The sequence below is a fragment of the Proteus sp. FME41 genome (genome assembly GCF_014897315.1).
Classification (GTDB): Bacteria; Pseudomonadota; Gammaproteobacteria; order Enterobacterales; family Enterobacteriaceae; genus Proteus.
This window is the reverse complement of the sequence record NZ_JABUYL010000004.1, coordinates 115,343-173,013: the sequence shown is the minus strand read 5'-3', so window position 1 is coordinate 173,013 and position 57,671 is coordinate 115,343. Positions and strand designations below refer to the sequence as shown.

The 57,671-nt window shown below is 38.6% G+C and carries 47 protein-coding genes (2 of these 47 running past the window's edge); 26 read left to right on the top strand and 21 right to left on the bottom strand.

The genetic code is table 11. The features are described from left to right. The 5 genes from INT04_RS05760 to maeB form a co-directional block, all read right to left on the bottom strand. Nucleotides 1-1,208, bottom strand: the 5' portion of a protein-coding gene (locus INT04_RS05760) for a TonB-dependent receptor (protein WP_193015219.1). It extends 1,036 nt beyond the left edge of the window; 1,208 of the gene's 2,244 nt are visible here — the first part of the coding sequence; its start codon is at nucleotides 1,206-1,208; the stop codon falls past the left edge of the window. A gap of 169 nt (nucleotides 1,209-1,377) precedes the next feature. Further along, nucleotides 1,378-3,546 carry a S9 family peptidase gene (locus INT04_RS05755; RefSeq protein ID WP_193015218.1) on the bottom strand — a complete coding sequence of 723 codons (2,169 nt, stop codon included), beginning with the start codon at nucleotides 3,544-3,546 and terminating at the stop codon, nucleotides 1,378-1,380. 28 nt (nucleotides 3,547-3,574) lie between these two features. Further along, the gene (locus INT04_RS05750) at nucleotides 3,575-4,384 is read right to left on the bottom strand and encodes an energy transducer TonB (RefSeq protein WP_193015217.1); all 810 of its coding nucleotides are present in this window, start codon (nucleotides 4,382-4,384) and stop codon (nucleotides 3,575-3,577) included. Between the two features lie 18 nt (nucleotides 4,385-4,402). Then, entirely contained in the window at nucleotides 4,403-5,272 is an 870-nt protein-coding gene (locus INT04_RS05745; protein ID WP_193015216.1) for a ChaN family lipoprotein, read from the bottom strand. 181 nt (nucleotides 5,273-5,453) lie between these two features. Continuing rightward, nucleotides 5,454-7,736, bottom strand: a complete 2,283-nt coding sequence (gene maeB / locus INT04_RS05740) for an NADP-dependent oxaloacetate-decarboxylating malate dehydrogenase (RefSeq protein ID WP_193015215.1) — start codon at nucleotides 7,734-7,736, stop codon at nucleotides 5,454-5,456. A 556-nt stretch (nucleotides 7,737-8,292) separates the two neighbouring features. On the opposite strand from maeB, the gene INT04_RS05735 reads away from it, so the two are divergent. Continuing rightward, entirely contained in the window at nucleotides 8,293-8,916 is a 624-nt protein-coding gene (locus INT04_RS05735) for a response regulator (RefSeq protein WP_193015214.1), read from the top strand. 73 nt (nucleotides 8,917-8,989) lie between these two features. Here the strand turns inward: INT04_RS05735 and INT04_RS05730 are convergent, their stop codons facing one another. Next, nucleotides 8,990-9,550 (bottom strand): hypothetical protein, encoded by a 561-nt coding sequence (locus INT04_RS05730; protein ID WP_193015213.1) that lies wholly within the window; start codon nucleotides 9,548-9,550, stop codon nucleotides 8,990-8,992. A 206-nt stretch (nucleotides 9,551-9,756) separates the two neighbouring features. On the opposite strand from INT04_RS05730, the gene INT04_RS05725 reads away from it, so the two are divergent. Genes INT04_RS05725 through INT04_RS05715 form a run of 3 tightly spaced genes read left to right on the top strand, consistent with a single transcriptional unit; the run spans nucleotide 9,757 to nucleotide 11,929 of the window. Then, nucleotides 9,757-10,128 carry an ArsC family reductase gene (locus INT04_RS05725; protein WP_193015212.1) on the top strand — a complete coding sequence of 124 codons (372 nt, stop codon included), beginning with the start codon at nucleotides 9,757-9,759 and terminating at the stop codon, nucleotides 10,126-10,128. A 5-nt stretch (nucleotides 10,129-10,133) separates the two neighbouring features. Beyond that, nucleotides 10,134-11,264, top strand: coding sequence for a succinyl-diaminopimelate desuccinylase (dapE, locus tag INT04_RS05720; RefSeq protein WP_193015211.1), 1,131 nt, complete (start codon nucleotides 10,134-10,136; stop codon nucleotides 11,262-11,264). Further along, complete coding sequence (locus INT04_RS05715) at nucleotides 11,261-11,929, top strand: M15 family metallopeptidase (protein WP_193015210.1); 669 nt, start codon at nucleotides 11,261-11,263, stop codon at nucleotides 11,927-11,929. Before dapE ends, INT04_RS05715 begins: the two co-directional genes overlap by 4 nt. 18 nt (nucleotides 11,930-11,947) lie before the next feature. On the opposite strand, the gene INT04_RS05710 is transcribed toward INT04_RS05715, so the two are convergent. After that, a complete protein-coding gene (locus INT04_RS05710) occupies nucleotides 11,948-12,331 on the bottom strand; it encodes a DUF454 family protein (protein WP_193015209.1) in 384 nt (127 codons plus the stop codon). 99 nt (nucleotides 12,332-12,430) lie between these two features. Here INT04_RS05710 and INT04_RS05705 point away from each other — a divergent pair, with 99 nt between their 5' ends. Beyond that, nucleotides 12,431-12,640, top strand: coding sequence for a YpfN family protein (locus tag INT04_RS05705; protein ID WP_193015208.1), 210 nt, complete (start codon nucleotides 12,431-12,433; stop codon nucleotides 12,638-12,640). On the opposite strand, the gene INT04_RS05700 is transcribed toward INT04_RS05705, so the two are convergent. From INT04_RS05700 to INT04_RS05690, 3 genes are all read right to left on the bottom strand, one after another. Continuing rightward, on the bottom strand, nucleotides 12,603-14,651 hold the full coding sequence (locus tag INT04_RS05700) for a tRNA(Met) cytidine acetyltransferase TmcA (RefSeq protein WP_193015207.1): 2,049 nt from the start codon (nucleotides 14,649-14,651) through the stop codon (nucleotides 12,603-12,605). The two genes, INT04_RS05705 and INT04_RS05700, sit on opposite strands and share 38 nt — an antisense overlap. Before the next feature lie 2 nt (nucleotides 14,652-14,653). Further along, nucleotides 14,654-15,106: a DUF441 domain-containing protein gene (locus INT04_RS05695; protein ID WP_006533030.1), complete on the bottom strand. Its 453-nt coding sequence runs from the start codon at nucleotides 15,104-15,106 to the stop codon at nucleotides 14,654-14,656. Nucleotides 15,107-15,167: 61 nt separating this feature from the next. Next, nucleotides 15,168-16,052 (bottom strand): neutral zinc metallopeptidase, encoded by an 885-nt coding sequence (locus INT04_RS05690; protein WP_193015206.1) that lies wholly within the window; start codon nucleotides 16,050-16,052, stop codon nucleotides 15,168-15,170. Between the two features lie 265 nt (nucleotides 16,053-16,317). Between INT04_RS05690 and INT04_RS05685 the strand changes: the two genes are divergently transcribed. Both INT04_RS05685 and INT04_RS05680 read left to right on the top strand, forming a co-directional pair. Beyond that, nucleotides 16,318-17,007 (top strand): helix-turn-helix transcriptional regulator, encoded by a 690-nt coding sequence (locus tag INT04_RS05685; protein ID WP_193015205.1) that lies wholly within the window; start codon nucleotides 16,318-16,320, stop codon nucleotides 17,005-17,007. 88 nt (nucleotides 17,008-17,095) lie between these two features. Beyond that, nucleotides 17,096-17,707 carry a glutathione S-transferase family protein gene (locus INT04_RS05680; protein WP_193015204.1) on the top strand — a complete coding sequence of 204 codons (612 nt, stop codon included), beginning with the start codon at nucleotides 17,096-17,098 and terminating at the stop codon, nucleotides 17,705-17,707. A 103-nt stretch (nucleotides 17,708-17,810) separates the two neighbouring features. Here INT04_RS05680 and purC read toward each other — a convergent pair whose 3' ends face one another. From purC to dapA, 4 genes are all read right to left on the bottom strand, one after another. Beyond that, nucleotides 17,811-18,524: a phosphoribosylaminoimidazolesuccinocarboxamide synthase gene (gene purC, locus INT04_RS05675; RefSeq protein ID WP_193015203.1), complete on the bottom strand. Its 714-nt coding sequence runs from the start codon at nucleotides 18,522-18,524 to the stop codon at nucleotides 17,811-17,813. Nucleotides 18,525-19,059: 535 nt separating this feature from the next. Continuing rightward, on the bottom strand, nucleotides 19,060-19,650 hold the full coding sequence (locus INT04_RS05670) for a phosphatase PAP2 family protein (protein WP_193015202.1): 591 nt from the start codon (nucleotides 19,648-19,650) through the stop codon (nucleotides 19,060-19,062). A 288-nt stretch (nucleotides 19,651-19,938) separates the two neighbouring features. Next, complete coding sequence (gene bamC, locus INT04_RS05665; RefSeq protein WP_193015201.1) at nucleotides 19,939-20,985, bottom strand: outer membrane protein assembly factor BamC; 1,047 nt, start codon at nucleotides 20,983-20,985, stop codon at nucleotides 19,939-19,941. Between the two features lie 16 nt (nucleotides 20,986-21,001). Then, nucleotides 21,002-21,901 (bottom strand): 4-hydroxy-tetrahydrodipicolinate synthase, encoded by a 900-nt coding sequence (dapA, locus tag INT04_RS05660; RefSeq protein WP_193015200.1) that lies wholly within the window; start codon nucleotides 21,899-21,901, stop codon nucleotides 21,002-21,004. A 215-nt stretch (nucleotides 21,902-22,116) separates the two neighbouring features. On the opposite strand from dapA, the gene INT04_RS05655 reads away from it, so the two are divergent. After that, on the top strand, nucleotides 22,117-22,674 hold the full coding sequence (locus INT04_RS05655) for a glycine cleavage system transcriptional repressor (protein ID WP_193015199.1): 558 nt from the start codon (nucleotides 22,117-22,119) through the stop codon (nucleotides 22,672-22,674). Nucleotides 22,675-22,692: 18 nt separating this feature from the next. Continuing rightward, entirely contained in the window at nucleotides 22,693-23,163 is a 471-nt protein-coding gene (bcp, locus tag INT04_RS05650) for a thioredoxin-dependent thiol peroxidase (RefSeq protein ID WP_193015198.1), read from the top strand. 66 nt (nucleotides 23,164-23,229) lie between these two features. Here the strand turns inward: bcp and INT04_RS05645 are convergent, their stop codons facing one another. After that, on the bottom strand, nucleotides 23,230-24,306 hold the full coding sequence (locus tag INT04_RS05645) for an AI-2E family transporter (protein WP_193015197.1): 1,077 nt from the start codon (nucleotides 24,304-24,306) through the stop codon (nucleotides 23,230-23,232). Nucleotides 24,307-24,460: 154 nt separating this feature from the next. Between INT04_RS05645 and INT04_RS05640 the strand changes: the two genes are divergently transcribed. From INT04_RS05640 to INT04_RS05630, 3 genes are all read left to right on the top strand, one after another. Continuing rightward, nucleotides 24,461-25,933 carry a tetratricopeptide repeat protein gene (locus tag INT04_RS05640; RefSeq protein ID WP_193015196.1) on the top strand — a complete coding sequence of 491 codons (1,473 nt, stop codon included), beginning with the start codon at nucleotides 24,461-24,463 and terminating at the stop codon, nucleotides 25,931-25,933. 8 nt (nucleotides 25,934-25,941) lie between these two features. Beyond that, complete coding sequence (gene arsC / locus INT04_RS05635; RefSeq protein ID WP_193015195.1) at nucleotides 25,942-26,298, top strand: arsenate reductase (glutaredoxin); 357 nt, start codon at nucleotides 25,942-25,944, stop codon at nucleotides 26,296-26,298. Nucleotides 26,299-26,977: 679 nt separating this feature from the next. After that, nucleotides 26,978-28,267 (top strand): MFS transporter, encoded by a 1,290-nt coding sequence (locus INT04_RS05630; RefSeq protein WP_319022960.1) that lies wholly within the window; start codon nucleotides 26,978-26,980, stop codon nucleotides 28,265-28,267. Nucleotides 28,268-28,459: 192 nt separating this feature from the next. Here INT04_RS05630 and hda read toward each other — a convergent pair whose 3' ends face one another. The 4 genes from hda to upp form a co-directional block, all read right to left on the bottom strand. Further along, the gene (hda, locus tag INT04_RS05625; RefSeq protein ID WP_319022961.1) at nucleotides 28,460-29,167 is read right to left on the bottom strand and encodes a DnaA inactivator Hda; all 708 of its coding nucleotides are present in this window, start codon (nucleotides 29,165-29,167) and stop codon (nucleotides 28,460-28,462) included. Nucleotides 29,168-29,423: 256 nt separating this feature from the next. Then, complete coding sequence (locus tag INT04_RS05620) at nucleotides 29,424-30,629, bottom strand: mechanosensitive ion channel family protein (protein ID WP_193015193.1); 1,206 nt, start codon at nucleotides 30,627-30,629, stop codon at nucleotides 29,424-29,426. Nucleotides 30,630-30,916: 287 nt separating this feature from the next. Continuing rightward, nucleotides 30,917-32,218, bottom strand: coding sequence for a uracil permease (gene uraA / locus INT04_RS05615; RefSeq protein ID WP_193015192.1), 1,302 nt, complete (start codon nucleotides 32,216-32,218; stop codon nucleotides 30,917-30,919). A 230-nt stretch (nucleotides 32,219-32,448) separates the two neighbouring features. After that, on the bottom strand, nucleotides 32,449-33,075 hold the full coding sequence (gene upp / locus INT04_RS05610) for a uracil phosphoribosyltransferase (RefSeq protein ID WP_193015191.1): 627 nt from the start codon (nucleotides 33,073-33,075) through the stop codon (nucleotides 32,449-32,451). Nucleotides 33,076-33,306: 231 nt separating this feature from the next. Between upp and purM the strand changes: the two genes are divergently transcribed. From purM to mgtE, 6 genes are all read left to right on the top strand, one after another. Next, on the top strand, nucleotides 33,307-34,347 hold the full coding sequence (gene purM, locus INT04_RS05605; protein WP_193015190.1) for a phosphoribosylformylglycinamidine cyclo-ligase: 1,041 nt from the start codon (nucleotides 33,307-33,309) through the stop codon (nucleotides 34,345-34,347). A gap of 13 nt (nucleotides 34,348-34,360) precedes the next feature. After that, the gene (gene purN, locus INT04_RS05600) at nucleotides 34,361-34,990 is read left to right on the top strand and encodes a phosphoribosylglycinamide formyltransferase (RefSeq protein ID WP_193015189.1); all 630 of its coding nucleotides are present in this window, start codon (nucleotides 34,361-34,363) and stop codon (nucleotides 34,988-34,990) included. Between the two features lie 107 nt (nucleotides 34,991-35,097). Continuing rightward, nucleotides 35,098-35,688 (top strand): spermidine N1-acetyltransferase, encoded by a 591-nt coding sequence (gene speG / locus INT04_RS05595; RefSeq protein ID WP_193015188.1) that lies wholly within the window; start codon nucleotides 35,098-35,100, stop codon nucleotides 35,686-35,688. Between the two features lie 46 nt (nucleotides 35,689-35,734). After that, nucleotides 35,735-37,816 (top strand): polyphosphate kinase 1, encoded by a 2,082-nt coding sequence (gene ppk1, locus INT04_RS05590; RefSeq protein WP_193015187.1) that lies wholly within the window; start codon nucleotides 35,735-35,737, stop codon nucleotides 37,814-37,816. Nucleotides 37,817-37,820: 4 nt separating this feature from the next. Beyond that, on the top strand, nucleotides 37,821-39,353 hold the full coding sequence (gene ppx / locus INT04_RS05585) for an exopolyphosphatase (protein ID WP_193015186.1): 1,533 nt from the start codon (nucleotides 37,821-37,823) through the stop codon (nucleotides 39,351-39,353). Between the two features lie 232 nt (nucleotides 39,354-39,585). Beyond that, complete coding sequence (mgtE, locus tag INT04_RS05580) at nucleotides 39,586-41,049, top strand: magnesium transporter (protein WP_193015185.1); 1,464 nt, start codon at nucleotides 39,586-39,588, stop codon at nucleotides 41,047-41,049. A gap of 77 nt (nucleotides 41,050-41,126) precedes the next feature. Here mgtE and INT04_RS05575 read toward each other — a convergent pair whose 3' ends face one another. After that, nucleotides 41,127-41,348 carry a hypothetical protein gene (locus INT04_RS05575; RefSeq protein WP_193015184.1) on the bottom strand — a complete coding sequence of 74 codons (222 nt, stop codon included), beginning with the start codon at nucleotides 41,346-41,348 and terminating at the stop codon, nucleotides 41,127-41,129. A gap of 771 nt (nucleotides 41,349-42,119) precedes the next feature. On the opposite strand from INT04_RS05575, the gene INT04_RS05570 reads away from it, so the two are divergent. Continuing rightward, complete coding sequence (locus INT04_RS05570; protein ID WP_193015183.1) at nucleotides 42,120-43,487, top strand: MFS transporter; 1,368 nt, start codon at nucleotides 42,120-42,122, stop codon at nucleotides 43,485-43,487. A 171-nt stretch (nucleotides 43,488-43,658) separates the two neighbouring features. On the opposite strand, the gene dtpA is transcribed toward INT04_RS05570, so the two are convergent. Further along, nucleotides 43,659-45,125: a dipeptide/tripeptide permease DtpA gene (dtpA, locus tag INT04_RS05565; protein ID WP_193015182.1), complete on the bottom strand. Its 1,467-nt coding sequence runs from the start codon at nucleotides 45,123-45,125 to the stop codon at nucleotides 43,659-43,661. 561 nt (nucleotides 45,126-45,686) lie between these two features. Between dtpA and INT04_RS05560 the strand changes: the two genes are divergently transcribed. The 7 genes from INT04_RS05560 to yegS form a co-directional block, all read left to right on the top strand. Further along, nucleotides 45,687-46,922, top strand: coding sequence for an MdtA/MuxA family multidrug efflux RND transporter periplasmic adaptor subunit (locus INT04_RS05560; protein ID WP_193015181.1), 1,236 nt, complete (start codon nucleotides 45,687-45,689; stop codon nucleotides 46,920-46,922). Continuing rightward, the gene (locus INT04_RS05555; protein ID WP_193015180.1) at nucleotides 46,922-50,053 is read left to right on the top strand and encodes an MdtB/MuxB family multidrug efflux RND transporter permease subunit; all 3,132 of its coding nucleotides are present in this window, start codon (nucleotides 46,922-46,924) and stop codon (nucleotides 50,051-50,053) included. Before INT04_RS05560 ends, INT04_RS05555 begins: the two co-directional genes overlap by 1 nt. After that, nucleotides 50,050-53,133: a multidrug efflux RND transporter permease subunit MdtC gene (mdtC, locus tag INT04_RS05550; RefSeq protein WP_193015179.1), complete on the top strand. Its 3,084-nt coding sequence runs from the start codon at nucleotides 50,050-50,052 to the stop codon at nucleotides 53,131-53,133. Before INT04_RS05555 ends, mdtC begins: the two co-directional genes overlap by 4 nt. Further along, entirely contained in the window at nucleotides 53,130-54,506 is a 1,377-nt protein-coding gene (baeS, locus tag INT04_RS05545) for a two-component system sensor histidine kinase BaeS (RefSeq protein ID WP_193015178.1), read from the top strand. The genes mdtC and baeS overlap by 4 nt, the downstream gene beginning before the upstream one ends. A 39-nt stretch (nucleotides 54,507-54,545) precedes the next feature. Beyond that, a complete protein-coding gene (gene baeR / locus INT04_RS05540) occupies nucleotides 54,546-55,253 on the top strand; it encodes a two-component system response regulator BaeR (protein WP_193015177.1) in 708 nt (235 codons plus the stop codon). Between the two features lie 119 nt (nucleotides 55,254-55,372). Further along, nucleotides 55,373-56,752, top strand: coding sequence for a tRNA 5-hydroxyuridine modification protein YegQ (gene yegQ, locus INT04_RS05535; protein WP_193015176.1), 1,380 nt, complete (start codon nucleotides 55,373-55,375; stop codon nucleotides 56,750-56,752). 301 nt (nucleotides 56,753-57,053) lie between these two features. Next, nucleotides 57,054-57,671: the 5' portion of a lipid kinase YegS gene (yegS, locus tag INT04_RS05530; protein WP_193015175.1), read on the top strand. It continues 276 nt past the right edge of the window; 618 of the gene's 894 nt are visible here — the first part of the coding sequence; the start codon lies at nucleotides 57,054-57,056; its stop codon lies off the right edge, out of view.

Genomic DNA, 57,671 nt, shown 5'->3' with positions numbered 1-57,671 from the left:
TTCATTTGTGAGAAGAAACTGGTTAAATCGTTTTTTCCTTTAGGTGCAAAGGTATTATATTCAACCATATTTTGTGATTGCCATGGATCAATAGAAGGCGCAATAACACTACGTTTGTATTCTGTTGACATTAATTTAGAGCCAAGTATTAATGCCATATCCAATTCACCATAATTAAAGCGACTGGTATTTTTTGCTACTAATGCGTCAGATATATTTTTGGCATTTGCTTCGCGCAAACTCACAAGAGAATCGCCTTCAAATTTTTGTGATGCTTGGCTGTGACTAAGCAGAATTTCACTATCAAATAAATCATTTAACGGTGTATAGCGATATTTCGCATAATAATCTTTAGCATCTATTTTGCGACGATTAAATTTGTTGTTATAAAAACGACCACTTAATTCTAATTCATGAGTATCATTTGGTTTTATATTTATTTTAGTGAGTTCTGAGTGTGGTCTTTGATTAAACTCTTTGCTTGTCGAAAATTCTTCACTATTAAAACCGGCACCATTTTTATAAGACGATTCTATTTTGTGTCCACTTAATGCCAGCATTGCACCCACTGTACCATTATCGTTAAATAAAGAGTGTTGCCCTGCCACAGCGACCATGCCGTTATAACCTAATCCATTCGTACCACCCACTGCTTTACTTCTTACTCCCCATGAATTTCCTTTAAATAAAACATCCTCGACACCAATAGTTTTAAAATTAGCGCTACCGGCTAAAGCATTAATACTATTTTCACCATCTTGTTGACCACGAGAAATATCAATTTTAATAATAAAATTCGGATCAATCATCGTATTAAATTGATTATAGGGTTGTGCGCCATGACTAATTTGGCTAGGTGATGTGCTATACATCGTTTGTGTAACACCATCTACCATCATATTAACGCGACCAAAACCACTAAGCCCGCGAATATTGACACTAACACCGGGTTGACTCACATCCATTTGAGTATATGTTCCCGGTGTTGAGCGCAATGCTTGCTCAACAGATCCAAGGTTATTAATTTCACCAATAGAACTATAAGCCCCTGGCTTTCCTAACGCTTTTTGCTCAGGTGTTTCTTTTTGTGCCGCAGAAATTTTTAAACGACTAAATTGAACCGTTTTATCTACTTCAGATGCAATAACAAGATGATTAACACCTGATAATAAAATAAGAGTGCTAAGTATTTTCCTTTTAAACTTCATAATAAACCTATTCTTTATTTTTATTTAAATAGGCTCACGCTGCTTTATATAAAATAATTAAACTAAGAAATAATATTATTATTGTTATATTAATTTAAAATAATAGCGCAGCCTCTCTTTAAGAGAGGCAGGCTAATTTTATTAAATTTATTTATTATGAATAACTAATCTAGTTAATATTTTGAGCTTTAAAATAGACTTCAGGTTGTTCTAACATCAGAATAAAAGCATATTCTTTTGCAGTATCACGTAAACGATTAAAACGTCCTGATTTACCGCCATGCCCTGCACTCATATTAGTATCAAGTAATAACAGGTTATCATCTGTTTTTAATTCACGTAATTTAGCAACCCACTTCGCAGGCTCCCAATATTGTACTTGTGAATCATGCAACCCTGTTGTGACTAATAAGTGAGGATAGGCTTTCGCAATCACATTGTCGTATGGACTATAGGATTTTAAGCGGAAATAGACATCTTTATCGGCAGGATTTCCCCACTCTTCATATTCCCCTGTGGTTAACGGAATTGATGCATCAAGCATTGTTGTCACAACATCGACAAATGGAACTTGAGATACAACGCCACGATATAATTCAGGTGCCATATTGACAACGGCACCCATTAATAAACCACCCGCACTACCCCCCATGGCATAAACATGTTTGGGTGCTCCGTAACCTTTGGTAATTAGATAGTTAGTGGCATCAATAAAGTCAGTAAAAGTATTAACTTTATGTTCCATTTTACCTTGGTTGTACCAACGTTTACCTAATTCACCACCACCACGTACATGCACAATGGCATAGACAAAACCTCGGTCTAACAAACTTAAACGAGGAGAGCTAAATGATGGATCAATGCTACTACCGTAAGAGCCATAACCATAAATTAAGATAGGATTTTCGCCTTTCTTAAATAAGTCTTTGCGATAAACCAATGATACGGGAACTTCAACACCATCTTGTGCTTTTACCCAAATACGCTCACTTTCATACAAATCACGTTCAAAGCCTTTCACCTCTTGTTGTTTAAGCAGTTGCTTTTGATGTGTTTGCATATTCCATTGATAAGTTGAAGATGGTGTTGTCATGGAGGTATAACCAAAGCGAAGCTCTTCACTATCTGCTTGAGGGTTAAAACCTAACCATGCCATATATACAGGATCATCAAAAGTCACATTGGTTGATTGACCTGTTTTCCAATCAATTTGACGTAATGACACTAGACCTTGTTTTCTTTCTTCAACAACCAACCAGCGATTAAAGAGATCAAAACCTTCTAAATCGACCTCTTTTTGTGGTGCGATTACCGTTTCCCAAGGCTTATCAATAGATGATGTCTTATAAAGGCCAAATAATTCACTCTCATGATTCGAACGAATATAGAATTCGCCATTAAAATGGTCGATATCATATTCACGACCATCTTGACGCGCAGAGAAAATCACCATTGGTTTTTCAGGTGCATTGGCATCAATTAAGCGAGACTCTGAAGTTGTGGAGCTTTCAATAGAAACCAGAATGTAATCTTCTGATTTACTTTTACCCATCCAGGTATAAAAGCGATCGTCATTCTCTTCAAAAATTTTGACGTCTTGTTTGCGATCAGTGCCATATTGATGGCGATAAATTTGATAAGGCAGTAGCGTTTGCGGATCTTTATCAACGTAGAACAGTGTCTTACTGTCATTTGCCCACACCAAGTTTGCCGAAATATCCGTTAATACATTCTCGTTCCATGTATTATCTGATAACGCTTTATAAGCAACATTGTAATTTCTGCGCCCTTCTTTATCTTCAGCAATAGCAATACGTTTGTTATCTGGGCTAATAGTCAGATCACCCAATTGATAGAATTCATGCCCTTTAGCGCGTTCATTTCCATCAACAAGCACTTCCCATTCTGCTTCGCTACCAACAGGCTTACGTTGATAAATTGGGAAATCTTTACCTTCTTGGTAGATAGTACGATAGGTATAACCATTATAAATATAAGGTACTGACTCATCGTTTTGAGCCATACGGCTGACCATTTCATTAAAGAGTGTTTCTTCTAATGCCTTACCTTCTTTCATTACGGATTCGGTATAGGCATTTTCAGCATTGAGATAATCGAGTACTTTAGGATCTTTGCGTGAATCATCTCTTAGCCAATAATAATTATCGGTACGTGTGTCACCATGTTCAGTCATCACATGAGGCACTTTATTCGCTTTTGGTGGCATCACTAGGGAGTCCTTTTGATTTTGAGCCAATGCAGGTGTTGCTGAAATTAACAAAGCCATGATCGCACTCGTTAATTGCAACGTCATCCGTTTTTTTGTTGCGACTAGCATAACGTTTTATTTCCTTTTTAACCTGACGTTAGAACGTTAGTGTAGAAAACTCAATTGGCATTTCAACTATTATTTTACCTTTCGACAATAACTCAATTGGCGGTATTGGTAAGGGCTCTGCACGTTTGAGTACTCTTTGTGCTTCTCTGTCTAAAGAACGAACACCACTACTAAAAATTAATTCACTAGATAAGACATAACCTTGTTCATCAACAATAAAGCGTACTTTAGAAATTCCTGTTCTGCCTTTGCTTTTTGCTTCTTCAGGATAAGCTTTATAGCGATTAAGATGTCCTTTCGTTTTAGCTTGCCATAGCGCTAATGCACTTTCTGTACTGTCTGAGTCACTATCATAATTTGCACTGACATCATTCGATTGCTGTTTAGCTGTAGAACGACTGCTTGAAGATGCCGATTGGCTAGACACATTCTCACTAATAGTCGGCGCGGGCTTCACGGGTGATGTAGCCGGTGTGACTTTAGCCGTTTGCTCCACATTGACTCTTTTTTTAGGTTTTTCGATAAGAATATCCGCATTTTCATTCACCACGAGATCAAGTTGCTTCTCAGCAATGTCCTGCTCTACCTTTTTATGGCTAGCAACAGAAAGTTGTTGATCTATACCGATAACCTGTTTTTCATCACTCAATGCTTGCACATTTTCACTTAAGCTCATCATAACGGCTAATTCAGGCTCTTGTATTAATATCGTATTTTCTTTATTGAGGTAAAAATAAGTCATGACAAAAACAGCATGCACACCGATAGCCAAAATTAATGCCTTATAACTACAAAACTGAAGCTTTGGCATTTGATCCATACAAGAGGAGATAAGCATAATCGTATTATCAATAAATTAAGGTAATGCAACGGGAGTTATCCAAAGATAATCAGCATGTATTGAGGTAATATCGCTTCCCTCTTCAGCCATTATCACCACAGTTACTTTTTCATCTGGCGCTAAATCGGCAATATGTAAAGGAACGCCCATGACTTTTGTCGCATGAAAAGAACCCACAATAAGTAACGCAGGCACAGGGGCATCTAATAAACTTTTTGCCATTGCACGATCACGTAGTTGTTGAATCGCCGTCATTTTCTCAACTTGCGTTTTATCAAGTGCTCCACCATGAGAAAGGGCGATCGTTTTTTGAATATGCTGGCGAACGGATGCATCCGTTGAATGCACACCATTAATGATAGGTGGGTTTTTATATGCATTAGATATTTCGCTACGATCAATATTGGCAGCTAATAAAGGATAATTTGCACGTAGCCCTTCCTTAACAATATTGCCATACCCTTTCCAAGGCCAGCCCGAATTCCATTTTAATTCGGCCATTAAACGCTCATCGCGTAGATATTCAGAGCCTGAATAGCGTTTTTTGGTACTATCAACTAAAGATTGCTGACTCGGCGTTAACATTTCCAGTAAAACTGCGCCTTGAGGACGTTTTTTGGGAAGTTCAGTCATTAGCCAATATTCAATATCATGGTGATAAGCATTGTCATGTTTTTCACCAATTATTACACGTGATTGATTTGCTAACTGCGTTAACAATTCATCTGCCGTGATCGCTTTCCCACTCTGAGTATCAATAATATTTGCTGAATTAATGATTGATAGACTCGCTGTTGATACTGATTGTTTTTCTATTGAATGGCACGCTGAAAGGCTAATTAACGACGCTAACAGCAAGATCTTTTTTGAGATTGAGAAAAACATAATCGCCCTATTAGTTATATATACTTATTTTAATTTGGCGCATAGATTAATATTATTAGTAATGATTATCAATATCATTCTGATATTAATTTGCATTTAACCTCTTTAATGCTTTATTCGTTTAAAAAAAAGCACCTTAAAAAGGTGCTTTTTTAGCATGATATCTATTGTTACTTAATGATTAACGTTGAGACTGTGTCTGAGCTTCAACAACAGCTAATGCCACCATATTCACAATGCGACGTACTGATGCAATTGGCGTCAAGATGTGTGCTGGTTTTGCAATACCCATTAAAACAGGTCCTACCGTTACCCCATTAGAACTTGTTACACGTAATAAGTTGTAGCTAATACGTGCCGCTTCCATGGTTGGCATAATCAATAAGTTTGCCGAACCTTTTAATGAGCTATCGGGCATTATGTCACGGCGAATAGATTCAACTAATGCCGCATCTGCATGCATTTCACCATCAATTTCTAATTCAGGCGCACGTTGTTTGATAATTTCTAACGCTTTTCTGAGTTTAATGGATGATGGACTATCAAAAGAACCAAAACTTGAGCGAGAAACTAGCGCCGCTTTTGGTTCAATACCAAAGCGACGGATCGTATCTGCCGCCATCAGCGTAATATCGGCGAGTTGTTCTGCAGTTGGATCTTCATTGACGTAAGTATCAGTAATAAAGGTATTACCACTTGGCAATAGCAGTGCATTCATTGCTCCTGCGGTTTCCATTCCTTCACGTAAACCAAACACATTCTTATAGACTTCGAAATGTTCAGCATAGCTTCCTACCGTACCGCAAATCAGACCATCAGCTTCGCCTCTGCGTACCATAATGGCACCAATAAGGGTTGGGTTACCAATCATTGCACGACGTGCTTGCTCTTGTGACACCCCCCGTCGTTTCATGATTTGATGATATTCTTGCCAGTATTCTTTAAAGCGAGGATCGTTTTCATTATTCACTACTTCAAAGTCTTTACCTGCTTGAATATGTAAACCCAGCTTCTGAATACGCATTTCAATTACACTAGGGCGACCAATTAAGATTGGAGTTGCTAATCCGAGGGTCACTAACTCTTGTGTTGCATGCAATACGCGACTTTCTTCACCTTCAGCCAAAACAATACGTTTTTTCTCTTTTTTCGCTTGAGAGAAAATCGGCTTCATAAATAAGTTAGTTTTATAAACAAACTCATTAAGGTGCTCGATATAGGCAGAAAAATCTTCAATTGGACGAGTTGCCACACCCGAATCCATTGCCGCTTTTGCAACCGCTGGTGCAATTTTTACGATCAAACGTGGGTCAAATGGTTTAGGAATAATGTATTCAGGACCAAAAGAGAGCTCTTGATCACCGTAAGCAGAAGCGACTTCTTCGTTTTGTTCTGCTAACGCTAATTCCGCAATAGCATGTACACAAGCAAGTTTCATCTCTTCATTAATGGCAGTCGCCCCTACATCTAATGCACCACGGAAAATGAAAGGGAAACACAATACGTTATTTACCTGATTTGGATAATCTGAACGACCTGTACAGATAATCGCATCAGAGCGAACCGCTTTTGCCAACGGGGGTAAAATTTCAGGCTCTGGATTTGCAAGCGCAAGAATAAGCGGATCACGCGCCATTTTTTTAACCATCTCTTGCGTTAATACACCTGGCCCCGAACATCCTAAAAAGATATCTGCATTATTAATCACATCATCAAGTGTACGACTGCCATTATCTTCAATCGCATAAGCCGCTTTAGTTTCTGCCATGTTGGCTTCACGGCCACGGTAGATAACCCCTTTTGAGTCACATACAGTGATGTTTTCACGTGTTAATCCCAAAGCAACTAATAAATTCATACACGCGATAGAAGCAGCACCCGCCCCTGATACGACCAGTTTTACTTTGCTAATGTCTTTTTGAATAATACGTAAACCATTGAGGATCGCCGCAGTAGAGATAATAGCAGTACCATGTTGATCATCATGGAAAACAGGAATATTCATTCGCTCCCGCAGTTTCTGCTCAATATAGAAACACTCTGGCGCTTTAATATCTTCGAGGTTAATACCACCAAATGTCGGTTCTAATGAGGCAATAATATCAACGAGTTTATCAGGATCTGTTTCATTGACTTCAAGGTCAAAAACATCAACACCAGAAAACTTCTTAAACAAAACGCCTTTACCTTCCATAACAGGTTTACCTGCTAAGGCACCAATATTCCCAAGGCCAAGTACCGCAGTACCATTTGAAATGACAGCAACAAGGTTACCTTTTGCTGTGTAACGATAAGCCGCAAGAGGATCTGCCGCAATTTCTAAACAAGGAGCAGCAACACCCGGTGAATAGGCAAGTGCGAGATCACGCTGAGTAATTAAAGGTTTTGTCGGTGTTACTGTGATTTTGCCAGGTACGGGAAATTCATGAAAATCTAGAGCGCTTTGTTTTAATTTGTCTTCCATCTTCATATCCTTTGTATCAATAGGGTAAGGGCTTCGTTAGTATAATGGTAATGGTACGTTAAATCATGACGGCTCCGACACTTTTTCCAATTTAGTAAACAGGATTTATTATAAACAACTAATACCTAGTTATAGGTATATTATTAACGTAGTTTAATTTCCCTCTGGTAATAAACTCGAACAGAAAAAAGACAATATTTGTTTATTATTTATCAGATATTAAATTAACATTTAAAATAATTAAACTTTTTATATTGTTTAAAAAAACAATAACTATTTTCATATGTTGATTATTTTCAAAATAGACAAACATCAATACAACCCATTGTAACTATAAGGATTTTATAGAATTAGAGGTTTTGTTAGTCATTTTAGTTATTTTCTTTTTTACCCGTAACAATAATTGGTGTAATATTGCCAACCGTCAATTTTATTTTCTTATTTTTTTATTAAGATGTCTGAATCTAATTTTTATTCCTCATTTGGAATTTACTTTTTTTATTTTCTGCTTTTGGAAAGATTACGCACATTATTATTTTTTTTAGGGAGAGGGGTTATGCCTAGCTACTCAATTATGATAGTGGATGATCACCCTATCATGAGATATGGATTACGGCTATTGTTAGAAAAAGACAAGGACTTTGTCGTAGTAAGCGAAAGTGGCAATGCACAAGAGGCGGTAACCGCTGCAAAACAGTTAAATCCTGACCTTATTATGATGGATTTAAATCTACAAGGTCGTTCAGGTATTGATATTATTCGGACACTTCGCCGTTCCGGTTTAACATCTTACGTTCTTGTTTTATCGGTTTCTGATTCACGTAATGATGTATATGCTGCGTTGGATGCAGGCGCAAACGGTTATCTTTTAAAAGAATGTGAATTAGATATGCTTTTGCTTAGCTTGCGTAAAGCTGCTGGAGGGCATCCTGTTTACAGTGAACGAGTTTGGCAATACATTCAGCTCAGACAAAATTATTCCGACCCACTTTCAGCCCTCACTAAAAGGGAGCTCGATGTCCTTCATGAAGTGTCAGTAGGCATGAAAAATAAACAAATTGCTGAAAATTTATTTATTTCTGAAGAGACAGTAAAAGTACATATTCGTAATATCTTGAAAAAACTACAAGTCACCTCCCGTTTAGCCGCGAGCCTTATTTTAATTAAGCATCAATACTAAACGCTTTACCCCGACACTGGGTCGGGGTAACAAGAGACATCCTGTTATATTAAAATGGCTTTTCAGCCGTTAGCTACTCAATAGGAACGGGATAGCTTAAGACTTTAAAGTGATTATCAGATGATTTTTCAATATTTAGCTGATAAACCTCACGATTAATCCCATTAATTACAATATCAAGTTCACTAAAAGCAGATTGTACCTCTTCGTTATTTGCCCATGAAGGTATGCCTTTCACACCATAATAGAAATAAATTCTACTTTTACCTGATCCTATCGGCTGTATTTCTTTTATTTGACTAATAAAAAGATGCCCATAACAGAAGTCTTGATAAGGTTGCCAAGCTTTGCGCCCCTTTTCACTAAGATTAAACACCCACTCTTCTCCATTTGATGTTTGTTCAATCAATCCTGCTTCAACTAATGCATGCATTCTTTCTAACACCCAAGGCGCGTCATCTTCATTGCTGTACACAGGCCATTTCCCTTCGCCCAAACACAATAAATAATCACTGTTAAAAAAAGCCTCTAAGGCTATTTTATACTCATCAACTTTTTGACTGTCATTTTCTTCATCTGCCCAGCTAAAAGAAGAAAGTAAAAGTAATATAAGACTCAGTGAAATACTTTTCATATTCTCTTTTACCAACGGAAATCTTTATTCGTATTTGTATTACTCTACGTTACACAATTCGCTACACTAACGTGACAGTTTAATATCCGATATATTTTATAATGTAAATAGGATTTTTCACTACAACAAAAGCTGTTATTTTGGAATTGTACAACACTCACTCTCATCAATACTAATATTACGTATTGTCATATAAGGAAAATATCATGTCCACGACAAACCTGACATATACCATGTACGGCATAAAAAATTGCGATACAATCAAAAAAGCACGTAAATGGCTAGATGATAATCATGTTCCTTATGTTTTTCATGATTACCGCAAAGAGGGTTTGACGGAAGCATTATTACGCACCTTTACAGAAAATTTAGATTGGCAGACACTTGTGAACAAAAGAGGAACAACTTGGCGCCAATTATCTGATGAAGAAAAGAACGCTATTACAGATGCCTCCTCCGCAATTTCACTGATGTTAGATAAACCTGCAATCATTAAACGTCCTATCCTTATCTCATCAGATAACCGCTTTATTGTCGGTTTTAATTCAAATGACTATTTGATCTTTACAGGAGCCTAATATTTATGTCCTGTCCGGTTATTGAGCTTGCACAACAACTCATTTCACGTCCATCAATCAGCCCTGACGATCAAGGTTGTCAGCAATTGATTATTGATAGACTCGCCCCTCTTGGTTTTACTATTGAAAGAATGCCCTTTGGTGACACTGAAAACTTATGGGCTTGTCGAGGGGGTGAGGGCGAAACGCTGGCCTTTGCCGGTCATACTGATGTTGTCCCTACAGGTGACCCCGCATTATGGGAGAATCCACCGTTTGAACCCTCTATTCGTGATGGCATGCTTTATGGTCGTGGTGCGGCTGATATGAAAGGCTCGCTTGCGGCAATGATTGTTGCTGCAGAACGCTTTGTTCGTTCCTATCCCGATCATCGTGGACGATTGGCTTTTTTAATTACGTCAGATGAAGAAGCTAAAGCGGCTGATGGTACCGTTAAAGTTGTACAATCTTTAATATCGCGCGGTGAACGCCTGGATTATTGCCTTGTCGGTGAACCGTCAAGCCAGCATCAATTGGGGGATATGGTAAAAAATGGTCGCCGAGGCTCAGTAACTGCAAATTTAGTCATTCAAGGTGTTCAAGGCCATGTTGCTTATCCTCACCTTGCAGAAAACCCTATTCATACTGCCTCCCCTTTTATTCAAGAGCTCGTTAATACTGTTTGGGATGACGGTAACGAATTCTTCCCCGCCACCACAATGCAAATCGCCAATATCCATGCGGGTACAGGCAGTAATAATGTGATCCCTGGTGAGCTGTTTATTCAATTTAATTTCCGCTTTAGTACTGCCATTACCGATGAAGAAATTCGTCAACGTACAGAAGCGTTATTACAAAAGCACCAACTTCGCTACCAATTGGAATGGTCTTTATCAGGCCAACCTTTTATTACGGGTCAAGGTAAATTGCTTGAAGCCGTTCGTTACTCAGTCAAGCATTACACTAATTTAGATCCCGAACTCTCCACCAGCGGAGGAACCTCTGATGGGCGATTTATTGCACAAATGGGGGCGCAAGTTATTGAATTAGGTCCCGTTAATGCGACCATTCATAAAGTTGATGAATGTGTTAATGCCGCAGATTTACAACAACTTAGCCGAATTTATCAGCGAGTTATGGAGCAACTTATTTTATGATAACGCCTTTAATGCTAACCGGTCGTTCTACCGATCATTTAGTTACTTTATCAGGCCAACATCGCTTACAATTTAATGCCACTAAAGCGTTTTTAGCATTACAACAACAAGCGACAAAAGCTGGCTTTAAATTAATGCCGGCCAGTTCGTTTCGTGATTTTAATCGCCAATTGGCTATATGGAATGGAAAGTTTGAAGGTGCTCGCCCTGTCTTAGATGCACAAAGCCAGCCGATTGATATTCATGCATTATCAGAAGGTGAACGCTGTACTGCTATTTTAAAATGGTCAGCACTGCCAGGAGCAAGTCGTCATCATTGGGGCACAGAAATTGATATTTACGATCCTTTCCGTTTACCAGAAGGTCAATCGTTACAATTAGAGCCTTGGGAATACGAAGAAGGTGGCTATTTTTCAGAGCTCAATGAATGGTTAACTGAAAATATGTCGGCATATGATTTTTATCGCCCTTTTACTCATAAAGAGAGCGATATTGCTTACGAGCCTTGGCATATCAGTTATTGGCCTCTTTCTCATGAAGCGTCTCTTGCTTATACACCTGATATTCTTAAATCCGTCTTAGAGGAAGAAAATATTGATGGTAAGCAGTGGTTATTAAACAATCTTGACGAAATATTTTCCCGTTATATTGTTTTACCTGAGTAACGTTTTGCTTAAATAACCTTATTTTTCACATGGAGCTTCTTGTTGATCATTCACAGGAAGTCTCCACATAAATATCAACAAACACGCTAGGATTATCAGTAATAATATTCTGACCCAAAGCATCGACACTAACCACAGTGAAATAGCAAAGGTAATTAAGATGACTAATATTGCTTTCGGCTTAGCGCCTTTAGGCATAGCTTGATACGTTTGCCAATAACGTAAATAAGGGCCAAACCAAGAACGGTAAAGCAACCAATGATGAAAACGTGTTGATGATCGTGAAAAACACCATGCCGCAAGTAATAAAAAAGGAGTAGTTGGTAACACCGGTAAAATAACACCCAGTGTTGCTAATCCAACACATAACCAACCTGCTATAATTAATAATATCCGTTTCATTCTGTGCTTTTCCAACTCATACTTTGTTACGTTATTTTATAGAGTTAAATAAAAAAGATCCTCATTCTCAATAACAATTTTAAAACAGAAGGCTTATTTATGCACTGGTTTGCTGACTATTGGTGGGTAATTTTAATATTCTTAGTTGGAATTATTATTAATGCCATTAAAGATATGAATAAAATCGATCCCAAACAATTTCTTAAAAATAAACGTAAATTGCCACCTCATCGTGATTTCAATGACAAATGGGATGATGAAGATGACTGGCCTAAGAAAGATCAAAACAAGAAGAATGAGAAAAAGTAGCTAACCACTGTTGATAATGCGATGTTAATTGAGGCTCTTTTTCAGCCATCAATTTCGCACATTGTTCTCTTAGTTGCTTAATTAAGACTTTTTTTCCTGATAAAGAAAATTCAGCCACACACCGCTCAATCGATTTATTGTCGATGAAAAATGCCACTAATAGCGGGTAGCGTTGCTCATAACCTAGCAAAAAATCAGCAACACTTTGATAAACGGTTAGTGCAGGACGGTGGGCAAAAGCAAAGCCCGCCATCATTCTCCAATGATCTTGTTGTGTCGCAATTTTTTGGGGCACCAACTGAATAGGTAAGCAAAGTCCCGTTTGTTGTACTATCTGCTGATATTGCAAAGAAAATGCACTTAACGCAGAGTGTAATAACTGTTCACCTTTTTCTGTTAGCGGGTAAATCGCCATTGCGGTATAGCATCCGCTACTCGCTTCTTTATGCACCCCTAATCGAACTATTTGAAAGCCACATTGTGTCCAAAATTGCATTAACATATCGGTATAACCAAAACTTACAGAAAGGTAATCAATATTCTGCTTTTTGCTTACGTTAACAATGTGGTCAATTAAACTCGCCGCAATTTTTTGGCGTCGATATTGAGGTAAAACGGCAATGCGGCTAATCCGCAATGAGGTTAAACACATCGCGTCAGGCGTTAAGCCATAAGTCACTAATGATTGAGCAACCAGATTACCCCTTGGCCTACGAGTGCCTAGCCATACATCATAAGCAAGCTCAAAAGGCAATTCTCCTTCTCCAATACACCATACCGCCCCTACACTTTCTTTATTAATTAGGGCTGACCAATAATGTTGTTTTTTACCATCAAGTAAACGTCGTAAATCCAAAGGTGTTGTTCGATAATGAGCACTGGTTAATAACTGATAAAAAGCTTGAAGCTGTGTGGTGTTCTTGTACCAATCACCTTGATGGCGCTGAATAAAGACATCACCGTGTTGCTTACGATCGAGGTTATAATTAGGTTCATCAAGCAATAATAAGTGATTAAGCCAATACTCTAACGGGCAATTTTTAGCCCAGCGAATCGGTGTTTGTAATTGATAGGTGTGTAAATGAGGAATGCTGTCTCCTAATTTAAGTATAAAACCACGTCCTGTTCCTTCATATCCTTGTACAGTGGTTGTCATTAACACGTTAGGAAAATAGCCACACAACCTAATTAATTGTGCAATAGGTAAAGAAGCTGCCTCATCAATAATCAGCCAATCGCATCGAATTTCATCATTAATACACAGTGCTATTAAATTATCTGGCGAATAAAATGAAATGGTTTTGTTAGTGTGTGAGGATAAAACATCCGTACTATTTTTAGCCGGTGCACAAACAATCACATTACCTTGATATCGTTCAATAAACATTCCTGCAAGCGCTGATTTTCCTCGCCCTCTTGGTGCAATAACACTCCAAACTCCAGATGTGGATGCCAGTAAATTATCTAAAATAATTTGCTGTTCTGCGGTAGGTAAACCCTTTGGAATTGACCAAGGTTCTGCAATTTCAATAAGCGTAGGTAACAAAAGTAGGGTTGATTGTTGCCATACAATCGCTTGGCTATTATCTAAAGTGATGCTTTTTAGCCAAGCCATAAAATTAGGCGTTGAAAGCACACCTTGGGTATCATTCCAGCGCTGACTATCGTTATCAATATAATTATCCCAGCTATCAATATCAGGTAAACATAAAATAAGTAAACTGCCCGCTTTTAATGTGCCCGTTAACATAGCTAAAGCATCTGTATTAAATTCTTCATTGGCATCAAAAATAGCATGTAGAAATTCTCGCCCTAACAGACGAATAGCTTGCTCAGGTAAAATAGCATTCGGCTGTTTAGGTGAAAGGGTTACCCAATCACCTTGGCATAACTGAGTGACCATCTTGATTTGTGTTGTTTGCCAAGTTTCATCACCCGCTAATAGCAGTAATTGCCGTTGCCCTAAGTGGGCTAACTTTTGCTGATATTGATGCAAATGGGAAAGTGACACTGCTAGGATTTACCAATTAATAACGAAAGAATACCGGCTGCAATTAAAGGGCCAACAGGGACACCACGGAACAGCGCCACACCAATCACCGTTCCTACTAATAAACCTGCCACCGTTGAAGGTTGGTTATTCATTAAAGAAACACCTCTAGCTCCTAACCAAGAAACAGCGATACCAATTGCAATTGCTAATAGTGACTTCCAATTTAAAAATGAATTTAGAACTTCTTGCCCAGAAATACGCCCTGTGGCAATCGGCGTCATAACACCAATGGTGAGAATTAAAATCCCAATAGTCATGCCATATTTTTCGACAACCGGAAAATATTGATTTAATGGTGTAATTTTAATGACTAGCAAAGCAAGCATTGCTAACGTCACGGTCATATTATGACTAATAATACCAAGACCAGCGAGAACCAGTAAAATCAATAATGAGGGATCAACATTGCTCATGTTCGTTCCTAACCCTTTCTCTTTATAGTGTTAATTGTCTTTCATTTACCAAAGAATGGTATTAGTTCAAAGACGAAGAAGCAAATGTATCGCAAGATTTTATATTGCCACTGTTATATCCACGCATAAACCACGTTTTACGCTGTTCTGCTGTGCCATGTGTGAAACTATCTGGTACGGCATAACCTTGCTGTTGTTGCTGTAATTTGTCATCACCAATGGCTTGTGCTGTTTTAATGGCAGCTAATAAATCACTTTCATCAATACGACCCTCACCCGCAATAAAATGTCCCCACATCCCTGCAAAACAGTCTGCTTGTAATTCTAGTTTTACGGATAATCGATTTACTTCTGCTTTTGAGCGTGCCATTTGTTGTTTTTCACGCATTTGAGTTGTAATGCCTAATAGATGCTGAACATGATGTCCGACTTCGTGTGAAATAACATAGCCTTGGGCAAATTCACCACCACCGCCAAGGCTCTGTTTCATCTCATTATAAAAAGAGAGATCAAGATAAATTTTTCTGTCAGCAGGGCAATAAAAAGGCCCCATTATTTTTGTGCCAGTACCACATTGTGTTGTTGTACTATTGGTGTATAGCACAAGTTTAGGGTAGCTATATTGTTTCCCTGCTTGTGCAAAAATTGCCTGCCAAAAATCTTCCGTACTTGCTAAAACAACACTGCTAAAATCAGCAGCCTCATTATAAAGTGCAGTTTGTTGTTCATTGCGTTGTGGTGCTTTATTTGTTTCACCCGTTAATGAATTGAGGTCAAACCCCATAAAGCTAGCTACCACTAAAACAATAATAATGACAAAACCGTATTTTGTACGTAATAAAAGTGCAATTAATCCTAAAGGGAGATTACCACCACCTGATGTAGAGGAAGGTTGTCCTCTTCTGTCTTCAACATTGTTGCTTCTTCGGCGATCATTCCAACGCATAAGTTATCCCCATTATTTTAATAGGCTAATTATCTTTATTATGATTAAATTTATCACTTACATTGAGATAATAACAAAATTTTGGCTTATTCTAGTCCCTATTTTTTGAGAGCCAAATGATAGGGCTTATCAGAGTAAAATAGATAACGCGCTATAGCGATCAGTAAATAGATATCGTCTGCAATAATACTGCTTTTGGAATGGTTTCATCATAAAATGCTTATCTCTACTTATCGTTTTTCCTTACTAATGCATAGATAACTTAATGACACGAACTCAGCGCTTACTCACTTTATTACAGATTTTAAAAGAAAACCGCTACCCCATCACCGCAGAAGTGCTGGCAGATAAATTACACATTAGTGTACGTTCGATTTATCGTGATATTGAGTCTTTACGTAATCAAGGGGCTGAAATTACAGGAGAAGCGGGTGTTGGTTATCAATTAAAATCAGGGTTATTGCTTCCCCCACTGACCTTTGATATTAATGAACTTGAAGCCCTTATTTTAGGATTACGTTGGGTTGAAAGTAACACTGATAAAGAACTGAGCCACTCGGCAGTACGAGCAATCAATAAGATCAATGCTATTGTCACTACACAACATCAAGCTTTGCTTGAACAAAATACGTTATTTGTCCCCACAAACCAAATTATTGAAGTTAATGACACAATTGCGAAAGATTTACGCCTCAGTTTGCGTGAAGAAAGAAAAGCAAAGATCAATTATAAAGATGCACAAAATCAATTGAGTAGTCGAATTATCTGGCCTATTGCCGTAGGTTATTTTCAATATTCACAAGTCATCGCAGCTTGGTGTGAATTACGCCAAAATTATCGCCATTTTCGGCTTGACCGGATCATTTCTTATGAAGTCTTAAGTGATAACCTGCCTTATCCTAAAAATTATTTACTCTCTCGATGGAAAAAACAGATCCTTGGAGAGGACTCCTGACAAGAACTGACACATCTCTCCCGTAATATCCACCTTGCTGTCCCATCTCAAATAAACATAAAGTGAATCGACACAGTAAGGAAATATCATGAGCGAACTTATTCTTTATACTAATACAGTATCTCGCGGTAACACAGTTGAACTTTTCTTAAAAATATTGGATGTGCCTTATCAACGTATTGAATTAGATTATGGCGAACCTATGCATCGCCCTGAATACCTTGCTATTAATCCGATGGCAAAAGTTCCCGCATTAGTTGATGATGGCCATGTTGTTACTGAAACCTCAGCCATTTGTGCTTATTTAGCAGATAAATTTATTGAAAAAGGGTTTGCTCCTGCATTAGATTCACCTGAACGTGCAGCTTATTATCGTTGGTTCTTTTTTACCGCGGGTCCTATAGAATCTGCATTTACTGTAAAAGACCTTGGCATTGAGCTTAATGAAGAACAACAAAAATCCTCAGGTTTTGGCTCATTTGAACGCGCTTTTCATTGTTTAGAAACAGGCTTAGCCAGTGCTAATCCTTATATTTGTGGTAAAAACCTCACGGCGGTTGATGTTTATATTGGTTATTTTTTAATATTTTTGTGTAAATACGCACTTATTCAACCTACCCCTGTAATTAATCAATACATTGATAATCTTGCACTTAATAATGAAATTAAACAATTATTAGAGAGCTTTGAATTACGATAAGTTTTCTCATCATTTAATACTTTTCAGCTAGAACAAAAAAAGGTCAGTTTTTAAACTGACCTTTTTATTATATCTCACTCTAGTTACGTAATCGTTTGCGTGTTTAGTCTAAAGAAACACCGATTCGACGTGCAACTTCTTCGTATGCTTCAATCAATCCGCCTAAGCTTTGACGGAAACGATCTTTATCCATTTTATCTAAGGTGTTTTTATCCCATAGACGGCTACCATCAGGAGAAAATTCATCACCTAATACAACTTTCCCATGAAATAGACCAAATTCAAGTTTAAAATCGACTAAAATAAGTCCTGCTTTATCAAATAGTTCGCTAAGGACATCGTTTGCTTTATAGCTAAGACGTTTCATTTCTGCGAGGTTTTCTTTAGACACCCAACCAAAGGTTTCACAATAAGATTCATTCACCATAGGATCATGACGCGCATCATCTTTTAAGAATAAATCAAAGATAGGTGGGTTTAAAAGCATACCTTCTTCAACGCCTAAACGTTTCACTAATGAGCCAGCCGCACGATTACGAATAACACATTCAACAGGCACCATATCAAGTTTTTTGACTAGCACTTCATTATCAGAAAGCAAACGTTCCATCTGCGTTGGGATACCCGCTTCTTCCAGTTTATTCATAATGAAATGGTTAAATTTATTATTTACCATACCTTTACGATCAAACTGTTCAATACGTTGGCCATCTAACGCTGATGTATCATTTCTGAATTCAAGGATAAGAAAATCAGAAGATTCAGTGGCATAGACCGTCTTGGCTTTTCCACGATACAACTCAGCTTTTTTCTGCATCTGACACACTCCAAAGATGTGATAGGTTTAACAAGAAATTTGCTTCACTTACTCTACTCTAGATTGGACAAAAAAGCTTTTAAAACGTGAGTATTATCACTAAAAAACCACCATCATAAAGTACCAATAACTCTATTTTTTCTTGAGCTAAAATAGAATTTATTCGCCACTATATTTTGATTGATTAATCTTTAATGTTTAAATTGATAACAATTTGTTACTACTATTGATGTGAGTAATATTTAGATAAAATCAGAATATAAGGAATATAAAAAGTCAAAATAAGAATAACCGTAGCTTATCTCACCACATTATCCCTAAATTCAGATAATATTCTTTTTTTAGTTAACATTGGAATGGTTTTTATTACTCTTATTTGGGGTAATCATAAATGAAAAACCAAATTAATATCCGTTTAATTGGATATTAATTTGGCGATAAGCATTAGTATCGGTAAAAATTAATGACATATCTTTATTGGTTTATCTATTTCTGTTTTTAGAATACCAGTATCATTTAATATATTTAACTTTCATTAAATAATAAAACAATAAATTTCATAAGCAAACCAACCTAATAAGGCGCCTGCTGGTAAATCAATTAAATAGTGTTGTTTAGTAAACATACAAGATAAGGCAATAAACAGTGGAAATAGGAAAACTAATGGTCCTAACGTTGCATAAGCGAGACAGGCCGTGAGTGTTGCAACCGATACGTGCATACTCGGAAAACAGTTTGAAGAATCATCAAAGTACTGAACAAACTTAAGAAATTTTTCTGAGGCTGTTTTTCCAGGATTAATTGTGCGCCAATGTGCTGGTGTAGCAACTGGGAACACAATAAAGAAAAACATCTGCATAACCAATAACACAATGTAACTAAAAACAATCATAATAAATTGTCTTGAGTCTTGAATAATCCAGTTGAGGTATAGGATTGCAGGATAATATAGAAAGCTATATATCCATGACCACCAAGGCCAGAAAGGAATTTTTTCATCAACAGGTGAATTAATAACTTTCGCTTCTCTCAATGTATATCGTTGAGTAAAAAAATAAAACTGATAAACACCTACAATAAGTATTCCACTTAATATTAAGTGAATAACCATATCACCCGCACTCATAAATACTCCTTCATATAGTCAGAGAATGCTTTGTTATTTTTAATAAGAATAATAATTGACGCAATATTGCATAATTTTAAGTGTATTGCATTAAGATTAATATTATTAATAACTCTAAATTAAAACCGTCATTAAAAGAGCATTCAATTAATGATGAATTTAATTAATGTTTTCTAATTTAGTTTCTACGAGTTAAATGGATGTAGATAAGCACTGTCAATTAAAAATATAAAAAAAGCCACACAATTCATCTTGTGCGGCTTCTCTTTATTTTATAAAGCGTAACGCTTATTTCACCGGTTTACTAAATGCAGCTTTCAGTGCAGCAACCATTTGGTCGTTTTGTGATTGTGTGAGTGGCTTACCTTTATCACTGATAAATTGTAAGCTACTGCGGTTATTCAAATCACCCACTTGTAATTTATAATCCGCTTCTTCAACTGTTGGTCTATCAACGCCTAACGAACTCCAATTCGCACTGCTCATTCCTTTATAGGTCACTTCAATTGAACCTTTAGAACGTGTACGATCCCCCATCTTCATACCCACACTTTCTAATGCGATTGGCAATCTATCCCAAACAACATCGAATGGCGCACGTACAATAATGACTGGAAGTCCCGCATTATCACTGCCACTTTGAACATCAATAATACCTTGCAGATTACTTGTTGCCGTATTTTCGCTTAAGTTACGCATACGGTTTAAGCCATCAACCAATTCATTAAGCATTAAAATATTGTAACGCTTCACTTCAGCCGGATCAGTTACCTCTGTTTCGCCTTGGCGCAAACCTTCATTAGTGACTGTTAATGAAATCACATTACCTGATTGAGCAATAGTTAAACGCTGACGCGTTTGGAAAGGTACATTCTCATCAGCACGTAACCATGTTATCCAATCAGTCTGAATTTCTTTTTGTCCTGCATCACTTTTAGTAACAGCAACACCTTTATCTTTTAGGATAGACGTGACTTGTTCATACAGTGTTGTATTTTCAGGTGAGCTTGGTAACAACAGCTTACTGTTATCCGCATTATTTTCACTGCGTGAACCACTTAATAAATTTAGTGCCTGTGTAGGAGGACGAATATCCAGCGCTAAACCTACAGGTTCTGTTCTTTTTGGGGTTGGAATATCATATTCCCCATTTTGTAAAGGCAACACCATACCCGCTGGAATCGCTAAATTCTTTAGGCCTGCCGTCTCTAAATAAGACTCATCACCACTGACCTGACGTTTATAGCGCTGATCACTCGAACAGGCTGCCAGTAAAACCACCAGCGACAGACCCGCGACTTTCATAATCTTTGATTTATGCAATAGTGTTGCCATTAAAATTCCCTAAGTTTTACAGTATTCCCGCTGTTAACAGCGCTTTCTCAACAATTTGCTGACCTGATGATGTCAACGGAGTCATAGGTAAGCGCAATGTGGCGTCTTCAATCAATCCAATACGTTGACACGCCCATTTAGCTGGGATTGGATTAGGTTCGACAAATAACTGATGATGTAAGTCCATCAGACGTCGATTAAGTTCGCGTGCTTTTGCAAACTCACCCGCATTTGCTAATCGGCATAATTCTACCATCTCTGACGCTGCAACGTTAGCAGTAACCGAAATAACACCATGTCCGCCAAGTTGCATAAAATCTAATGATGATGCGTCATCTCCACTCAATAAGATAAAACGATCATCATTGACTAACTCTTGGATTTGACTAACCCGACTTAAGTTCCCTGTCGCCTCTTTAATTGCCACAATATTATCCAACTTGGCTAAACGTGCAACTGTTACTGGCAATAAATCGCATCCAGTACGACCGGGTACATTATACAGGATTTGTGGCAATGCTGTGCTTTCAGAAATCGCTTTAAAGTGCTGATATAACCCTTCTTGAGACGGTTTATTATAATAAGGCGTTACACTCAAACAACCAACAATACCTTTATTTTCAAATTGTTGAGTAAACCAAACCGCTTCAGATGTTGCATTAGCCCCTGTGCCTGCAATGACAGGAATACGTCCATCCGCCATATCTAATGTCATTAAAACCACATCAACATGTTCTTCATGGCTTAATGTTGCTGACTCTCCTGTTGTTCCCACTGAAACAATAGCAGCACTCCCTGCATTCATATGATAGTCAACTAATTTACGTAAACTAACCCGGTCAACGTTGCCTTTTGCATCCATTGGCGTAACCAATGCCACCATACTGCCTGTAAAATTAAATTTGTTACTCACCATAATCATTGCTCCGAGATAGACTTATACTCAATGGTACTCATTCATTGCTCTATTGAAAACTACTTAACTCTAGGTTTCTAATGAAATTTGCTAATATTCTTTGATGTGAGTTAAAGAGATATAATAATTAAAGATAGTGAGCAAGGGATCTTGGCAGAAATCAAATTTTGTGTTTACCTGTTAAGAATAAACTGAAAGTCAAAAGGAACCTTATTTTGCCCATACCTGATAAACATTTTCTCGTCATTACTGCATTAGGCGCTGACCGTCCCGGTATTGTTGATACCATCACACAATTAGTCAGCCAATGCGGATGTAATATCGAGGACAGCCGACTTGCGATGTTTGGTCAAGAGTTTACGTTTATCATGCTACTTTCAGGTGGCTGGAATGCTATCGCGCAATTGGAAGCATTGTTACCCATTAAAAGTGCAGAACTTGATTTATTGACCGTCATGAAAAGAACAACCAATGGCACACCCATTACTTACCCTTCTACGATTGCAGCAAAGGTCGATATTGAAGATGCACCTGGTATTGTAGAACGTTTTACTAATTTATTTAGCCAACATAATTTTAATCTTGCAGAATTAATTTCTAAAACGCACCCATCAGAAGATGGAACACCCGCCCGTTTAGAGATACAAATTACGGCGCATAATCCATTAGATGATCATGGTCTTGTCATTAATGAGAAATTCAATCAATTATGTACAGAGCTAAATGCTCAAGGCACAATAAGTATCGTAAATAGTCTGATGATGAAACAGTAAAAAATGGAGAATGACCTAATGAACCCATTAAAAGCCGGTGAAAAGGCTCCTCAATTCAGTCTGCCCGACCAAGATGGAGAAATGATTAATTTATCTGATTTTGCGGGTCAACGTGTGCTTGTTTATTTTTATCCTAAAGCAATGACACCAGGCTGTACGACTCAAGCTTGTGGCTTACGTGATGAAATGGACGCATTGAAAAAAGCCAAAGTGGAAGTATTGGGCATAAGCACAGATAAATCAGAAAAGCTTTTTCGTTTCGCTGAAAAAGAGATGTTAAATTTCACATTGCTTTCAGATGAAGATCATAAAGTGGCTGAAGAATTTGGTATCTGGGGGGAAAAGCAGTTTATGGGAAAAACTTACGATGGGATTCATCGTACTACTTTCTTAATTGATAAAAACGGGATGATTGAACACGTTTTCGATAGCTTTAAAACCAGTAACCACCATCAAGTCGTTCTCGATTATCTCACCCAGCATCCGTAATAGATGCCTGCTCTTGATAAGACAACAGACAGTTTACACTGTCTGTTTTTTGTTAACTCAATTCATTTAACTTTTCTTGATATGTTGTTCATTCGCAATTTCATCAGGAAGTGCATGCAATACCGCTTTTATCAATGTAGCTAATGGAATGGCAAAGAAAACCCCCCAGAACCCCCACATCCCACCAAATATAATCACTGATAAGATAATAACCAAAGGATGCATATTCACGGCTTCAGAATACAAAATTGGGACTAATAAGTTGCTATCTAACCCTTGAACAACAAGGTAAGCAATAAATAATGCCCAGAAATCAGAACCTAAGCCCCATTGAGATAATGCGATCACAATAACCGGAATAGTTGCTAAAACAGCACCAACATAAGGCACCAAAACAGAAACACCAACTATTACGGCAAGCAATACGGAATAGCGCAAATCAAAAAAGGCGAAAACAAAATAAGTAAAGATACCTACAATCACCATTTCGGTGACTTTTCCGCGAATATAATTGGTAATTTGTTGATTCACTTCTATCCATACTTGTGCCGCTAATATTCTGTTTTTCGGTAAAACACGGCGCACTGCATTTAGCATTTGCTGCTTATCTTTTAGTAAAAAGAAGGTCATTAAAGGAACTAGAATAAGATAGATTGAAAGTGTAATAATACCAATTAACGAGGCTAAAGAGACTTTTAAGACAGACTCTGCCACTGTTGAGAACTTACTGCGTAAATTTTCTGCCATCATATCGACAATTCCCGCATCCATTAGTGCAGGAAAACGATCAGGTAATTCGTGAGCAAATGCATTGAACTTATTGATCATATTTGGGATATCTGAAATCAGTGTCATGCCCTGTTGCCAGACGGTGGGTGCTAAAATCAAAATAACAATGGCACTAATACCAATAAAGAGTGTCAGAATTATCGATACAGCCCAAATACGAGCACAACCTAATTTTTCAAGTAAATGAGTTGGCCATTCTAAAAGGTAGGCAAGCACAATTGCCACTAGCAAAGGAGCCAGTATGCCACTGAAAAAATACAGAATTAAAAAGCCTGCAATTAAGATAACCACAAGGGCGATAACTTGTGGATCAGCAAATCGGCGTTTATACCATTGAACAAGCAAGTCCAGCATGAAAATAAAGATCCTTTATAATAATCAGAATAATAGAGCTATATGTATTCATTTACATAAGCAATAATCTTTTGACAGATTTTACGTTAGGTTTTGCTATCATACATCATTAATTATTAATTTTTCGTTAAGATAGCTATCAGGATACAGTTGTATGAAACTCAGACTTAAAAAACCATTAGTCGCGCTTCTTGTTTCTGCGTTGCTATCAACATCAGTAATACCCGCACATGCAGCGATTGATATTGAAGATTCTCTACCTGATATGGGAACCACCGCAGGATCGACACTAAGCATCAATCAAGAAATTGCTATGGGTGATTACTATACTCGTCAACTGCGAAATAGTGCACCATTAGTTTTTGACCCTTTACTTTCTAACTATATTAATAATTTAGGGCAAAAACTTGTTTCGAATGCCAGCTCAGTCAAAACCCCCTTTCACTTTTATTTAGTTAATAACCCCAATATTAACGCCTTTGCTTATTTTGGCGGAAATATTGTTTTGCATTCCGCACTCTTTCGTTATAGCCGAAATGAAAGTGAATTAGCCTCTGTAATGGCACATGAAATCACACATGTGACCCAACGCCATTTAGCTCGTATGCTTGAAGATCAGGCTAAAACCACACCGTTAGCGCTTGCTGGGGTACTGGGTTCCATTCTGATATTTATGGCAAACCCCAATGCAGGTCTTGCAACCTTTACGGGGAGTATGGCGGGCATGCAACAAAACATGATTACGTTCACGCAAATGAACGAGCAAGAAGCCGATCGTATTGGAATACAAACCCTCTACCGAGCTGGATTTGATCCTAAGGGGATGCCTGACTTTATGCAAATTCTTGCTGACCAAGTACGATATAGCTCTAAACCCCCAGAGATGCTATTAACACACCCCTTACCCGATAGCCGATTATCCGATGCAAGAAGCCGTGCCAGCCAATATCCTGCACGCCAACTTCCTCAGTCAGCCGATTTTCTATTTGCAAAAATGCGTGCATTCACCATGCTAAACAAAACACCTGCATCAGATAATGCATTGCAAACTACACTGGATCAGTTTAAGCAAGGGACTACTCTTGAAAAATCTGCCGCTAATTATGCACAAATACTGATTTATTCTCGTGATCGTAAATTTGATGAAGCAAGAAAATTACTGGCTCCTATGTTAGAAAAAGAGCCTAATAATCTTTGGTTTATTGATGCGATGACGGATATCGATTTAGAGCAAAATCGGGCAAGCGATGCCGTAGCAAGGCTACAATTAGCATTAAAACAAAAACCAAATAATAACGTTATTATTGCCAATTTAGCCAATGCGTATATGCATAACAAGCAATATAACGAGGCTAATCGCCTACTTTATCGTTATACCTTTGATAACCCCAATGATCCTATCGGTTGGCAGTTAATGGCAGAAAATTCAGCCAAACAAGGTGATAGAGCCCATGAATTAGCCGCTTATGCCGAAGATTTAGCACTCAGAGGAGACTTTGAAACAGCGATTCGGTATTTAGGTGATGCAAGCAGACAAGTTAAACTAGGCAGTAATGACCAAGCTCGCTTTGATGCACGTATTGATCAGTTAAGAAAAATTCAGCAAAGAGACAGCCAATTCAAATAAGGGACAACATGACCAAGAAAGTGACGATTTATCATAATCCACGCTGTTCAAAAAGCCGTGAAACCTTACATTTATTAGAAGAAATGCACATAACACCAGAGGTAATTCACTATTTGGATACCGCGCCTTCTGTCAAAGAGCTCAAAGCCCTTCTTGAGGCATTAGGTTTTGATGATGCAAGAAAGTTAATGCGTACAAAAGAAGAGATCTATAAAACGTTAAAACTTGCTGACGAAACATCACAAGATGAATTAATTCAAGCTATGCATGAAAACCCGAAGCTTATTGAGCGCCCTATTGTGGTTGTGGGGAATAAAGCCCGTTTAGGCCGTCCACCAGAGCAAGTGAAAGCGCTATTGAGTTAACATTTTCAAATAAAGCCCTTATTTACACTGCATAATAGCGTGACTAGATAAATATGGGCTTTTTACCTGTTTATTTTCCTATTGGCCTCGCAACCGTTTACTCTCTTTCTCAAGTAATAAACAACACATTAAATGTTATTAATTTGTAAATATCATCATTGGTAAAATGTTTCTTATTTCTACAATAGAAAAAAGCAACTTACATTCTCCTTTCAAAATATTTCATCTCAATTTCATTTTTTTTATAACTAAGAAATCATCGGTTTTTGAAAAGTCTATAAAGATCACACTATTTCGTAATAAGTCACCCTTAAAAGAAAAAAATAATCATGCGTTTCATTTATATTGTGACTCAAGTCTCTTTACACAAATGCGTTCCTACATATCATGGACATCAGAAAATATGATAGCAGAATTGATAGACAATAAATTTTTGCCATTCTATTTTTTCATTATCATCCAAGAAAGAAATTAACAAAAAATAGACAATTTAAACAATACTACAACACAGCAATAAGCTTTCAATTTGTTATTTACGCTATCTCTTCTTTTGTTGTTAGCTTTTAACTTAATGACAATGACCCCGTGTGGAATGAAGTTATAGGTGTATGTGAAATAAACAACGTTATAGCCAACATTATGGGCAATTAAAACTAACCAATCATCATTATGGTGTCAGGTGATTGCTAGGCTAATTAGGAAAACAGATGAATATCGTACGAATATCGTACTTAGATTAAAACTTGTCTCATTCCTCCAGTTCTTTATATGGGGTTCTTGGCTTGTCACATTTGCCTCATACCTCTTTGGTGAACTGCATTTTAAAGGTAGTGATGTTGGGCTTATTTTCAGTGCCCTTGGACTAGCCTCCCTTATCGCACCTGTCATCATGGGATTTATTGCAGATAAAATAAATAACCGTAAATTAGTGTTTATTACCCTGCATATCTTTTCTGCACTCGCTTTAGTGTTAATGTCGCAGATGACGACGGTAACCACCCTCTTTTTTGCAACACTTCTGCATTTAATCTTCTTTATGCCAAGTATCTCAATGGCAAACAGTATTATTTTTGAACTGTTAGAACAAAAACATTTAGAGCCAAATAACTACTTTCCAAAAATCCGTGTCTACGGTACTGTCGGCTTTATCGCTGCTATGTGGGTTATTAGCTTCTTAGGTTTGGGCAATAGCTATCATCAACTCTTTGTTGCGTCTATTGCGTCTATTGTTTTGGCTATATTTGCCATATTCTTACCCGCAACAAAAGCTGCCGATAAAAATGAAACTAAAGCAGAAGAAGTGGCATTTAGTCTCTCTAATATTTTGCATGTATTTAAAAAGAAAAATGTCGTTGTTTTCTTATTCTTTGCAACGCTATTAGGGTCTGTACTGCAAATTACCAATACTTTTGGCGTACCATTCCTGCAAGATATTGCCGCATTACCCAATGCTGATGATTCATTTTTTGCACGTTATCCTTCTGTGTTCTTATCTATTTCACAGATCTCAGAAGTCGTATTTATTCTGTTCCTACCACTGTTATTAAAACGCGTAAGAATCGAAACTATTGTTTTATTTAGTATGATTGCATGGATCTTACGTTTTGGTTTCTTTGCTTACGGTGACTACACATCATTAGGTCAAATCGTCTTATTGTTATCAATGATTGTGTATGGTTGTGCTTTTGACTTCTTTAATATCTCTGGTTCATTGTTCTTAGAAAAAGAGATCCCATTACAATATCGTTCAACAGCACAAGGCATGTTTATGACCTTAGTGAACGGTTTTGGTACTTATTTAGGTGCCATGTTAAGTGGTTGGGTTATTGACTTATATACCACTAATGGCGCGGTTGACTGGAAATCATTCTGGTTAATCTTTACAGGTTATACTGTAGCAATTACTGCACTTTATCTGATTTTCTTAATGGTTCCTCAGAAAAAAGTAAAAGTAGTAGAAGCAAACTAATTATTTAACCCTCTCCTTTATTGTGTGTCCTCACCGCTAGCTTTTTATAATGCTAGCGGTTTTTATTTAGATGAACAGAAATATAAATAATGATTTATCATTATCTATCAACAAAGATAAATCGCTCTGTTTAAAAAGGGAATTGAGAAACGTAGAATTCTTCGCCTCACCTCAATAAGATGAGGGTTTACATTAAAGGTTAAGAATATCTTTTACGAAGGGGATAGTGAGCTTTCGTTGAGCAACAATAGAAGCATGATCAAGTTCATCGAGCATTTCAAATAAAGTCCGCATTTTTCGATCAAGGCGTTTTAACACAAAACGACCCACATCTTCTGGTAATTCAAATCCACGAAGCTTAGCTCTTAATTGTAAAGCTTGAATTTTTTCTTCATCACTTAATGGCTGCAAACGGTAAATTTGCCCCCAATCAAGGCGAGAAGCTAAATCAGGAAGTTGTAACTCTATTTGACGAGGTGGACGATCACCCGTGATTAATAAACATGTTCGACCATGTTCTAGCACGCGATTATAAAGGTTAAATAAGGCAAGTTCCCACTCTTCATCTCCCGCAATGCATTGAACGTTATCAATACAGACTAAAGATAAATGTTCCATACCTTCAAGAACATCGGGAACAAAATAGGCTCGTTTATCAAGAGGCACATACCCAACAGCATCACCTTTTAATGAAAGCTCAGCACAAGCGGCATGTAATAGATGACTCTTTCCACCTCCGTCACGAGACCAGAAATAGATATAACTGCCATGCGATTGATGAATAGCAGTTCGAATAGCCGCGACTAACGACGCGTTTTCCCCTGCATAAAAGCTATCGAATGTCTCATCATCAGGCAGAGATAGTGGTAATGATAGCTGTGACGGCGTATTCAGAAGCACCTCACCTGAATAGTTTAATAAACGTGGTGATTCTAACACAAATTCTCACAAGGTCAGAACCAATATTAAAAAAGCACATGGAGCTGATTAAGATAACAGCAAGCTGACTGTAATATGCTTATTTTATATACTATTATACGTTAAGTGTCAGCGTTGTTGGCTTCATTAATTCGTACCTGCCACTTGTCACCTCGCTGTACCTCCCATTATTTAAAGCAAAATCAGAAAATGTTCTTCATTTAATTAATCATTTTTATTATCTGAATCTTAATTTTGCAACATCGCTACCTGAAGGCTGTTGATAAATATCGAGCTTAAAATATTTTGCTGATGCATTTATATACTCGAAAATTTCCGATTGTGTCTCTTCATATTCAACCCATGTTGTTGCCCGAGTAAAACAATATAACTCTACTGGTAATCCCATTGGTGTAGGTGGCATTGTTCTTATTACTAAATACATATCTGGGCGAACATCACCGCGCATTTTTATCCAATTTAACATGTACTTTCGAAATAGCTGTAAATTGGTTACTCCTTTTATTTCTAACCATGCATTAATATCGCTCATCTCCTCTTCTTTCCCTTCAAGCATTGCTTCTATGCTTTTACGAAGAGGTGCTGTATTTTTTAACTCTAGCACTAATTCTTCTGTCGCAAATGAAATGGAAGATTGGTCAATATAAAAACTGCGTTTAATCCGACGTCCTCCAGATGAAAACATGGGTTGCCAGTTAGTATATTTCTCGGTTAGGAAGTCTTTTGTCGGTATGCGTGAAATGGTATTATCCCAATTTCGCACAGTAATTGTGTGTAATGCAATGTCAATCACCTCACCACTAATATTGCTACTAGGTAGCTCAATCCAATCATAAAGCTTTAATACTTTTCCATTAGAAATAAGAATATTGGCGACAAAAGAGATCAGTGTATGTTGAAAAACAAACATTAATACGGCAGCAATTGCACCGAAGCTTGAGATAATAATAAGGGGTGATTGTTCAGTAAATAGTGCAATAATCAGGATAAATGAGATTAGCCAAACCACGATTTTAGCAATTTCAATATAACCTTTGATCGAGTTATTACGATGCCACGCTTTTTTTGCATGCCTAATATTAAAAATATCCAGCGCATTATTCAGCAATGATGCAATATTGATAATAATAAAAGCACGAGCAACCGTCTCAAAGATAATATTCATCTCTGGTGAAAAAGACGGTAATAACTGGTTTATATAAAGGACTAACGTGACAGCAACAATAGATGCACTTTTTTTAGCGATGTCTTCGATGGTCTCTTCATCCGAAAGCTCAGTAAATAAAAAGAGTAAACGCTTCACTATTCGTCGGAATATCATTTTGGCGAGAAACCACACCACCAGCAATACGATAACTAAGAATATTGTGGTGAATATCTGCTTTGAAACAATGAAATCATAAATTTCAATGAGCTTTTCCATAAATTGCGTTATACCCTTTCAGAGACTTTACCAACCTTAAAATGAAGACCACTCAAACAGCAGATAAAATGCCTATTTCGTATAAAAACATACAACCATTGTCTTATTTATTTTATTTAAATAAATATCATGATTGAATAAATAATGCTTTTCTAAGTTTTAAATACTTAAAACAACAAAAATCTTAGTTTTTCATATTAACATAAAAACAAAGTACAATAAAAAAGGCGGATATTATCCACCTTTTTTATTAATTTCAGCATATGACTTTTGATTGACTTAAACGGTCATTTTTTATTAGCAGTGCCACTTACTGATTCTACCGTGTTATCGACTAATTCTGCTTCAGGGCGAACAATGCTCACTAATTTAAAGATTAAGCTTAACACGATACCTACAACCGTCGCTAAAGCCATACCTTTTAATTCAGCAGCACCAATTTGAATGGACGCACCACTCACACCCACGATCAAAATGATGGCCGTTAATATTAAATTTTGTGGTTTGTTATAATCGACTTTTGAATCTAACAAGACACGAATACCTGATGCACCAATAACACCGTACAACAGTAAAGACACGCCCCCCATCACAGGAACAGGCACTGCAGCTATCGCCGCGGCTAATTTACCAACACAAGATAACAAGATGGCGAGTATTGCCGCGCCCCCAATAACCCATGAGCTGTAAACTTTGGTGATTGCCATTACACCAATATTTTCACCATACGTTGTATTTGGTGTTGAACCAAAGAAACCTGAAATAATAGTAGAAAAACCGTTTGCGAACATAGAACGATGTAAGCCAGGGTCTTTCATTAAATCACGCTTTACAATGTTAGCGGTCACAACAAGATGACCAACGTGTTCTGCAATAACCACTAATGCAGCAGGCAAAATAATAAAGATGGCACTCCATTCAAATCGCGGAGAGTAAAACGTGGGCAGTGCAAACCAATTGGCATCTTTAATTGGCGTAATATCCACAACGCCCAAAAAGAAAGAGAGTGCATAACCGGCTAAGACACCGATAAGAATAGGAATAATAGCAAGAAATCCTCTAAACATCACAGAGCCCAAAATGGTAACGCCTAAAGTCACCATAGAGATAAGTAATGTTTGATTATCAACGGGTGCATCTGCACTGGGTAATAATCCTGCCATTCCTGCCGCAGTTCCAGCTAACTCTAGCCCGATGACGGCAACGATTGCGCCCATTGCCGCAGGCGGAAACATCACATTAATCCAGCCTCGTCCTGCTATTTTGACAATGCCAGCCACAAGGCAAAATAACACACCACAAACGATGAATCCCCCAAGCGCTAATTCATACCCTAAAGGTAAAAGTAAAAGCACTGGCGAGATAAACGCAAAACTTGAACCTAAATAAGCAGGAATGCGTCCTTTACAAATAAAGAGATAAAGCAGGGTTCCGATCCCGTTAAATAACAATATTGTTGCCGGATTAACTTTAAATAAAATTGGCACAAGTACGGTGGCGCCAAACATTGCAAACAGATGTTGAAGGCTCAACGGAATTGTTTGTAATAATGGTGGGCGCTCTTCTACCCCGATTGCACGACGAGTCATGCTGACGACCTCTCTTTAATATGAATGTAAAATTGGTTTGTGTTTTTAACTTTATACTCGTCATACTTCAAGTTACCGCATTGTTGACTAGGCTCATTCACGCTAGTCACATATTTTTATATGTGCCAAGCAACTCATTTACTTGTCGCCTTGTGGTATCTTGAAATATTTAGAGTATAGAACAAATAAATGGTCCAAAAAAAAGCCGACTATCAAAGTCGGCTTAATTATTATTTTGTACCAAATATCTTATCACCAGCATCGCCAAGACCTGGAACGATGTACCCATGCTCATTGAGATGGCTATCAACTGATGCAGTATATAACTCTACATCAGGATGAGCTTCTTCTAATGCCTTAATACCTTCTGGAGCAGCAACCAGTACTAATACTTTAATTGAAGTACAGCCCGCATTTTTTAATAAATCAATTGTGGCAATCATAGAGCCACCCGTTGCTAACATAGGGTCAACAACAAGCGCCATACGCTCTTCAATATTGGATGCTAATTTCTGGAAGTAAGGGACGGGTTTTAATGTTTCTTCATCGCGGTAAACGCCAACTACACTGATTCGGGCACTAGGAATATTTTCTAATACTCCATCCATCATCCCGATACCTGCACGGAGGATAGGAACTACTGTGATTTTTTTTCCTTTAATCTGTTCTATCTCTACCGGACCACACCAACCTTCAATCGTTACCGTTTCTGTTGCTAAATCGGCGGTAGCTTCATACGTCAGCAGACTAGAAACTTCTGAAGCCAGCTCACGAAAGCGCTTAGTGCTTATATCATGATCTCGCATCAGCCCCAATTTATGTTTAATGAGTGGGTGTTTTACCTCAACGATCTTCATAATTTCTCCTAATGTACGACGCAGCCTGACAAAAAAATCGCGAGATTATACCGCTTTTTCGCCAACATTCCATCGTTTTTCTATTGATATTGATCAAGCGCACAGCTTTTAACCACACTAACATGAATAATTGTGACCTAGAAAGAAGATTCTCGCAAACGATTGCTTTGCCTGTTAGAATAGCGCTCGCACACATTTTTTCTTAACAGCAACTTGCCGTGAGGGCTCTACGTGACTACCAAATCCTCTCTCAGCTATAAAGATGCCGGTGTCGATATTGATGCAGGTAACGCTTTAGTCGATCGTATCAAAGGTGTAGTAAAAGAAACCCGCCGTCCTGAAGTCATGGGAGGTTTAGGTGGTTTTGGTGCACTTTGCGCAATCCCATCTAAATATCGTGAACCTATTTTAGTTTCAGGCACTGACGGCGTTGGTACTAAACTTCGCTTAGCAATGGATTTAAATCGCCATGATGATATCGGTATTGATTTAGTCGCAATGTGTGTCAACGATTTAATTGTTCAAGGTGCAGAACCGCTTTTCTTTCTTGATTACTATGCCACAGGAAAATTAGATGTCGATACTGCGGCACGTGTGGTGACAGGTATTGCTGAAGGTTGTAAGCAATCAGGTTGTGCCTTAGTCGGTGGCGAAACGGCTGAAATGCCCGGTATGTATCACGGTAATGATTATGATATCGCAGGCTTTTGCGTCGGTGTGGTTGAAAAATCAGAGATCATTGATGGCAGTAAAGTTAACACTGGTGATGCGTTAATTGCCTTAGCATCCAGTGGCCCACACTCTAATGGTTATTCATTAGTCAGAAAAATTCTTGAAGTCAGCAATACCCAAGCAGAAAATACGCCATTAGGTGATAAATCACTGGCTGACCATCTGCTAGCGCCAACACGTATTTACGTAAAATCACTGCTGTCATTAATTGAAAATATTGATATTCATGCAGTGGCACATATTACTGGCGGCGGTTTTTGGGAAAATATCCCTCGTGTATTACCTGAAAATACACAAGCACGTATCGAGAGTAAAAGCTGGGAATGGCCCCTTGTTTTCAAATGGCTACAAGAAACAGGGCAAGTCAGTACACATGAAATGTATCGTACCTTTAACTGTGGTGTTGGGCTGTTAATCGCGGTTAACCCGAATGATGTTGAAAAAACATTAGCGCATCTTGCTGAATGTGGTGAAAACGCATGGTTAATCGGTGAGATTGCGCCTCAAGCAACAGGCGAAGCACAAGTTATTATTAATTAATGAAAGCATGTGAATGAAAAATATCGTTGTCCTCATTTCAGGAAACGGCAGCAACCTACAGGCGATTATAGACGCCTGTAGGGCAAATAAAATCACAGGTAATGTGGTTGCTGTCTTAAGCAATAAAGCTGATGCCTATGGTCTTGAACGCGCCAAACACGCTGATATTCCAGCTTATTTTATTGATCCAAACCAATTTAATAATAGAGCTGATTACGATAATGCATTAATTGAAAAGATTGATGCTTATCGGCCTGACATTGTGGTTTTAGCGGGCTTTATGCGTATTTTATCGCCTGGTTTTGTCACACATTATCAGCATAAATTATTAAATATTCATCCTTCATTGCTTCCTAAATACCCCGGATTGCATACTCATCGTCAGGTTTTAGCCAATAAAGACTCTTTTCATGGTGTTACCGTTCACTTTGTCACCGAAGAACTTGATGGTGGACCAATGATTATTCAAGCTCGTATTCCTGTTTTAACTGATGATACTGAACAATCATTGCAAACAAAAATTCAAGCTGAAGAGTATCGCATCTATCCATTAGCTATCCGTTGGCTAGCAGAAGATCGATTAACAATGAAAGATAATCAAGCTTTTCTTGATGATATTGCGCTATTCGACAATCTCGATTAACTATTTCATTTAAGATAAAAAGTCACATTGTGCTACACTGTAGCCCGCGTGACTTTTTTTATGTCACCCTTTTCTCTTTTTTATTCAATGCATTCACCGAGGTGCTTATGTCCGGTGGTAAGAAAGTTCCACCTATAAAACTGCGTCCTCTCGAACGAGAAGACCTCGCGTTTGTCCATCAACTTGATAACAATGCCAGCGTTATGCGCTATTGGTTTGAAGAGCCTTATGAAGCTTTTATTGAGTTAAGCGACCTTTATGAAAAACATATTCACGACCAAAGCGAACGACGTTTTATTGCTGAAAGTGATGGCACTAAGATCGGACTTGTTGAGCTCGTTGAAATCGATTATGTTCATCGTCGCGCCGAATTCCAAATTATCATTGCCCCTGCACATCAAGGCCATGGATATGCTGCACGTGCTGTAAAATTAGCGATGGACTATGCTTTTTCTGTACTTAATTTATACAAACTCTATTTAATCGTTGATAAAGAGAATGCTAAAGCGATTCATATTTATGAAAAGCTTGGCTTTAAAAAAGAAGGTGATTTAATAGATGAGTTTTTTGTTAACGGTGCCTACCGTTCTGCGATTAGAATGTGTACTTTCCAAGCACCTTACTTTGAACAAAAAGCCAAAGAGACAAAACCTGAAAATTTTGTCAAACCAGGTGCAACAATTAAGCAACACGTCTGATTTATTCAGATATTAAGATTTAACTTTAACCCTTGTTGGAGTTCAGATGTCCCAGGAACGACTCTATGTTGATAAAGAAATCAGTTGGCTTGCGTTTAACGAACGTGTATTACAAGAGGCGGCTGATAAACGAAACCCGTTAATTGAAAGAGTCAGGTTTCTGGGGATCTATTCAAATAATCTTGATGAATTCTATAAAGTCCGCTTCGCAGATGTAAAACGCCGTATTTTAATTAATGAAGAACGAGGTTCTCGCTCTGCATCAAGTCATGCCCGCCATCTTATAAAAAAAATCCAGTCTAAAGTAGCGAAGGCAGACCAAGAGTTTGATGCGTTATATAACGATTTGTTACTTGAAATGGCACGAAACCAAATATTTTTAATTAATGAACGTCAAATCTCGCCTAATCAGCAAATTTGGTTACGTCAATATTTCCGCCAAAACTTAAGAAAACACATCACCCCTATTTTGATTAACCCAGAAACTAATTTGGTTGAATTTCTTAAAGATGACTATACCTATTTAGCCGTTGAAATTGCACAAGGGCAAATAATTCATTATGCCTTGTTAGAAATTCCATCAGATAAAGTTCCTCGCTTTGTTATCCTGCCTACAGACCAAGGTCGCAGTAAGAAAAAATCCATGATTTTATTGGATAATATCTTACGTTACTGCCTAGATGAGGTGTTTAAAGGCTTTTTTGATTACGACTCATTGAATGCTTATTCTATGAAAATGACGCGAGATGCAGAGTACGATCTTGCGACAGAAATGGAATCAAGTTTACTTGAAATGATGTCATCCACGTTAAAACAACGCCTTACCGCAGAGCCAGTACGCTTTGTTTATCAACGTGACATGCCTGATGAAATGGTGGCTTTACTGCGCAGTAAGCTAGGGTTATCAAATAATGACTCTGTTATTGCAGGGGGGCGTTATCATAATTTTAAAGATTTTATTAACTTCCCAAATGAAGGAAGTAAGTTTCTATTAAATAAAATTATTCCGCGTTTACGTCATGTTTGGTTTGATAATTTCCGTAATGGGTTTGACGCCATACGTGAGCGAGATGTTTTACTTTATTATCCTTACCATACTTTTGAGCATGTCCTAGAATTACTGCGCCAAGCCTCTTTTGACCCTAGTGTTATCTCAATTAAAATTAATATTTATCGTGTGGCTAAAGACTCACGAATTATTGATTCCATGATCCACGCCGCACACAACGGTAAACGGGTGACCGTGGTGGTTGAGTTACAAGCGCGTTTTGATGAAGCCGCGAATATTCATTGGGCAAAACGTCTGACAGAAGCGGGAGTTCACGTTATTTTCTCTGCTCCTGGTTTAAAAATTCATGCGAAATTATTTATTATTTCTCGCTTAGAAGAGGGTGAAATTATTCGTTATGCCCATATTGGTACTGGGAACTTCAACGAGAAAACAGCGCGTCTTTATACGGATTATTCACTATTAACTGCGAATACTGAAATTACCAATGAAGTACGTCGTGTCTTTAGCTTTATTGAAAACCCGTATCGTCCGGTGACTTTTGAACATTTGATGGTGTCACCTCAAAATTCACGTACCCTTTTAAATCAGCTTATTACTAATGAAATCCACAGCGCACAAGCCGGACACCCCGCAGGTATTACATTAAAAGTGAATAACTTAGTGGATGAAGAATTAGTTAATCGCCTTTATGACGCATCAGAAGCGGGCGTAAAAGTTCGGCTTTTAGTCCGTGGTATGTGCTCTTTAGTCCCTAATCAACCGGGATTTAGTGAAAACATTCAAGTGACCAGCATTGTTGATCGCTTTTTAGAGCACGATCGCGTTTATGTTTTCACCAATAAAGGTGATGAGAAAATCTTCTTATCTTCAGCCGATTGGATGACGCGAAATCTAGACTATCGTATTGAAGTTGCTGTCGCTTTGCTTGATCCTCAACTGAAACAACGTGTTCTTGATATACTGGATATTCAATTTAATGACACCGTAAAAGCACGGTATATTGATAAAGACTTAACAAATAGCTATGTTCCTCGTGGGAATAAACGTAAAATCCGTTCCCAGCTTGCCGTCTATGAATATATTAAATTATTAGAACAACCAGGATCACGAGCGTAATTTTATGCCTTTATCACAAGATGACTCTTCACCACGTCCTTTAGAAATTGCCGCTATTGACCTCGGTTCTAATAGTTTTCATATGATTATTGCGCGTGTTGTTAATGGTGCATTGCAAGTATTAAGCCGTTTAAAGCAGCGCGTATATCTTGCTGATGGTCTTAACGATGATAACGAATTAAGCGAAGAGTCTATGTTACGAGGGCTTTCTGCTCTTTCTCTTTTTGCTGAAAGGTTACAGGGTTTTCCTGCCGAAAATGTGACCGTAGTAGGAACACATACATTACGTGTTGCCACTAATGCCAAAGTCTTTCTTCAACGCGCTAAAGATGTGATCCCTTACCCTATCGAGATTATTTCAGGCCATGAAGAGGCCCGACTAATTTTTATGGGTGTTGAGCATACACAGTCTGAAAAAGGGCGAAAACTGGTTATTGATATTGGTGGTGGTTCAACAGAATTAGTTATTGGTGAAAACTTCGAACCTATCTTAATTGAAAGCCAGCGCATGGGCTGTGTCAGTTTTAGTCGTCAATTTTTTCCTGAACAAAAAATAAGTGAATCTGCTTTTCGTAAAGCACGAGAAAAAGCAGCGCGCAAAATGGAAAAAATCGCATGGCAATATAAAATGACGGGTTGGGATGTGGCGCTAGGGGCATCAGGAACTATCAAAGCCGCACATGAAATATTAATCGAGTTTGGTGAAAAAGACGGTGTTATTACACCTGAGCGCCTACTGATGCTCACTAAACACGTTTTACGATTTAAAAAATTTAAAGATATCGCTCTTCCTGGATTATCCGATGAACGCAAACACGTTTTTGTGCCCGGTTTGGCGATTTTATGCGGTATTTTTGATTCATTAGGATTAAAAGCACTACACCTGTCTGATGGTGCATTACGTGAAGGTGTGCTGTATGAAATGGAAGGCCGATTTCGTCATCAAGATATTCGCCAACGTACAGCCAAAAGCCTTGCTGAGCACTATAATATTGATAGAGAACAAGCTAAGCGTGTACTGGCAACAATGCAATCTCTTTACGAGCAATGGGCACAACAAAACCCTAAACTTGTGCGCCCTGATTTAGAAGCTATTTTGGTGTGGGCGGTAATGCTACATGAGGTGGGATTAAGTATTAATTTAAGTGGTTTGCATCGTCATTCTGCCTATATTCTCTCAAATACCGATTTGCCAGGTTTCAATCAAGAGCAACAGCTATTATTAACCACCTTAGTTCGCTATCACCGAAAAGGGATTAAGCTTGATGAGTTACCGAAATTTAATCTTTATAAGAAAAAACAATATTTCCCACTCGTACAAATACTAAGATTAGCAACTTTACTTAATAATCAGCGACAATCGACGACAAAACCTACATCTTTACGTTTAGTGACCGATGAAAACCATTGGACACTTTATTTTCCTGCTAAATATCTTTCCGATAACACCTTGATGGTATTGGATTTAGAAAAAGAACAAGAGCATTGGCAGTCAGTTCCGGGCTGGAAACTGGATATAAAAGAGGAATCTACTTAACAATATGATATTATACAGAAAAAGACGCTAGCCAATGCGTCTTTTGTTGCATCTATCATACAACAACAATCACATAACAACATAGGTTTGATTTGTGACCATAATATGAACATCACTAACACAACATTGTTCAAGATTCATATTTTTTATACGGAGAAGACCGATAATCATCCTAAAATGGAATAATTAGCGTCAATGGTTATCTCCCTCGTAAGAATTAAAAAGGAATAACATGTCTCAAACAGCTATCAACAATGATACTGCGGCTGCCATCAATCCGTATTCACAAAAAGTGGCACACCTGCGTCAGCAAATTTTGAGCATCTTTCTCGAAGATGATCATTTTGTTGAAACCGTTTTAGGTGAAGCAAGTGAAAATGATAGGCTGAGCCACCATGAACTTCATGAAAAAATCACCACAGTTAGAGAATTACTGCAAGATCTACACGCGGCAGATATTGCAGATATTCTTGAAGCCCTCCCCTATGACGAACGTCTCGCGTTGTGGCATTTGGTTGATAATAATGAACGTGGTGCTGTTTTAGTCGAAGCCTCTGTCGCCGTTTGGGACAGCTTAATTAAAGATATGACAGACCGTGAGTTATTACGATCGGTCGCCACATTACATGTGGATGAGCAAGCGTACATCGCAGAGCACTTACCCCGTGATACGATGCGTCGTCTTCTTACCTATTTAGAACCAAGCCTGCGTAATAGGATCAGAGAAGTCCTTCAATACCCCAAAGACAGTGTGGGTCAAATGATGGATTTCGAGTTCGTGACCGTACGTGGCAATGTAACGTTAAAAACGGTACAACGCTATTTACGTCAACGTGGCTCTATTCCTGAAGCAACAGATAAAATCTTCGTTATTGATAATAAAAACCATCTGTTGGGTGAGCTTCCATTAACTACCGTTTTAACGCAATCTCCTGACAAACTTGTCTCAGATGTAATGAAAACAGATACCGTGAGCTTTATGCCTGAAGAAAAAGGCGAAGATGCGGCAGGTGCGTTCGAACGTTATGACTTAATTTCAGCCGCAGTTGTTGATAGCAATGGTCTTCTCATGGGGCGATTAACCGTTGAAGATATCGTTGATAACATGCATGAAGAAAGCGACACCAATATTCGTCGTATGGGGGGGTTAAGCCCTGAAGAGGATGTTTTTGCTCCCGTTGGACAAGCGGTTAAAACACGTTGGACTTGGCTTGCGATTAACTTGTGTACTGCATTTGTTGCCTCTCGTGTTATTGGTGTCTTTGAAGATACCATTTCACAGTTAGTTGCACTTGCAGCACTGATGCCTATTGTTGCGGGTATTGGGGGTAACACTGGTAATCAGACCATTACAATGATTGTGCGAGCATTAGCACTACACCAAATTCAAACAGGAAGCTTCTCTTTCTTGATTTTAAGAGAGCTTGGGGTTGCCTTAATTAACGGTATAGTGTGGGGAGGGATAATGGGTATTGTCACCTTCTTACTTTATGGCGACCTTGCAATGGGTGCGGTAATGACCATGGCAATGATACTTAACTTATTAATGGCGGCCATGATGGGCGTGTTAATACCGATGACGATGATTAAATTTGGTAAAGACCCCGCGATTGGTTCAAGTGTGATGATAACTGCCATTACCGATACCGGTGGTTTCTTTATCTTCTTAGGATTAGCGACTATTTTCTTAGTTTAAAATAATTCTGATTACACTAACGCCACTGTCAATAATATACAGTGGCGTTTTTATTTTCATTAATACATCAGGCCAAACTAAGCTGTTGTAGAGAGGTAAAAGTAAATAAGCAGTAATGCAACAGCGAGAGAGGTGATAAACGTCTTTTTAACAGAAGCACGTAGTAAATAGGTATTGTTTTGGTTGGTGGTATTAAGCATATTTTTTAATACTAACCCCCCACCTAATGCGATGATAGAAAGTGAGGCAAACAGAACAATTGCAGCTAAGAGAACCGCACTCATTGAGATAGAGACCATAAATCCTCCGACATATCAATTGACTTCCTGATGTAATTATAACCAAGAATAGCTTTTTTGATGCCTCTTTTTGTTTTTATTTTCAATTTCTCACGTTAATCCGAAAAAATCACACTATGCATAAAAACACATAACAGTGATTATATAAATTAATTTTATTGGCATTTAAATTCAATAAAGTCACAATAATTGAAATAATAAATCATTGAGGTGGTTTTTAACATACAGTAGAATATGCTAATAATCTATTTACTGTCAGATCATATCTTTCACTATTAATAAGAATAACTTTCTTAATTATCTAATAATAAGTTTATTTACAAAAAATAATAAATAAATTTTAAGGTTAACTTATTATTTAATATCTCATTTAGATTATAATGAATATATTCAATATAGCGTCTATTTTATTTAAAAATATTAAATTTACGTGAATTAACAACAAAAATAATATTTTTATTAAATATCACTAAAGTAGTAAATTAAAGAGTTAAACTCCACACCGCAAACAACATCATCACAATAAAATTAAAAAAGACCAATTAAATAGTTAATGATGTTGTTTTAAAATCGCCTATTTACATCATTAAGCGCTTCCTGTTATAACTTAAAGCATCATCACAACATTATTCTTTTTCGCATAAATAGCCTATAAATAACTATTTAATGTTATTTATTTTCTCTCTATTTTATTCGTTAATTTTAAAAGAATTCACATGTGATCGTCTGAGTTATTATTTTTTATCACGATGATTATTATAGGTTGTTATTATGACATCACACTCCACTCAGCCGTTGAGTCAACCTACGGCAAGACCCTTGAACCGCAACGACTATAAAACGTTGGGTTTATCCTCACTAGGAGGAACTCTGGAGTTCTATGATTTCGTGATCTTCGTGTTCTTTACGAAAACATTGAGCCACTTGTTCTTTCCGGGTGATAACGCTTTTATCGCACAAATGCAAACATTAGGTATTTTTGCAGCTGGCTATCTTGCTCGCCCTTTAGGCGGCATTATTATGGCACACTACGGTGATATTATTGGCCGTAAACGGATGTTTACCTTAAGTATCTTCTTAATGGCTGTTCCAACATTAATTATCGGTTTATTGCCAACTTATGCCAGTATTGGCGTTGCAGCGCCTTTATTGTTGTTATTAATGCGTATTATGCAAGGTGCAGCCATTGGTGGTGAAATGCCGGGTGCTTGGGTTTTTATTGCAGAACATACACCAAAACAACGTTACGGTTTAGGTGTAGGAACATTAACGTCAGGGATCACCGGCGGTATTTTATTAGGTTCAATTGTTGCCATTATTGTTCAACGCAGTTATAGCACTCAAGAAGTTAATGATTTTGCATGGCGTATTCCGTTTATTTTGGGGGGTATCTTTGGCTTAATTTCTGTTTACTTGCGTCGCTTCTTACAAGAAACGCCTATCTTTAAAGAGATGGCAGCAAAAAAAGCCTTAGCCCAAGAAATGCCTGTAGTTTCTGTGATTAAAAATCATAAACAAGCCTGTTTAATTACAGCAGCATTAACATGGTCTTTATCCACAGCTATCGTTGTCACCATATTGATGACACCAAGCGTGATTGTTGAAGGGATCTACAAAATTGATAGAACAACCTCATTAGAAGCAAACTGTGTTGCAACATTAACCTTAACATTAGGTTGCATCTTCTGGGGTTGGATTGGTGATAAATTAGGAACACGCGTTTCAATGACATTGTCATGGGGAGGATTGGTTGTTACCGCATTCCACTTCTATGGCAGTTTAGATGCCGCAATGTCAGGTTTTCAGTTAGCATTTAATTATGGATTGATGGGCTTTTTCGTGGGTGCGATTGCAACAACACCAATTGTTAGTACAAGAGCATTTCCACCATCAATTCGTTTTTCAGGATTATCTTTTGCTTATAATATGGCGTATGCCGTATTTGGTGGATTAACCCCAATGTTAACTGGCGCATGGTTAGAAAAGACCGCGATGGCGGGGGCGTATTATGTTGCTGGTGTATCATTATTGGCAATTGCTGTCGCCTATTTACCTCTAGCCTATAAAGGTTGGACAGCCATAACGCCAGCCACTCGTGAGAAAAACGTTGCATTGGCAGTTGATAAAGTGACAAGTTAAAGCATTATCAATTAACTCTACAAGTATCACCTTATGTCATACCGCTCTGATTGGGCGGTATTTTTTTATTAAAAATAGGATGTTACCCATATTCTATTGACTCGTTTAAACAAAAAAGGATACTCAAGGTATCCTTTATTTATTCAAATGTAAGTTTTTTACTAACACTCATTACTGTGTCATTTTACTCAACATAGGTGCAGTAAGTAGCATTAAGATTGCAATAATACCCGTCACAATACCGATTTGTAAAAAGACACTGCTGTAAACTTCTAATGAAGCATGTGCACTTTGTACATCTTCAGGTACGGCCATTAGGCTTGCCACTTTACCCGCAATAATCGCAGCGGCTGCCGAAGTTAAGAACCAAGCACCCATAATAAAACCCATTAAGCGTTGTGGCACTAATTGAGCAACCATCGCAAGGCCCAGTCCTGAGATCATCAATTCACCAATACTTTGGAAACCATAGCTTGCAACCAGCCACCATGAAGAAACGATCCCCGCTTCATTTGCCATACTTGCACCTAAAGGTAACACTAAGAATGCAGTCGCACTTAGAAACATACCGATAGTGAATTTATAAGGCATTGGTAATTTATCACCCATAAAATTATAGATAGCCGCCAATAATGGGCTTGCTAGCATAATCCAGAATGGGTTAAGTGATTGGAATTGCTCTGGCTGAACACTGAAACCTAAGAGCGAGTGTTCAACGTTATGAATAGCAAAAAAGTTTAAAGATGTTGGCATCTGATCGTAAAGAACAAAGAAGACAACCGCCTCAACCATCAGTAAGAATGCCACAATCATTTTACGGCGAGCGGCACCTTTCATCATGAAGGTTTCACGTGCAAAAATCAGGATAATACCTAATGAAATAATGGCTAAAGACCAACTTGCCACTTCATTGTTGTGTAACAACCAAGTTGATATCGCAACTAATGCAACAATACCCACCAGCGTTAGCATCAGTTTTGAATAATTAAGCGGTTCAAAATCGGGCTTAGAGCCTTTATCTTTGATCCAACCTCGACAAACCATAAAGTTTGCTAAGGTGATCAGCATACCTACAACGCTTAATGCAAACGCAACATCCCAACCATAATTAGCGGCTAACCACGGAGTTGCTAACATTGATAAGAAAGAACCGACGTTAATAGACATATAGTACATCGTAAATGCACCGTCTAATTGCGGATCGTTTTTCTCATAACAGGTTGCCAATAATGATGACGGGTTAGCTTTAAATAAGCCATTACCAACTGCAATAGTTGCGAGTCCCCAATAAATCACATCTTTATCGTGATCAGAGAACGCGACCATGGCATAACCAATTGCTAATACGATAGCACCTAGAATAATAACCCTTTTTGTACCAAGGATTTTATCTCCAAGCCATCCACCAATAGCAACAAAACCATAAACTAACGCGGTAAATGCAGCAAAAACAGTGATAGCTTCCGCCTCACCCATTCCCAGCATTTTAACCAGATAAACGGCCATGATCCCTTGCAGACCGTAATAGCCGAAACGTTCCCATAATTCGATTGAGAAGATAAGATAAAACGCACGAGGCTGTTTAAATGCATTCAGACTCGGTTTTTGCCCATCATCAGGTGTGTTTGCAGTTGACACTAAAAACCTCTAGTTATTCTATTACGCCTTTATATTTAGGCTAATTTTTACAAAAATGATTATTTTAAGACAGAGTTAACGCTCGGTGAATTTCATACTGGATTGTTATTCTTTGAAAAGAGATCAAACACAGAGAAAAACAAGGTTGGCATTCTATCACTGGAAAGCATAATTATCTAAGAATTATAACTAACTATTGCGTTTTATCATAGTTACAGGCATTTGTACAAAATAGTTATGCGATTAAAAAAACATCAAGCAAAATAACTTACTGATTATCAATAAATTATTTTCCACTTAATTATCCCTATATAAACAATTAAGCTACGCTATTGTTTGTTCATTTTTTAATAAACTAAGGTTGATTAAATTACACTGATAAAATAATACTCACGACGATTTGTTTTGACTGCTTAAAATAGCACCAACAAAACACATTCCTTGACTTAATTTCCATATTTCCTCCATTTTTAACGATGAAGAAACAGGTAGAATGTCACTATTCCAAAATTTCATTTCAGTATTTCTGATTAGCTAGTTGCCAGTGGGATCACAAAAGTAATGAATAAAAATAAAAATGCTAAAAAAAGAGTTTCTCTCATTATCGCTTTAATCGTCGCCGCCGCAGGTGCTTACGCCTATTGGCAATTTAATGCAGCAAAAACAATGCCACCTGAAAATAAAGGGTCACAAGCGACAAGCTCACAAAATAGAAACACATCCGGATCACGCCGCCCCCCAATGCCTCCCGTTCAAGTGGCAATATCAACACAAGAAAATGTCCCGCAATTTTTATCTGCTTTAGGAACAGTCAAAGCAACCAACAGTGTGACCGTAACAAGTCGTGTTGAAGGGCAATTAATGGCATTACACTTCACAGAAGGCCAACAGGTTCAAAAAGGTGATTTATTAGCTGAAATAGATGCCCGCCCTTTTGAAGTACAATTAGCCCAAGCCAAAGGACAACTTGCAAAAGATCAAGCAACATTAGCCAATGCCCGTCTTGATTTAGCGCGTTATCAAAAATTAGCGAAAACACATTTAGTTTCACAGCAAGAATTAGATAATCAGCAAGCGTTAGTGAAACAATCTGAAGCCAGTATTCGGATTGATGAAGCCACGATCAGTAATGCTCTATTGCAATTAACCTACAGCAAAATTACTGCCCCTCTTTCAGGTCGCGTAGGGTTAAAACAAGTTGATGTCGGTAACTATATTTCTGGTGGTTCATCTACACCTATTGTTGTTATCAATCAAATGGATCCTGTTGATGTACTTTTCACATTGCCAGAACAAGATTTAGCAAAGGTCATTCAAGCACGTAAAAATAATGCTGACTTGCCAGTCACCGCGTTAGATAGAAATAATCAATTTGAATTAGCACAAGGCACACTGTTTAGTATTGATAATCAAATTGACGCAACCACCGGCACTATTAAGTTAAAAGCCCGCTTCCCTCAGCAAGAAACAACACTGTTTCCGAATCAATTTGTCAATGTGCGCCTTTATGTCACGGTATTAGAAAAAGCCGTTGTTATTCCTAATGCAGCACTGCAAATGGGCAATGAGGGCCACTTTGTTTGGGTTGTGGATAATGAAAACAAAGTGAGCAAATTGCGTGTTGAAGTCGCCTTACAAAATGCAGAGAAAGTGGTGATAGCCTCTGGTTTATCCGCAGATCAGCGTGTTGTGACTGACGGTGTAGATAGATTAACACAAGGTGCGAAAGTCGATATCGTGACACCCACTGCACCCAAAAATAAAGAAAACGACCGTGTAGTTGCGGAGAAAGCGTAATGACCGAAAAAACACACGGTACAGGTGGCGGTCCGTCTCGCTTATTTATTCTGCGCCCAGTAGCAACGACTCTTTTTATGGTTGCCATACTGTTAGCCGGTATTGTCGGCTATCGTATGTTGCCAGTATCTGCCTTACCTGAAGTCGATTACCCGACCATTCAGGTTGTCACACTTTACCCAGGTGCAAGTCCTGATGTTATGACATCGGCTGTTACTGCACCGTTAGAGCGTCAATTTGGGCAGATGTCAGGATTAAAACAGATGTCATCTCAAAGCTCAGGAGGGGCATCGGTGATCACACTGATGTTCCAATTAACATTACCCTTAGATGTTGCAGAGCAAGAGGTACAAGCCGCGATTAATGCGGCAACCAATCTATTGCCATCTGACTTACCCTATCCGCCGATTTATAGCAAAGTAAATCCTGCTGACCCCCCTATTTTAACCTTAGCGGTCACCAGCTCAACATTACCAATGACACAACTGCAAGATATGGTTGAAACCCGTATTTCGCAAAAAATTTCACAAGTTAATGGCGTCGGTTTAGTGGCTTTAGCGGGAGGACAACGTCCTGCAGTCAGAGTTAAACTTAATGCGCAAGCCGCTGCATCTTATGGCTTAGATAGTGAAACAATTCGTGTGGCTATCAATAATGCCAACGTCAATTCAGCGAAAGGAAGCCTTGATGGCCCAACTCGCTCTGTCACGCTATCTGCTAATGATCAAATGAAATCATTAGAAGATTATCGCCTATTAATTGTGGCCTATAAAAATGGTGCTCCCATTCGTTTATCCGATATTGCCACTATTGAACAAGCTCCTGAAAATAACCAATTAGGTGCATGGGCAAATAATGAGCAAGCGATTATTATTAATGTTCAACGGCAACCGGGCGTTAACGTTATTGATACCACAGATAATATTCGTCATTTATTGCCCGATTTAGTCTCTAATTTACCTAAGTCAGTGAATGTTGAGATCTTAACAGACAGAACCACAACGATCCGCGCGTCAGTTAAAGATGTCCAGTTTGAGCTGGGCTTAGCTATCGCCCTTGTGGTGATGGTGATTTATCTCTTTCTACGTAATGGTGTTGCAACATTGATCCCAAGCATTGCTGTGCCGCTTTCACTCGTGGGTACATTTGCAGTAATGTATTTTTGTGGTTTTTCTGTCAACAACCTCACCTTAATGGCATTAACCATTGCAACCGGCTTTGTGGTTGATGACGCCATTGTGGTGATTGAAAATATCTCACGTTACCTTGAACAAGGAGATAAGCCCCTCACCGCTGCCTTAAAAGGAGCGGGAGAAATTGGGTTTACTATCATCTCTTTAACGTTCTCACTGATTGCGGTACTGATCCCTCTGTTGTTTATGGGCGATATTGTTGGCCGTTTATTTAGAGAATTTGCGATAACCCTTGCCGTCGCCATCTTAATCTCAGCGGTTGTTTCGCTCACATTAACTCCCATGATGTGTGCACGATTACTGAAACCTGAAAGTGAAATCAAACACACCCGTTTTGAAATAGCCTGTGAACGCTTTTTCGAAAAAATGATTGCGGTTTATGCCGTTTGGCTAAAACGTGTTTTAAACCACCAATGGATAACCCTTGGTGTGGCGCTCAGTACATTAGTGCTCACTGTATTGTTGTATATGTTTATTCCAAAAGGCTTTTTTCCTTTACAGGATAACGGATTATTGCAAGGTACCATTGAAACCTCGCAATCTATTTCTTATCAAGCAATGGTTGATAAGCAGCAACAAGTCGTCGATAAACTTATTGATGATCCCGCTGTTGATAATATCGCCAGCTTTGTTGGCATTGATGGCAGTAATGCCACGTTGAACACAGGACGGTTACAGATCACACTGAAGCCACTTGATCAGCGTGATTCACGTATCGATACAATCATTCCTCGTTTACAAGAACGCATTGCCTCTATTTCGGGTATGACGCTTTATCTACAACCCACACAAGATTTAACGATTGATACGCAGGTTTCACGTACTCAGTATCAATTTACGTTACAAGCAACGTCATTAGAAGAACTGGCTTTTTGGGTACCAAAGCTTTCTCAAGCACTGAAAGCGAGTCCTGAACTGACTGATATCAGCAGTGATTGGCAAGATGGCGGCATGATGGCGTATATCAAGGTAGATAGAGACTCGGCAAGTCGCTTAGGCATTTCAATGAGTGCTGTTGATAACGCTCTTTACAATGCTTTTGGTCAACGTTTAATTTCAACTATTTATACTCAAGCGAATCAGTATCGTGTGGTATTAGAACAAGATATTCGCAGTGGCGATGGTTTAGAGGCACTTTCAGCCGTACATTTAATCGGTAAAGAGGGTGCGATGGTGCCATTACTTTCTATCGCTTCCGTAGAACAGCGCTTGGCACCGCTTTCTATTAATCATCAAGAACAATTCCCTTCTGCAACATTCTCATTTAATGTCGCCGAACAATCGTCGCTTGAAGATGCAGTGAAAGCAGTAAAATTGGCTGAAACGCAGATTTCTATGCCAAAAGATATCACCACACAATTCCAAGGTGCGACTCTGGCATTTGAAAGCGCACTCTCAAGTACTTTGTGGCTGATTATCGCGGCAATCGTAGCGATGTATATTGTATTAGGCGTGTTATATGAAAGCTTTATTCATCCTATTACCATTTTGTCCACACTCCCTACCGCAGGTGTTGGTGCCTTACTCGCCTTAATGGCTGCAGGTAATGAGCTTGATATTATTGCCATTATTGGGATCATCTTACTTATTGGGATCGTCAAAAAAAATGCGATCATGATGATAGACTTTGCCCTTGCAGCAGAACGAGAACAAGGGCTAACGCCTTATGACGCTATTTACCAAGCGTGTTTATTGCGTTTTCGCCCAATCTTAATGACCACAATGGCTGCACTTTTAGGGGCTTTACCTTTAATGCTAAGTACCGGTGTGGGTGCAGAATTACGCCAGCCATTAGGGGTTTGTATGGTCGGTGGCTTAATTATGAGCCAGATTTTAACTCTGTTTACAACACCCGTGATTTATCTGTTATTTGATAAATTGTCACTGTATGTTAATCGCAATAAACATGTTGAAAATAATAACGGGGCAGTATCATGAAGTTCTTCGCCCTCTTTATTCAACGCCCCGTAGCAACCACGTTGCTCAGTTTGGCAATTTCATTGTGTGGTGCACTCGGGTTTATGTTGCTTCCTGTTGCGCCACTGCCTCAAGTCGATTATCCCGTTATTAATATTTACGCCTCCTTACCCGGGGCGTCACCAGAAACGATGGCGTCATCTGTGGCAACACCGCTTGAACGCTCTTTAGGGCGAATTGCAGGTATTGATGAAATGACATCAAGCAGTTCGCTTGGCAGTACCAGCATTACGCTAGTGTTCGATTTAAACAAAGATATCAATACCGCCGCGCGTGATGTACAGGCTGCGTTAAATGCCTCACAAAGCTTGTTGCCTTCAGGTATGCCAAGCCGTCCGCGTTATTATAAATCGAATCCTTCTGATGCTCCGATTATGATCTTAACGCTCACCTCTGATACTCAAAACACGGGAGAGCTTTACGATCTTGCCTCAACACGGTTGGCACAAAAAATCTCGCAGATTGAAGGTGTCAGTGAAGTTTCTGTCGGTGGCGGTTCATTACCCGCGATACGTGTTGCTCTCAATCCTGATGCGTTATTTAACCAAAATGTCAGCCTCGATGATGTTAGAAAAGCAATTAGCCAAGCGAATGTGCGACGCCCTCAAGGCTTTGTCAATAACGATGAGAATCGTTGGCAAATCCAAACCAACGATGAGCTCAGTAAAGCGGCAGAATATCGCCCAGTGATCGTGCATTACAATCAAGATTCGGTTGTACGTTTAAGTGATATAGCCGAAGTTACTGATTCTGTACAAAACTCACGAGCCGCAGGAATGAGTGGCGGAGAACCTGCTATTTTGCTGGTTATTCGTCGTGAAGCAGGTGCCAATATCATTGAAACCGTAAATCGCATTCGGGATGAACTTCCAGAATTACGTGAACTGCTCCCTGCAAGTGTTGATTTAAAAGTTGCACAAGATAGAACACCCACTATTCGTGCATCATTAGCCGAAGTTGAACGTGCGTTAGCCATTGCGGTGGCACTAGTGATTTTAGTGGTGTTCTTATTTTTACGCTCAGGTCGCGCCACACTGATCCCTGCCGTTGCTGTACCCGTTTCATTAATTGGTACTTTTTCAGCCATGTATCTTTGTGGCTTTAGTTTAAACAACCTTTCATTAATGGCATTAACCGTTGCGACTGGCTTTGTGGTTGATGATGCCATTGTGGTACTCGAAAATATCTCTCGCCATATTGAGAATGGTTTAAAACCTAAAGATGCTGCCTTGAAAGGGGTTGGTGAAGTTGGTTTTACAGTGCTTTCAATGAGTATTTCTCTTGTTGCAGTCTTTATTCCATTACTCTTGATGGATGGGCTTGTTGGGCGATTATTTAAAGAATTTGCCATCACCTTAACAACCGCAATTGCTATCTCGCTATTTGTTTCTCTCACGCTAACGCCCATGATGTGTGCGCATTTATTAAAAGGGATGAAACCCAAAGCACAATCGCATTTACGGGGTTTTGGTAAGTTACTTTTTCGCACCCAGCAAGGTTACAGTGTCACATTACAGGCAGCACTGCGTCATCGACGCTGGGTTATGGCGATTTTTCTCGCCACATTGGGCTTAAATGCTTATTTATATATTAGTGCACCCAAAACGTTTTTCCCTGATCAAGATACAGGTCGTTTAATGGGATTTGTGCGTGCAGACCAAAGCATTTCATTCCAGTCAATGAAAGAAAAAATGACCCGTTTTATGCAAGAAATTAATGCCGATAAAGATGTTGATAGCGTTACGGGCTTTACTGGCGGTGGTCGCATTAACAGTGGGTTTATGTTTATCTCCCTCAATCCACTGTCAGAACGTACCGATAGCGCCAACCAAGTGATTAATCGCCTACGTGCAAAGTTAGCAGATGAGCCCGGTGCCAACCTCTTTTTAATGCCAGTACAAGATGTTCGAGCAGGAGGGCGTCAGGCCAATGCGAGTTATCAATTCACATTATTAGCCGACGATTTAAGTGAATTACGAAAATGGGAACCTATTGTACGTAAAGCATTAGGCGAATTACCTGAACTTGTGGATGTGAACTCTGACAAAGAAGATAAAGGCGCTGAAATGGCATTAACTTACGATCGCGATACTCTGTCGCAATTAGGGATTAATGTCAGTGATGTGAATAACTTGCTTAATAACGCTTTTGGTCAACGTCAGATCTCCACGATTTATGCCCCACTGAATCAATATAAAGTGGTTATGGAAGTCTCTGAACAATATACACAAGACGTTTCTGCACTAGATAAAATGTATGTGGTTAATAACCAAGGTGAGCGCATTCCATTATCTGCTTTTGCAAGTTGGTATCCAGCTAATGCACCGTTAAGCGTCAATCATCAAGGATTATCTGCCGCCTCAACAATTGCCTTTAATATTCCAGAAGGCTATACATTAGCGGATGCTATTAATTCTATTGAGCGCACCATGACAGAGCTGGGTGTCCCCAATACAGTAAGAGGTACCTTTGCAGGTACGGCACAGATTTTCCAAGAAACCATAAAATCACAACTTATTCTTATCGTCGCGGCGATTATCACGGTCTATTTGGTATTAGGTGTGCTGTATGAAAGCTATATTCATCCACTGACCATTTTATCAACGCTCCCTTCTGCGGGTGTGGGTGCCTTATTAGCGTTACAGCTTTTCGATACGCCTTTTAGCCTGATTGCGCTTATCGGCATTATGTTGCTTATCGGTATTGTGAAAAAAAACGCGATTATTATGGTCGATTTTGCAATTACAGCACAGCGTGAAGGTAAGCTGTCAGCCAAAGACGCCATTATTCAAGCCAGCCTATTGCGTTTTCGTCCTATAATAATGACCACTCTTGCTGCATTATTTGGCGCATTGCCCCTTATGTTAGGAAGCGGTGATGGTGCAGAGTTAAGACAACCTTTAGGAATAACGATTGTAGGCGGATTATTAATGAGTCAACTGCTTACACTTTATACCACCCCTGTTATTTATCTATTTTTTGATGGATTGCGTGAACGTTGGCAACAGCGACGTATCAGCAAAAAAGAGGCAAAGGCATGAAACTGAGAAGCAAGCTGTTCTTGGTCGTTTTCACCACCTGTATGGTCGTGGTTCTTGCGATGCATATCGGGATTCGCGGTAGCTTTCAACAAGGCTTTATTGGCTATATCAAGAAAAACAGTGAACAGCGTGCAACTCTTTTAGCTGAGGCCTTAACGGATCAATATACCTTAACGGGAGATTGGCGTTTCCTTAATAGAGATGATCGCTCTCTTTATCAAATTCTACGTAGCATTGACCAAATAAGCCAAAGCAGTGAAGGCCCACCACCAAGGGGATGGCGTACACAATTTTGGATTGTTGATAAAGACATGAAACGCTTATTTGGTCATGATAATCAATTTCCAGAAGAAACCTTTAGAAAACCGATTACTTTTCATGATGAGATTGTTGGCTGGGTGATTGTCAGCGCTGCCGATAAAATCAGTAGTGAAGCAGATGTCAGTTTTGACAAACAACAACTACGCACCAGTTGGGTCATTGCAGGTTTGGCTGTTCTTTTTGCTTTATTAATTACACTGATCCTTTCTCGCAATATGATACGCCCAGTGAAGCGACTGGTTGAAGCCACACATAAATTAGCTGCAGGTGATTTTTCTGTTCGAGTGACGCCCAGCAGTAAAGATGAAATCAGCCAACTCGCAACTGACTTTAACCAACTTGCCAGCACGCTAGAAAAGAATGAACAAATTCGCCGTGATTATATGGCAGATATCTCACACGAATTACGCACCCCTCTCGCCATTTTAAAAGGTGAACTTGAAGCGTTACAAGATGGTGTGAGAAAACCCACAACAGACACAGTAAACTCACTTTTATTTGAAGTCACAAACCTAACAAAGCTGGTGAACGATCTCCACCAGCTCTCATTATCAGACAGAGGCTCTTTAACTTATCGTAAAGACTTTATTGATATCAATGAGGTAATTTTATTAGCGGTAGCGTCTTATCGCCACACGTATCAAACCAAAGATATTGCCTTACACACTGAATTAGATGATTTATCTCCGCTGATTGTGCAAGCGGATCCTGATAGGCTTATTCAGCTTTTCCATAACCTATTAGAGAATAGTGTGCGTTATACTTATTCTGGTGGACAACTGCATATCAGCACAAAAAAAGAGCATGACCATGTCTTTATTTCATTAGAAGACAGCGCATCAGGACTTGATGAATCTCAATATCACATTGTTTTTCAGCGCTTTTATCGCGCAGAAAGCTCGCGTAATCGGGCAAGTGGCGGCTCAGGATTAGGCCTTTCTATTTGCGAAAATATTGTTGAAGCTCATAATGGTAAGATAAGTGCGATGCCATCCTCTTTAGGTGGCATGAAAATTCTTATAGAATTACCCGCATACTCTGATGATCTTTAAGCGTTATTACCACTGAGCCTATAAATATTGAGCCAATAAATGACAGCGTCTGAATCACCCTATTCAATCCTGATTGTTGAAGATGAACCCAAGCTTGCCCAATTACTCATTGATTATCTTCATGCATCGGGTTATCAAACTCACTGGTTAGCCACTGGCGCTGACGTTAGCCACTCTGTGAAACAACAACATTACGATTTAGTATTGTTAGACCTTATGCTACCGGTTAAAGATGGTATTACTGTCTGCAAAGAGTTACGCCAGTTTTCCGATATTCCCATTATTATGGTGACCGCTAAAACAGAAGAAGTGGACAGATTGTTAGGGCTTGAAATTGGTGCTGATGATTATATTTGTAAACCTTACAGCCCAAGAGAAGTTGTTGCCAGAGTTAAAACGTTATTACGCCGTTATTATCGACCTCAAGATATTGTTCAAAGTGATAAGTTAGTGGTCATTGATGAACAAGCTTATCAAATTCAATACAACCATAAAGTTCTCGACTTAACCACGGCTGAATTCCGTTTACTCAAAGCCTTAGCCACACAATCCGGAAAAATATTAACCCGTGATCAACTAATGGATCACCTTTATGATGATTACCGTATTGTGACGGACAGAACCATTGATAGTCATATTAAAAATTTACGACGTAAACTTGAGCAACTTAATGATCAAATTGAGTTTATTCGCTCAATTTATGGTCAAGGCTATCGTTGGGAAACCCAAGCTTATCGTTTTCGATAATATTTTTTCAGGAATACATTGAACCTCGCTACACTTAAGCGCTAGAATCCCCCCCTTTATGATATACCCCTACCCAATGTGTGGGGGACTGACTTGAAATCAGAACCAGGAAATTAACCATGTTTACACCCGAATTGCTTTCTCCTGCTGGCTCATTAAAAAATATGCGCTATGCATTTGCTTATGGCGCAGACGCCGTTTATGCAGGTCAGCCACGTTATAGCTTACGTGTGCGTAATAATGAATTTAACCACGAAAACCTTGCTAAAGGTATTCAAGAAGCTCACGAACTAGGTAAACGCTTCTATGTTGTGGTTAATATTGCACCGCACAACGCTAAATTAAAAACCTTTATCCGTGACTTAAAACCCGTCATTGATATGGGCCCTGATGCGCTGATTATGTCTGATCCGGGTTTGATCATGATGGTGCGTGAAGCCTTCCCTGAAATGGATATTCACCTTTCAGTCCAAGCCAATGCCGTCAACTGGGCAACCGTAAAATTTTGGCGTCAAATGGGATTAACTCGCGTTATTCTTTCTCGTGAACTCTCTATTGATGAGATTGCTGAAATTCGCAAGCAAGTTCCGGATATGGAATTAGAAATTTTTGTTCACGGTGCATTATGTATGGCATATTCAGGTCGTTGCCTGTTATCTGGCTATATCAATAAGCGTGACCCGAACCAAGGTACTTGCACAAATGCTTGCCGTTGGGAATACAAAGTTGAAGAAGGCAAAGAAGACGATGTAGGGAATATCGTTGAAAAGTACACACCCATTCCCGTTAAAAACGTTGAGCCTACTTTAGGTGTTGGCGCACCAACAGATAAAGTCTACTTAATTGAAGAAGCAAAACGCCCTGGTGAATATATGACTGCGTTCGAAGATGAACACGGCACTTATATCATGAACTCTAAAGATTTACGTGCGATTGAACACGTCGAGCAATTAACTCAAATGGGTGTGCATTCTCTGAAAATTGAGGGCCGTACTAAATCCTTCTATTACTGCGCACGTACAGCTCAAATGTATCGCCGTGCGATTGATGATGCTGTTGCAGGCAAACCATTCGATCCAACGTTGCTAACGACCTTAGAAGGCTTAGCACACCGAGGTTATACCGAAGGTTTCTTACGTCGTCATACCCATGATTCTTACCAAACTTATGAATATGGCTACTCTGTGTCTGACACTCAACAATTTGTCGGTGAGTTCACAGGTAAGCGTGTTAATGGTTTAGCAGAAGTCGATGTCAAAAATAAATTTGTTTTAGGCGATAGCCTAGAATTAATGACAACAACAGGTAATGTTCAATTTACCTTAGAAGCGCTGTTTAACAAAAAATTACAGCCAACTGATGTTGCACCAGGTAATGGTCACATGGTTTATTTATCTGTTCCTGAAGATGTTGATTTAGATTTCGCTTTACTGATCCGTAATCTGCAAGGTACAACAACACGTCAACCGCATAAGATTGATGCTGTAGAAGTGAAGTAAAGCGTCATAATCTGATTTAATGTGGTCAATTTCAAATGCAGATCACATCAATAATGATTTGTTTACCGTATCATCAGTTCCGAAAAATAAAGAACTAGAATGAATACAGTAAGACTAGGAACCACCTCCTTGGCAAATCCAATCTCCCTTGGATTTGCCTTTTCTTTTTTCACTTCGCTCTCTTCATTCTCCCCCCTTGACGTAAAATAGGTTCCATTTTCGTTATCCTTTGTAAAAAAAATAGTAATTTTCTCGATATCCATTACCTTTAAAAGAGTGATTCAATTAAAGGGACTCATCAATGAGTAAAATTAGTTTGCTGATCATTAATGGAAAAAGCGCTAACAACGGTGCATTAAGAAAAGCGGTTTACCAATTACGTAACGAAGGTTTTAACCTCCAAGTCAGAGTAACTTGGGAATCCAGTGATATACGTCGTTTTGTACAAGAAGCTATAGATATACAGGCAGAAACGGTGATTGCAGCAGGTGGTGACGGAACGATTAATAGCGTTGTTTCTGAATTAATTCATCTTTCCCCCTCATCTTTACCGACACTTGGCATGATTCCATTAGGCACAGCAAATGATTTTGCCACCAGCGCACAAATTCCTCGTGATATGGAAAATGCGCTTAATTTAGCGGTTAAAGGCCGTGCTGTTCCCATTGATATTATCTCCGTGAACAAGACGCACTATTTTATCAATATGGCATCAGGGGGTTTTGGAACCAAAATCACAACAGAAACGCCTGAGGCATTAAAATCAGCATTAGGAGGAGCCGCCTATTTTATTAATGGTCTTTTAAGTATCGACTCTTTAAAAGCGGATTATTGCACTATTGAAGCTGAAAATTTCCATTGGGAAGGTGAGTCTCTTATTTTAGCTATCGGTAATGGCCGTCAAGCGGGTGGCGGGCAA

What these genes read in the sequence shown, in the direction of transcription:
- mgtE (WP_193015185.1), top strand. Translation starts at nt 39,586, where the DNA reads ATGTCTCAAACAGCTATCAACAATGATACTGCGGCTGCCATCAATCCG.
- INT04_RS05715 (WP_193015210.1), top strand. Translation starts at nt 11,261, where the DNA reads ATGATAACGCCTTTAATGCTAACCGGTCGTTCTACCGATCATTTAGTT.
- INT04_RS05685 (WP_193015205.1), top strand. Translation starts at nt 16,318, where the DNA reads ATGACACGAACTCAGCGCTTACTCACTTTATTACAGATTTTAAAAGAA.
- baeR (WP_193015177.1), top strand. Translation starts at nt 54,546, where the DNA reads ATGACAGCGTCTGAATCACCCTATTCAATCCTGATTGTTGAAGATGAA.
- INT04_RS05680 (WP_193015204.1), top strand. Translation starts at nt 17,096, where the DNA reads ATGAGCGAACTTATTCTTTATACTAATACAGTATCTCGCGGTAACACA.
- INT04_RS05570 (WP_193015183.1), top strand. Translation starts at nt 42,120, where the DNA reads ATGACATCACACTCCACTCAGCCGTTGAGTCAACCTACGGCAAGACCC.
- INT04_RS05705 (WP_193015208.1), top strand. Translation starts at nt 12,431, where the DNA reads ATGCACTGGTTTGCTGACTATTGGTGGGTAATTTTAATATTCTTAGTT.
- mdtC (WP_193015179.1), top strand. Translation starts at nt 50,050, where the DNA reads ATGAAGTTCTTCGCCCTCTTTATTCAACGCCCCGTAGCAACCACGTTG.
- arsC (WP_193015195.1), top strand. Translation starts at nt 25,942, where the DNA reads ATGACCAAGAAAGTGACGATTTATCATAATCCACGCTGTTCAAAAAGC.
- INT04_RS05645 (WP_193015197.1), bottom strand. Translation starts at nt 24,306, where the DNA reads ATGCTGGACTTGCTTGTTCAATGGTATAAACGCCGATTTGCTGATCCA.
- speG (WP_193015188.1), top strand. Translation starts at nt 35,098, where the DNA reads ATGTCCGGTGGTAAGAAAGTTCCACCTATAAAACTGCGTCCTCTCGAA.
- bamC (WP_193015201.1), bottom strand. Translation starts at nt 20,985, where the DNA reads ATGGCAACACTATTGCATAAATCAAAGATTATGAAAGTCGCGGGTCTG.
- INT04_RS05745 (WP_193015216.1), bottom strand. Translation starts at nt 5,272, where the DNA reads ATGTTTTTCTCAATCTCAAAAAAGATCTTGCTGTTAGCGTCGTTAATT.
- INT04_RS05735 (WP_193015214.1), top strand. Translation starts at nt 8,293, where the DNA reads ATGCCTAGCTACTCAATTATGATAGTGGATGATCACCCTATCATGAGA.
- upp (WP_193015191.1), bottom strand. Translation starts at nt 33,075, where the DNA reads ATGAAGATCGTTGAGGTAAAACACCCACTCATTAAACATAAATTGGGG.
- dapE (WP_193015211.1), top strand. Translation starts at nt 10,134, where the DNA reads ATGTCCTGTCCGGTTATTGAGCTTGCACAACAACTCATTTCACGTCCA.
- INT04_RS05695 (WP_006533030.1), bottom strand. Translation starts at nt 15,106, where the DNA reads ATGAGCAATGTTGATCCCTCATTATTGATTTTACTGGTTCTCGCTGGT.
- yegQ (WP_193015176.1), top strand. Translation starts at nt 55,373, where the DNA reads ATGTTTACACCCGAATTGCTTTCTCCTGCTGGCTCATTAAAAAATATG.
- maeB (WP_193015215.1), bottom strand. Translation starts at nt 7,736, where the DNA reads ATGGAAGACAAATTAAAACAAAGCGCTCTAGATTTTCATGAATTTCCC.
- INT04_RS05730 (WP_193015213.1), bottom strand. Translation starts at nt 9,550, where the DNA reads ATGAAAAGTATTTCACTGAGTCTTATATTACTTTTACTTTCTTCTTTT.
- INT04_RS05620 (WP_193015193.1), bottom strand. Translation starts at nt 30,629, where the DNA reads ATGGAAAAGCTCATTGAAATTTATGATTTCATTGTTTCAAAGCAGATA.
- INT04_RS05710 (WP_193015209.1), bottom strand. Translation starts at nt 12,331, where the DNA reads ATGAAACGGATATTATTAATTATAGCAGGTTGGTTATGTGTTGGATTA.
- baeS (WP_193015178.1), top strand. Translation starts at nt 53,130, where the DNA reads ATGAAACTGAGAAGCAAGCTGTTCTTGGTCGTTTTCACCACCTGTATG.
- INT04_RS05670 (WP_193015202.1), bottom strand. Translation starts at nt 19,650, where the DNA reads ATGAGTGCGGGTGATATGGTTATTCACTTAATATTAAGTGGAATACTT.
- uraA (WP_193015192.1), bottom strand. Translation starts at nt 32,218, where the DNA reads ATGACTCGTCGTGCAATCGGGGTAGAAGAGCGCCCACCATTATTACAA.
- ppk1 (WP_193015187.1), top strand. Translation starts at nt 35,735, where the DNA reads ATGTCCCAGGAACGACTCTATGTTGATAAAGAAATCAGTTGGCTTGCG.
- INT04_RS05755 (WP_193015218.1), bottom strand. Translation starts at nt 3,546, where the DNA reads ATGCTAGTCGCAACAAAAAAACGGATGACGTTGCAATTAACGAGTGCG.
- INT04_RS05640 (WP_193015196.1), top strand. Translation starts at nt 24,461, where the DNA reads ATGAAACTCAGACTTAAAAAACCATTAGTCGCGCTTCTTGTTTCTGCG.
- bcp (WP_193015198.1), top strand. Translation starts at nt 22,693, where the DNA reads ATGAACCCATTAAAAGCCGGTGAAAAGGCTCCTCAATTCAGTCTGCCC.
- dapA (WP_193015200.1), bottom strand. Translation starts at nt 21,901, where the DNA reads ATGGTGAGTAACAAATTTAATTTTACAGGCAGTATGGTGGCATTGGTT.
- INT04_RS05560 (WP_193015181.1), top strand. Translation starts at nt 45,687, where the DNA reads ATGAATAAAAATAAAAATGCTAAAAAAAGAGTTTCTCTCATTATCGCT.
- INT04_RS05555 (WP_193015180.1), top strand. Translation starts at nt 46,922, where the DNA reads ATGACCGAAAAAACACACGGTACAGGTGGCGGTCCGTCTCGCTTATTT.
- purC (WP_193015203.1), bottom strand. Translation starts at nt 18,524, where the DNA reads ATGCAGAAAAAAGCTGAGTTGTATCGTGGAAAAGCCAAGACGGTCTAT.
- INT04_RS05750 (WP_193015217.1), bottom strand. Translation starts at nt 4,384, where the DNA reads ATGCTTATCTCCTCTTGTATGGATCAAATGCCAAAGCTTCAGTTTTGT.
- INT04_RS05690 (WP_193015206.1), bottom strand. Translation starts at nt 16,052, where the DNA reads ATGCGTTGGAATGATCGCCGAAGAAGCAACAATGTTGAAGACAGAAGA.
- ppx (WP_193015186.1), top strand. Translation starts at nt 37,821, where the DNA reads ATGCCTTTATCACAAGATGACTCTTCACCACGTCCTTTAGAAATTGCC.
- purN (WP_193015189.1), top strand. Translation starts at nt 34,361, where the DNA reads ATGAAAAATATCGTTGTCCTCATTTCAGGAAACGGCAGCAACCTACAG.
- INT04_RS05725 (WP_193015212.1), top strand. Translation starts at nt 9,757, where the DNA reads ATGTCCACGACAAACCTGACATATACCATGTACGGCATAAAAAATTGC.
- INT04_RS05575 (WP_193015184.1), bottom strand. Translation starts at nt 41,348, where the DNA reads ATGGTCTCTATCTCAATGAGTGCGGTTCTCTTAGCTGCAATTGTTCTG.